Consider the following 54,236-nt stretch of genomic DNA (forward strand, 5'->3'; position numbering starts at 1 on the left):
CACGGTGGTTATTTTCACGGAGAGCGACACACCGCGCCACCCCTCTGACCAGCATCACATGAAATGACGCGCTGCCGATGCGGTATCGAAAGCGGTTCGTTGCCTGTTGATAGGTATAGTCCATCGGGCGCTAGCTGCCAGCTAGCAGCCTGAGTACACGCAGGACACTGGCAAGGCAAAGGAGCCTGAACAGATGACCGCACCGAAGCGCGCCCCGGAATACGGCTCAGGGAATGCCCTGAGCACGCTGGTCCGTAGCCTTCCGATGAGCGACGGCGCTGCCGTCGAGGTGATCGAAGACGCGGCGAGCCTGGCCGGGCGGATGCTCGGATTCGGTGTCCGGATGACGGTGCGCACTGTCCTTCAGATCGGCGCCCACGCCCCCACACTCCCGTACCCGTTTGGGCTCCTCGAAGAGCTCGGCCGGGTCCTGGTACCCCCGCGCGGCACCGTCAAGGCGACCGTCACCCTGCCCAACACCAACGCGCGCCTGATTCGTGCCAAGGGTGTGGGACCGGCGGACGGCACCGGACGCGTCGTGCTGTACCTGCATGGCGGTGCGTTCATCGTTGGCGGCCCAAACACCCATAGCGCCATGGTGTCCACGATCTCCAAGCATGCCGAGGCGCCGTGTCTGGTGGTCGATTACCGCATGCCGCCCAAGGCATCCCTGGATCAGGCCGTCGATGACTGCGTCGATGGGTACCGCTGGCTGCGCGCGCAGGGATATGCGGCGGATCAGATTGTCTTCGCCGGTGATTCGGCCGGGGGGTTCCTCTCCGTGGCGGTGACCGAACGCATTCTGGCCGAGGACGGCGAGGCGCCGGCCGCGCTGGCGCTTATCTCCCCGCTCATCGAGCTGGACCCCGCGCCCAAGGTGGCGCACGAGAACGCCAAAACCGATGTCATGTTGCCGCCCAACTGCTTTAAGGCGCTGCAAAAGATTCTCACCAAGGCCGGAGGCGGTATCCCGCCCAAGGAGATCATCGACAAGGTCGATGGACGGATGCCGCAGACATTGATGCACTGCTCCGGGTCGGAGGTGCTGTTGTACGACGCCCGCCTGCTGGGGCAGCGCCTGGCCGAACAGGGTGTTCCGGTGGAGATCAAGATCTGGCCCGGCCAGATGCATGTTTTCCAGGTGGCGGCCAAGATCGTGCCCGAGGCCAAGGCGTCTTTGGCTCAGATCGGCCAGTACATTCGCGACGCGGTGCCCGAGACTTCCTCGGCCGAGTTCGTCGCACCCGCGGCGGTCTGATCCCGCTCGCCGGGTCCTCTGTGCGCGGACCGGTCGCCGGTCGAATAGCGTTACCGGTATGCGCATCGCCCAGCATGTCTCGGATCTGATCGGCAACACTCCCCTCGTCCGGCTCAACTCGGTGGTGCCCGCGGGGTGCGGGGTAGTGGCCGCCAAGATCGAGTACCTCAATCCCGGGGGCAGCTCCAAGGACCGCATCGCGGTCAAGATGATCGAGGCCGCCGAGGAGGCGGGGCTGCTCAAGGCCGGGGGCACCATCGTCGAGCCCACGTCGGGTAACACCGGGGTTGGGCTCGCGCTGGTCGCTCAGCGCAAGGGCTACCGCTGCGTGTTCGTATGCCCGGACAAGGTCAGCGAAGACAAGCGAAACGTATTGCGGGCCTACGGCGCCGAGGTCGTCGTGTGCCCCACCGCAGTACCGCCGGAGCACCCCGACAGTTACTACAACGTCTCCGACCGACTGGTGCGCGAGATCGAGGGCGCGTGGAAGCCGGACCAGTACTCCAACCCGAACGGCCCGGCCAGCCATTACGAGACCACCGGCCCCGAGATCTGGGCCGACACCGACGGCAAGGTGACGCACTTCGTCGCCGGGGTGGGCACCGGCGGCACGATTACCGGCGCGGGCCGATACCTCAAGGAGGTCTCCGGCGGAACGGTCCAGGTCGTCGGCGCCGATCCGGAAGGTTCCGTCTACTCCGGTGGCACCGGCCGCCCGTATCTCGTTGAGGGTGTGGGTGAGGACTTTTGGCCCACCGCATACGACCCAAGCGTGGTGGATGAGGTCATCGCGGTCTCCGATGCCGATTCGTTCGATATGACGCGCCGCCTGGCCCGCGAGGACGGGCTGCTGGTCGGCGGGTCTTGCGGTATGGCCGTGGTGGCAGCGATTCGGTTGGCGGAGAAGGTGGGTCCCGACGCACTGATCGTGGTGCTGTTGCCCGATGGCGGTCGCGGCTATCTGTCCAAGGTATTCAACGACGCCTGGATGTCGTCCTACGGATTCCTGCGGAGCCCGCTGGACGGCCGTGCCTCCGAGCCCACGGTCGGTGACGTGCTACGCGGAAAATCCGGTGCGCTACCGGATTTGGTGCACACCCACCCGTCGGAGACGGTGCGCGACGCCATCGAGATCCTGCGTGAGTACGGGGTCTCGCAGATGCCGGTGGTGGGTGCCGAACCGCCTGTGATGGCCGGTGAGGTCGCCGGTTCGGTCTCCGAAAGAGAGTTGCTGTCAGCGGTATTCGAGGGCCGGGCCCAGCTGGCCGACGCCGTGTCCCAGCACATGAGCCCGCCGTTGCCGCTGGTTGGCGCCGGTGAACCGCTGAGCACCGCGGGGTCGATGTTGCGCGATACCGACGCGGTGATGGTCATCGACGAGGGTAAGCCCGTCGGCGTCATTACCCGTCATGACCTGCTCGGATTCGTCTCTTCGGGCAGGGGCATCCGGCTCTGAAAATCCCGGCGAAATTGTTGCCGGATGGTTTGGTGGAAGCCAACCTGTGGAAACACTGAAAGCGTAATGTCCTCTGTTGCTCGACGCTGATGCGTGCCATACGAACTGGAGGACAGACCGTGACCGAAGTTCCGCCACCCCCGCCGCAGGATCCGGGTGCCTATCCACCGCCGCCACCCGCGGCCGGTGGGGGAGCGCTGCCGGGCAGCAGTTTCGAAATCTGGATCAAGCGTGTCGGGGCTGTCATCGTGGACGCCATCATCCCCGTCGTCCTGGTCCTCATCGGTGAGTGGATCCTGTTCGGCACCGCCGAACAAACACAGATCTCGACCAGCATGTACGACCAAATGGACGACATGGAGTACGGCAGCGATATGCAGACGTACAGCTTCACCGGTCTGGGTATTGCTGTGTTCGCAATTTTGACGCTCGGGGCCATTGCCTTCGGACTCTGGAACCTGAAGAAGCAGGGCGACACCGGCTCGACGATTGGTAAGAACCTCCTGGGCATCCGGGTGCTCGGTGAGACCACGGGCCAGCCGATCGGATTCGGTATGTCCTTCGTTCGTCAGCTTGCCCACGCTCTGGACAGCGCGATCTGCGGTATTGGCTACCTGCTGCCGCTGTTCACGGCGAAGCGGCAGACGATCGCGGACATGCTAGTGAAGACGGTCGTCGTCCCCAAGTAGAAGTAACCCGTTAGGCGGCGCTGGGCTGTCTCACTCCTACCGGTCCGGTATAGGCTCGGATCCGATGAGTGAGCAGCGTAGCGCCGCCGACGCGTCTCGGTGGCAAGGGTTTTCCACAAGGGCTATACACGGCGGCTTCCATGCCGATCCGCAGACCGGTGCGGTCAACGTGCCGATCTACGCCAGCTCGACCTTCGCCCAGGACGGTGTCGGTCAGCTGCGTGGCGGCTTCGAGTACGCACGCACCGGGAATCCGACCCGTGCGGTCCTCGAATCCTCCCTGGCGGCACTGGAAGACGCCCATTTCGGCAGGGCCTTCTCATCGGGGATGGCGGCCACCGACTGTGTGCTGCGCGCGCTCCTGCGGCCCGGCGATCACCTGATCATCCCGAACGATGCCTACGGCGGCACCTTCCGGCTGATCGACAAGGTGTTCTCGCAGTGGGGAATCAGTCACACCCCGGTGCCGGTGGCCGATGTCGATGCCATTCGTGCGGCGATCACCCCCAATACCAAGCTGATCTGGCTGGAGACGCCCACTAATCCGCTGCTGAGCATCGGCGATATCGCAGCCGTCGCCCAGGTGGCCAATGAACATTCCGTGAAGCTGTTGGTGGACAACACCTTCGCTTCGCCCGCGCTGCAGCAGCCGCTCAATCTTGGCGCCGACATCGCCCTGCACTCCACCACTAAATACATTGGCGGACACTCCGATGTGGTGGGTGGTGCATTGCTCACCGACGACGAGGAGCTGGACACCGCGTTCGCGTTCCTGCAGAACGGGGCGGGCGCCGTGCCGGGCCCATTCGATGCGTATTTGACGTATCGCGGCATCAAGACGCTGGCGTTGCGCATGCAGCGACACAGCGAGAACGCGCAGGCGGTTGCGGAGTTCCTGGCCGGTCATTCCGCGGTCGCGCAGACCATCTACCCGGGACTGGACAGCCATCCCGGACACGCGGTCGCCGCCCAACAGATGAGCGGATTCGGCGGGATGGTCAGTGTGCGGTTGGCCGGGGGACGTCAGGCCGCACTCGACTTGTGCTCGAGAACAGAGCTTTTCATTCTCGCTGAGTCATTGGGCGGCGTGGAGTCGCTGATCGAGCATCCCGGCGCCATGACGCACGCGTCGACAGCCGGGTCGCTGCTGGAGGTTCCCGAAGATTTGGTGCGGCTGTCGGTGGGTATCGAAGAGGTGGGCGACCTGATCGGCGACCTCGAACAAGCCTTGCGATGAGCGCTTGCGGGAAGAGCGTCACACGGCGATGAGCGCTTGCGCGAAGAGCGCAAACCGCCACTAGTTCATCGAGTGCAGGGCCGCCGAGATCACCGCGGCAGTCACCGCGAGATTGACCGCCGGGCCGCGGTTGTCGCGGCTCTGAGCTGCCCACCCGCCATCGGCGATCGTCTGCGACCACCGGGACACCTGTTGCCTGCCAACGGGGTCGAGGCTCAGTATCGCGTCGAATCCGTTGACACCGTGCAGGACCGCGATGATCGCGGCGGTGCTGGGGGTGGGTGCGGCGTAGTGGAACAACACATCGGTGACACCCTGGCGCACCGCGTTCGCGCGGTCGTTGTTGGTTACCGGCCAGTGTTTCTCGGGGAACAGCGCGTTACCGGTGCGGACGGTGTGGATGTCGCCGGTGATCTCCAGGCGGTGCAGCATCTGGGAGTTCACGCCGCGGCCGACCTTGGTGATCGCCTCGGCCGGACTCATCGGCCGTCGACGCAGCCGGTGTGCCGCGCGGTCGAGCACTGGATCGCCGATATCGGGGGCCTGTAGCACGAGTAGATGCCCCGCCTTCGCCGGTTCGCCATGTGTGGCCGGCCGAACGCGTTGTGCCAGCGCGAGATCCAGCACGATAGCGGCGGCGAGCGCATTGGACCGCCTGTTCTTTTCCAGCAGCGGCCGACCGGAGGCATTGTTCAGCAACAGAAGCAGGAGGTCCTCTGCAATCTGTGGCATGAGGGGACAATAGCGGCAGATCTGGTGACATGATGCCTGGCATGGCCATTCAGTCAACGGGACCAACAGGGCTAGTGACCGTCGAGGAGGTCCAGGAGGTGGCCGAGCGCCTCGCTCCTGTGATGCGGCGCACACCGGTGGTGGCCTTTCGTGCACTCAGCGATCGCTGTGGGCACGAGGTGCGGCTCAAGTGTGAAAACTTGCAACGCACAGGCTCGTTCAAGCCACGCGGCGCCTACAACCGGATCAGCCTGTTGCCCGATGACCAGCGGGTGAACGGCGTGGTCGCTGCCAGCGCCGGGAACCACGCCCAGGGCGTGGCCTGGGCCGCGACCACTCTGGGTATTCCGTCGACGGTGTTCATGCCGGTCGGAGCGGCGCTCCCCAAGGTCGTCGCGACCCGCGCCTACGGCGCCACCGTGCACCTGACGGGTACCACCATTGACGAGGCGTTGTTGGCCGCGACGGAGTTCGCGACCAATACCGGCGCGGTGCTGATCCATCCTTTTGATCACCGTGATGTCGTGGCCGGGCAGGCCACCGTCGGGCTGGAGATCCTGGAGCAGCTTCCCGATGTGGGGACCATCGTGGTGCCAGCGGGGGGCGGCGGGCTCGTAGCGGGTATCGCGGCAGTGGTGAAGGCGGCGCGGCCGCAGGTGCGGATCGTGGCGGTGCAGGCCGCGGGTGCGGCCGCGTGGCCGGTGTCGCTGAGAGCCGGGCATCCGGTGGCATTGGAGTCGATGGACACCATGGCCGACGGCATCGCTGTCGGCAAGCCCGGAGCCGTGCCGTTCGAGCATGTCGCCGCACTAGTCGACGAGGTGCTGACGGTCAGCGAGGAAGCACTTTCGCGCGCGCTGCTGTTGTGCCTGGAGCGAGCCAAGCTCGTGGTCGAGCCCGCCGGCGCCGCCGCGGTGGCCGCGCTGCTGACGTTAAGCCCTGAGGAGCTGGGACTCACCGGCCAAGTGTGCGCGGTGCTCTCGGGCGGGAACATCGACCCGCTGCTGCTCACCCACGTCATCACCCATGGCCTGCGGGCCGCGGGACGCTATCTGACGGTGCGTGTCACCATCGCCGATGCGCCGGGCGGGCTCTCGGGTCTGCTGGATGTTTTTCGGACCTCAGGGGCCAGCGTCGTTGACGTCACGCACTGGCGTAACAGTGAGCGTCTGCGTCTGGGCGAGGTGGATGTGCTGGCGACCGTGGAAACCCGGGGGCCAGAACACCGTCAGGCCGTCCTCGACGCAATTGTTGCGGCCGGCCTGACGGTTCAAGAGGAACGGTAGAAATGCGTCGAGCGTGAAGCTGTGGCGGGATTCTGGCCGAATCTTCGCCGCAGCTTCACGCTCGATGTGAAGCGAAACTTACTCGTGGTACGGCTCGGCGCTGACCAGCGTTACCTGCACCTCGTTGCCATTCGGCACGGTGTAGCTGCGGGTTTCGCCGACCTTGGCGTCGATGAGCGCGCCACCGAGAGGTGAGCTGGGCGAATACACCTCGAGCTTGCCCTCCTTGACACCTTCCTGGCGGGTCGCGATCAGGAAGGTCTCGGTGTCGTCCTTGTCGCCGTCGTAGTAGACCTTGACGACCGAACCGGGCAGTGCGACGCCGGACTGCGTCGGCGCCTCACCCACCTTCGCGTTGTTGAGCAGCTCCTGTAGCTGCCGGATGCGCAATTCCTGCTGGCCTTGCTCTTCGCGGGCAGCGTGATAGCCGCCGTTCTCGCGCAGGTCTCCCTCTTCGCGGCGCTCGTTGATCTCGGCGGCGATGATGGGGCGGTTGGCGATCAGTTGGTCGAGTTCCGCCTTGAGCCGATCATGTGACTCCTGGGTCAGCCAGGTCACCTGGGTGTCGGTCATGGTGCAGGTACTCCTTGTCTCAGGCCAGCAACGTCCACTGGCTCTCTTCTATCGGGTGCCGGGTCGGGTGCATTGCTCGGCCATTTGGGGGAGGTTGACTCTCCAAAATGCAGCAATACACGGTCCCAGCAGGGATCCGTGTATCCGACCAGCATACCACTGTCGGTGTGATGTTCAGCCTATTTTTGATCGAGGTTTGCCCGATGTGAACGTTGCCGCCGTGTTGCCGACGATGCCCGAGGATCCGGTGTCGAGCCGCCGCGGAAGAAATCTGGTTCAGGACGCGATCAGATACGCCGGAACCGCCAGACTGCATCCGTATACATCCCCGGCCACCGCGGGCCGCGTCGTCTTCACCAAGGCGGTGACCGGCACGGATCGTTCCGAGGATGGCGGCACCAGCACCTCGCGGCGTCCCGTCTCGCTACCGTCGAAGGACCGGGCCCGCAGGATGCAGACCGCCGCCTTGGACGGGTCTTTGCGTTCCACCGAGGCGGTGACGGAAACCGTCGAGGAGTCCAGGAGTTTGTATGCGGAAAGTTCGCCCTTGACGTCTCCGGGACCCAATCGGCTGTATCCGATCGCGGCGATCGCGACTCCGGCCACCACCACCAACAGGGTTAGCCCGATTGCTATCCAGCGGCCACGGCGGGGCTTGACGGGCTTGGTGCCGTAACGCGCTTGCGGCCTGTCCATGGAACCAACCGTATGACGGCGATACCGGGGATGGAACGATGGGGCGGTGAGTCCTCCATCAGCGAGGGCAAGGCAAGACCAGAAAGAGGCGGGCGCACGGGTGACCGGATGGCGATTGATGGCGGTTCACGCCCATCCCGATGATGAAGCCAGTAAGGGTGCCGCGACCTCGGCGCGTTATGCCGCCGAGGGCGACGACGTCATGGTGGTGACCCTGACGGGCGGTGAGCGGGGCGACATCCTCAACCCGACGATGGATCGTCCCGAGATCGCGGCGAACATTTCGGCGATCCGGCGCGAGGAGATGGCCAAGGCCGCTGCCGAGCTGGGGGTGCAACACCGTTGGCTTGGATACGTGGACTCGGGACTTCCACAGGGAGATCCGCTGCCGCCGCTGCCCGAGGGTTCGTTCGCGCTGGTGCCCATCGAGGAGCCGATCGCCAAGCTGGTTGCGGTGATTCGGGAGTTCCGGCCGCATGTCATGACGACCTACGACGAGAACGGCGGCTATCCGCATCCGGACCACATTCGGTGCCATGAGGTGTCGATGGCGGCGTTCGAGGCCGCGGCGGACCCGGAACAGTTTCCCGAGGCCGGTGAGCCGTGGACGGTCAGCAAGATCTACTACAACCACGGATTCATGCGTGCGCGTATGCAATTGCTCAACGACGCATGCAAGGAGCAGGGGCACAAAGGCCCGTTTGACGAATGGCTTGAGCGCTGGCCCGCCGATGACGACACCTTCGATCGACGGGTGACCACGCGGGTGCCGTGTGCGGACTACTTCGATGCTCGGGACGCCGCGTTGCGTGCGCACGCGTCCCAGATTCCGCCGGACAGCAGCTTTTTCGCGGTGCCGCGGGAATTCGAGCGTCGGCTGTGGCCCACTGAGGATTTCGAGCTGGCCACCTCACGGGTGCCGACCAGTTTTCCAGAGGACGACCTCTTCGCAGGAATCGAGGCCAAATGATATTGCTCGACGCTGTTCTGGTGCTTGCCGACGAGAAGGGGCCGTCCAATGTCGGACCGGATTTCGGTAAGGCCGGCCCCTTTGGTTTGACGGTGGTGGTGCTGCTGATGGTGGGTACCTTCTTCCTGATCCGTTCGATGAACGGACACCTACGCAGGCTGCCGGAGACATTCGATCCCGCGCATCCCGAGGCCGATCAGGCCGTTGACGACGGAACTGTCGGCACCTCCGTCAGCGACGAGGAACCGGAAGCGCCCTCGGACCCCACCGGCCAGCGAGGCGATGACCGTTAACCGGCTCGGCGAGGCAACCAGTCCGTACCTGCGTCAGCACCTGGACAACCCGGTGCACTGGCAACAGTGGACGCCAGAGGCGTTGCAGGAAGCGCGGTCTCGCGATGTGCCCATCCTGCTGTCGATCGGGTATGCGGCCTGCCATTGGTGTCATGTGATGGCGCACGAGTCCTTCGAGGACGACGAGGTGGCCGCCGTCATGAATGCCGGGTTCGTCAATATCAAGGTCGATCGCGAAGAGCGTCCGGACCTGGACGCGGTCTACATGAATGCCACCGTCGCGATGAACGGGCAGGGCGGCTGGCCTATGACGTGCTTCCTGACTCCGGATGGCCGGCCCTTCTACACCGGGACCTACTACCCGAAACAGGGTTTTCTGCAGTTGCTTTCGGCCGTCCGCGAGACCTGGGAACAGCGCCGGGGTGAGGTGGAAGAGGCGGCCTCAAGTATCACTGGGCAGCTCCGCGAGATGTCGGGACGGCTCCCTGCCGGGCCCGGAGTGGACGCCGCGTTGACCGATGCCGCGATCGCCGCGATCCTGCCCGCCGAAGACATGCGCTTTGGGGGATTTGGTGGGGCGCCGAAGTTTCCGCCGTCGGCTCTGCTGGAGGCACTGCTGCGCGGATACGAACGCACCGGCGATGCCGACGTGCTCGGCGCAGTGACCCGGACTACGACGGCGATGGCGCGCGGCGGTATCTACGACCAGCTAGCCGGCGGCTTCGCGCGTTACAGCGTGGACACGGCTTGGGTAGTCCCGCACTTCGAGAAGATGCTCTACGACAATGCGCTGCTGCTGCGTGTCTACGCGCATCTGGCCCGTCGCACTAAAGACGATTTGGCGCGCCGAATTGCCTCCGAGACAGCCGATTTCCTGCTGCAGGAGCTGCGGGTAGGTGACCTGTTCGCGTCCTCGCTGGACGCCGATGCCGACGGTTCGGAGGGCTCCACCTATGTGTGGACGCCAGGGCAGCTCGATGAGGTGCTGGGGCCCCAGGACGGTTCCTGGGCCGCAACACTTTTCGAGGTGACGCGGGCCGGGACGTTCGAACACGGCAGCTCGGTGCTGCAGTTGTTGCGTGATCCGGCGGACGTGGACAGGTGGCGTCACGTACGCGAGGTGCTGCTGGCGGCACGGCGGCATCGGGTGCAGCCCGGCCGTGACGACAAGGCGGTCACCGCCTGGAACGGACTGGCCATCACGGCGCTCGTCGAGGCGTCGATCGCGCTAGATCGGGGCGATCTGCTGGATGCGGCAAGTGCGTGCGCCGCCCAACTGTTGGATCTGCATTTGCGCGACGGGCGGCTGCGGCGGGCCAGTTTGGGCGGTCAGGTATCCGACGGCGACGGCGTGCTGGAGGACTACGGCACGTTCGCCACGGGCCTGCTCTCTCTTCATCAGGTGACCGGGCAGTGGCGGTGGCGGCTGGCCGCGACCGAGCTGTTGGACACCGCTCTCGACCATTTCGTGGATCCGGAGTCGCCCGGCGCGTGGTTCGACGTCGCCGACGATGCCGAGCAGCTGGTGCTTCGTCCCAGCGATCCCCTCGACGGCGCGACACCGTCCGGGGCGTCGTCGGTCACCGAGGCACTGCTCACCGCCGGGTACCTGCTGGAAGACGCCCGATACCGGGGCGCGGCACATGCGTCGCTGTCCGCGGTGTCCATGGCGTTGTCACGTGCACCGCGTTCGACCGGTCATTGGCTGGCAGTGGCCGAGGCTGCAGTCCGCGGCCCCATTCAGGTCGCCGTCGCGTGTGAACCCGAGACCTCGTCGCTGCTGCGGAGGGCGCGGCTGGCGGCCCCGGGCGGGGCGATTGTGGTTGGCGGGGTGAAGGATTCGAGTGAGCTGTTGCGCGACAGAGGTCAGGTGGCGGGCGTCGACGCCGCGTACGTGTGCCGGGGTACCGTCTGCGATCTCCCGGTGACCGGGACCGAACAATTAGACGCCGCGTTGGGTCGGTAGCGTCGCCGGACATGACCGTTACCCGCGAACACGTCCTCGCTGTCGTCCAGAGCTACTGCGACCTGCTCACCTCCGGCACCGCCGCCCAGATCGCCGATCTGTACGCCGATGACGCCACCGTCGAAGATCCGCTGGGTGCCGATGTCCTCAAGGGACGCGAGGCGATCCAGGGCTTCTACGCCACCATCGAGCCGCTGGATCGTCACGGCGAGCTGAAGCTTGTGCGGGCCACCGCTAACGAGGCCGCGTTCAATTTCGAGCTGACCATCAAGCATGAGCATGGCGGCATGATCATCGCCCCCATTGACGTGATGACCTTCGATGACAACGGCAAGATCTCCTCGATGCGGGCCTTCTGGACACAGGACGACATCAAGCAGCTCTGACCCCTTCCGCTCGCCGAGTGTGAGCGCTGGTGCTCACACTCGGCGGAAGAGTGGACTCAGAAGACGGCGAACCAGACGGCGATGTAGTGGCATGTCGCGGCGATGACGGTCGCGGCATGGAAGAACTCGTGGTGACCGAAGTGCAGCGGCCACGGGTTGGGCCACTTCACGGCGTAGAGAATCGCGCCGATGCTGTAGAACGCCCCACCGACGATCAGCAACACCAGCGCGGGCACCCCGGCGCCGTGCAGCAGCGTCGACGAGAAGCCGATCGCCACCCACCCGAGCATCAGGTAGAGCGGCACTCCCACCCAGCGGGGTGCCGTCGGCCAGCACATCTTCAGGATCACCCCGGCGAGCGCGCCGCCCCACACGATGGCCAGCACCAATTTGCCATCCGAGGGTGGCATCGCCAGCATCGCAAACGGTGTGTAACTGCCCGCGATGAACACGAAGATCATCGAGTGATCGAGCCGCTTCATCCACTTGTGAGTGGTCTCGGATTGCCAGTTCACCCGGTGATACGCCGCGCTGACGGCGAAGACGCCGAACACGGTCAGGCTGTAGATCGCGGTGGCCAGACCGGCTTTCGGCGAGCGCACCGACCACGCCACCGACACCAGCACGATGCCCGCGACCACGGCGGTCATGCAGGCATAGAAGTGGATCCAGCCGCGTGCCTTGGGTTTGACGGGGAGCGTCTCGATGCCGCCAACGAGCGCGGCCATGGGTAGGGAACGTTCGGAACCTGGCGCGTCCGGTGCAAGTGGCTCATCGGTCTGCATGCGTCACAGTATCCAATTTCTCGTTGTGAACGTTCTGTGCAGATCCATATCTCTTGGCTCCACCGCGCGTGCGGCTCGCTAGGGTGGAACCGTGGAGATCATCCCGCCGCGCCTAAAGGAACCGCTCTACAAGCTCTACGAGATGCGGCTTCGTCAGGAGCTGGGTAAGGCGGCGATACCGCGGCATATCGCCGTACTGTGCGACGGAAACCGTCGTTGGGCGCGGTCGGCGGGGTACACCGACGTTAGCCACGGATACCGGATGGGTGCCCGCAAGATCGGCGAGATGCTCCGCTGGTGTCAGGACGCGGGTGTCGAGATGGCCACCGTGTACCTGCTCTCGGCCGAGAACCTGACGCGTGATCCCGATCAGCTCGGAGAGCTGCTGGAGATCATCACAGACGTCGTTGAGGAGCTGTGTGCTCCGCAGCAGAACTGGAGCGTGCGCAGCGTCGGCGACCTCGATCTGCTGCCCGACGAGGTGGCCGAGCGTATGCGTCAGGCGGTGAAGTCTGCGCCCTCGGATGCCGGGTTCCATGTGAACGTGGCGGTCGGCTACGGGGGCCGGCAGGAGATCACCGATGCGGTGCGCACGCTGCTCAACAAGGAGCTGGCCAACGGCGCCTCCGCCGAGCAGCTGGTGCAGGCGGTAACGGTTGAGGGCATCTCCGAGAACCTGTACACGTCGGGGCAGCCGGACCCGGATCTGGTCATCCGGACGTCGGGGGAGCAGCGGTTGTCCGGGTTCCTGCTCTGGCAGAGCGCGTATTCGGAAATGTGGTTCACCGACGCCTACTGGCCCGAGTTTCGGCGCGTGGACTTCCTGCGCGCCCTGCGTGATTACGCCGCGCGGAACCGGCGCTTCGGGCAGTAGCTACCGCCTGGCCATCAACTCGTCGATTTCTTGGATAGACCAGGCGGGCCCATCGATATGGTCGCGGTATCCCAGCGGCGTGGGAGCCTGGCGTTTGAACCTGCCGATGAAACCGCCTGCGGCGATGAATATTTGACCGGTGATGCGCGCGGAGAGGTCGCTGGCAAGATACGCATACATCGGCGCCACACATTCCGGCGGAGCAGGGTCAAGCGATGCCTGCAGCGTCATCTCGTCGAGTAGCCCACGTGCGTGCAGATCGTGTAGGTGTGCGACGTACTCCTCGCCCTCGGACAGTCGGGTGCGGGCACCCGGGCAGATCACGTTCGCACGTACACCGCTCTGCTTCAATTCAGCGGCGATCGCCAAGGTGAGTCCGTTGACGGCTGCCTTGCCGGCCGGGTACCCGGTGCCGCCGTAGATGCCCAGGGACGCGGTTGATCCGGTGTTGACGATGGATCCGCGGCCCTGGGCGGCCATGATCGGTGCGGCGACGCGGCAGGTGTGGAACACGGTGCCGAGATGCGCATCGATCAGCCGGTGAAAGTCGTCGGGCGTGATGTTGAGGATCGAGGATCCGGCCGGTTCGGGGATGCCCGCGCAGTTGACGAGCACATCGATCCCGCCGAACTCCTTGTGGCACGTCTCGATCAGTGCGGTGGCCGTCCGGTCGTTGTCGGGCGCACCGACAAATCCGACGGCGGTGCCGCCCGCGGATGTGATGGTGCGGACGGTTTCATCGACAGCCTCCGAGTTCCGGCCATTGATGACGACGTTGGCGCCGAGTGCGCTCAGCAGTTGCGCTGCGGCGCGGCCGATTCCACGGCTACCGCCGACTAGCACACAGTTGGGCATCAGTGCGTGACGGGACAGTAGGCCGTGTCGAACCTCTTGATGCCGTTGATCCAGCCGGAGTGGAATCGTGGCGCGTCCCCGATCCGCGAGATGTCCGGCATCCGGTCGGCGATCTTGTTGAAGATGATCTCCAGCTCGATTTTCGCCAGGTTGGCGCCCAGGCAGTAGTGCGCCCCGGTGCCGCCGAATCCCAAGTGTGGGTTGGGGTCTCGGGTGATGTCGAACGTGTGCGGGTCCTCGAACACCTCCTCATCGAAGTTGGCCGACGGATACAGCATCACCAGCCGCTCACCTGCCTTGATTGGTACACCACCGACCACGGTGTCTTGCAGTGCGGTTCGCTGCTGCGAGATTAGCGGCGAGGTGTACCGGACAATCTCGTCGACGGCGGACGCTGGCCGATCCCGCTTGAACAGCTCCCACTGATCTCGGTGTTCCAAAAACGCCATCATGCCCATGGTGGTTGCGTTGCGGGTGGTTTCGTTGCCTGCTACCGACAGCATGACGACGAAGAAACCGAACTGTTCGGGGGTGAGCTGCTCGCCGTCCACGGTTCCGGCGAGCAGACGAGACACCACATCGTTCCCCGGACAGTCGCGACGCTGCTCGGCGAGTTGGTAGGAGTATCCGAGGATTTGGGCGGCGCCGATGCGCGGGTCGATCTCGACATCCGCCTCGTCGTAACCCGTCATCTGGTTGCTCCACTCGAAGAGCTTGATGCGGTCTTCCTCGGGGACACCGATCAATTCGGCGATGGCCTGCATCGGCAGCTCGCTGGCCACCTCGCGCACGAACTCGCCGTCCCCACCTTCGAGTGCGGCCCGCACGATCCGCTCCGCGCGATCCTCCAGAGTGATGCGCAGTGCCGCGATGGAGCGCGGGGTGAACATGCGAGAGACCAGCCCGCGCAATTGAGTGTGCTCGGGGGCATCCTTATTGATCAGGACCGACAAGGTGGCCTGGAATTCCTCCGGGCTGATGTGATCCTCAAGGCGTGGGATGGCGCCCTTGCTGCCCGACGAGAAGATGTCCGTATGCAGCGAAACCTCGCGCACGTCGCGGTGTTTGGAAATCACCCAGTACCCGTCGTCGGCGAATCCACCCACCGTGCGTGCCTGCGGATTCCACCAGACCGGAGCCTCGCGGCGCAGGGTCGCGAACTCGCGGTGTGGCATCCGATCCCCATAAATGTTGGGATCGGTGAAGTCGAAACCCTCGGGGAGACCCAGTTCTGCAGCGGTTTTCATGGCGGTCACCAGAGGGGTACCGGAGTCTTGCCGAGCGGGTAATAGCCGGGCACCTTCTCACCTGACAGGCCGCGCTGGATACGTTTCTGCATGCCCTCGCTGAGCTTGCCCGCCTTGATGAGATCCAAATACAGCGCCGATACATGGCCGAAGTCGAAGAAGTCGCGTTGCCAATTCCATTGTCCATTACCGGCATAGCGGAACCAGCTGCCGCCGATTCCGTAGATCTCCGACTCTGAACCGTCAGAGTCGGTCGCCACCTGCTTCCAGAATCCGATGACCTCGCCCTGCTTGTCGTCGACGATCACCTTCTGGTACGGGTATGTCCACCCTTCCAGACCTTCCATCTCCTGGCCGAGGGCAATATCCCGGATTTCGTCGATGCCGACGCACATCACATCTTCCTTGGGGCCGATGTTCCAGCCGTAGGTGGCGTCATCGGTATAAAAGCGCGCCAACGGTTTCCAGTCACCCGACTTTTCAGCATCCAGGTTTGCCTGCAGCCAGTCCGCGACGACATCGTCGAGTTCTTGGCGGGGGAATTGCGGCATCGTTGACGCTCCTATTTCTCGGTGATGAACAAAGCTCGTGCGGGACATTCCTCGACGGCGCGCTCGATCTCGTCGCGTGCCTCATCGGGTGGTTCGTTGTTCAGGATTTCGACGGTGCCGCGCTTGGGGACGCGGAAGTAGTCGGGGGCCTCTAGCTCGCACATGGCGTGTCCCTGGCATAGGTCGGTGTCCACGTCGATCCTGAACGACATCAGGCGCTCCGGTGCTGGATGTCGCCGTCCCCGCGGCTCCGGTGTTGGATGTCGCCGACTTCGCGGCTCCGGCGCCGGTAACGCACCTTGGCAGGTTGAGCCAGCTGCACGACCATCTTGGAGTGGTCGTTGTGATACGAGTCTGCGGGCTGTGCCATCTCGAACTCATACTCGCGCAACAGCACCGAGAAGATTGCCTTGATCTGCATGGTGGCGAACGCGGCGCCCACACAGCGATGCCGGCCGGCGCCGAACGGTATCCAGGTCCAGCGGTTGACGATGTCCTCCTGCCGCGGCTTCTCGTAGCGGTCTGGCACGAAGCCGTCCGGGTTAGGGAAGTCCTCGGCGATCCGGTTGGAGACGGCGGGGGAGGCCGCCACCATGTCCCCGTCGTGAATGGGGAACCCGCCCACCTCGAATTCGCCCTTGGCGACCCGCATCAGGATGATCAGGGGCGGGTGCAGCCGCAGCGTCTCCTTGAGCACATTCTCTAGCTTCGGGATCTGGCGTAGCGCATGGAAACTCACTTCGCTGCCGTCTGCGTACAGCTCATTCAGCTCGTCGATAATCTGTGCCTGGATGTCCGGGTGACGCAGCAGTTCGATGAGCACCCAGGAGGCGGTGCCCGAGCTGGTGTGATGCCCGGCGAACATCATCGAGATGAACATGCCGGTGATCTCATCGGCGGTGAAGCGGGGATTGCCGTCCTCGTCGCGGATCATGATCAGCACGTCGAGCATGTCCCGCTGACTCTTATCGGTCGGCGGGTTGGCCATCCTGGTGCTCATGATCTCTTGTACCAGCGCCACCAAGCCTTTTCGCGCCTCATCGCGCAGGCGGAAGCTCTCGATCTCCAGGTACGGGTTGACGTAGCACAGCGGATCCGTGCCCTGCTCGAGCTGGTGGTACAGGTGGGCGAATCTGCCGTCGAGCTCGTCTCGGAATTTCTTGCCGATCAGGCAGGCCGAGGAGGTGTAGATGGTCAGCTCGGCGAAGAAGTCGAGGAGGTCAATTTCCCCGGCTTGCCCCCATTTCGAGATCATCTGGCGGACTTCATTTTCGATGGTGGCCGCGTGCCCCTTCATCTGCTCCCCGCGTAGGGCCGCGTTGTGCAGCATCTCCTTGCGGCGCTCCGGGTCGGCGTCGAATACCACACCCTCGCCGAAGATCGGCGTCATGAACGGGTACGCCTCGGCCTGGTCTAGATCCTCGTCGCTGGAGCGGAAGAAAAACTCGTTGGCCTCGGAGCCGGAGAGGAACACGACCTGTTTGTCGGCGAGCTGGAAGGTGCCGACGTTTCCGCATTCTTCCCGGATGCGCTTCATCAGCGCGATGGGATCGGTGCGGAACTCCTCCAGGTGCCCGTACTGGTCCTCACCGCCGGATACCCGGGGGACGGTGGGAGTGGTCATGACGGCATTCCTTCCTCGCCAAGCTCAAGCTTCTGTTTGTCTGCCGGTGCGTCCGCAAGCGGTGCCTCCGGCTGCACTTCCATCTCCGGTATGTGTGCGCCCCTGGGGGTTTCGGCGACAAAGGCGACCGCGCGGGCAATATCGGAAGGGCGCAGGAAGTAGGAGTGGCGTGCCTGCCCCCACGCTTTCCAGTCTTCGAGCATGGGTCCGACTTGTTCTGCGGAAAGCTGCCAGCCCATCGATGTGAGGGTGGGCCCGGGGTGCACGATCGATGCCCGAACGCCCGTGCCCTCCAACTCCATGCGCATGGTGTTCACCATGGCCAGCAGTGCCGCCTTCGCCGCGCCGTAGGCACCCATGTGTGGGCGCTGGTGCAGCGCCACATCGGATCCGATGAACACCACGTCGCCGCGCCGCCGGGCCACCATGTCGGGCACAATCGCGGTGGCCAGCCGATTGGCGCCCAGTAGATGCACCTGGATCTGCGCGGCGAAGACGTCGGCGCCCATCTCATGCACCCGGCCCGGATTCATGTCACCGGCACCGGACACCAGTAGGTCGATCTCGCCCAAAGCATCGATACTCTGCGCAACAAACGATTTCACGGAGTCCGTATCGGTGACATCGAGTGGGAAGGCGACCGCCTCGCCGCCGTCGGATCGGATCTTCTCGACGAGCTCGGTCAACTTGTCGACGCGGCGCGCGCCGAGGGCTACCGGAAATCCGCGACCGGCGAGGTCGACTGCCGTGGCCGCACCGATGCCCGAGGAGGCGCCAGCGACGATGGCCGGGCGTCGAGAGGGGTGTGGTTCAAAGCGGGGCATCAGGCGTCCTCCCTCAATTGCACGGTGATGGGCAGGTACGCGAATCCGCGGACGTTGCTGGAATGCACTCGTACGGCATTGCTTTCGTCGATTTCGTAGCGCTTGATCCGGCCGAACAACTCGGTCAGGGCGACCTTCGCCTCCATCCGTGCCAGGTGCGCGCCAAGGCAGAAATGCGCGCCGCTGCCGAAACTGACCAGTTTGGAGCCGATCTCGCGTCCGATGCGAAACTCGTCTGCGTCGTCGAACACCCTGTCATCACGGTTGGCGGAGCCGGGGAGTAATAGCAGAATGTCTCCGGCGGAAATCTTGGTGTCGTAGAGCGTCATTTCTTGGGCCACGGTGCGGGCGAGGATCTGGCTGGAGGTGTCGTAGCGCAGCGTCTCCTCCACCCACAGCGGTATGCGGTCGTGGTCGGCATGCACACCCGCCATTTGGTCGGGGTTGCGGTGGCCCCAGAAGACCGCATTGGCCAGCAGCTTGGTTGTCGTCTCGTTTCCGGCGATCACCATCAAGAACAGGAAGGCGAGCACCTCCTCGTCGGTGAGACGGTCACCGTCGATTTCCGCTTGCAGCAGAGCCGCAGTCAGATCATCATTCTTGGACGGCGCACGACGTCTTTCGCGGACCATGTCGATGTAGTAACCCATGAGGTCAAAGGACGCCTGAATGGCCTCGGGTGGGACGTCGGCCAGCCCGTCCTCGCGGTGCATGACGCCGTCGGCCAACTCCCGGATGCGGGTGCGGTCGGCCTCGGGCACACCCATCAGTTCGGAGATGACATCCATGGGGAGCTTGCCGGCGTAGTCGGCAATGAAATCGAAGGATCTATCGGAGGCCTTGGCTAGCGCTCGTTCCAAGTGTGTACGCGCGAGTGCGACGACCCGGCCTTCAAGTTCCCGAATTCTCCTGGGGGTGAACCCCTTTGACACCAGCGTGCGCAGCCGAAGGTGCTCGGGGTCGTCCATGGCCAGGAACGACATGACGAGTTTGGCGTGTGGCCCAAAGGACGCCTTGTCTAACGAGACGCCGTTGGCGTTGGACAGGGACTCGCTGTTCCTGAAGCCCTGCAAGACATCCTGGTGCCGCGACAGCGCCCAGAAGTTTAGGTCGTCGTTGCGGTACAGCGGGGCTTCGTCGCGTAATCGCCGGTAGTACGGATACGGATCCTCATGGAAGGTGTAGTCGTATGGATCGAGAATCAGAGGTGCAGTCGACTGTTCTATTGCCTCTTCGCGCAAGCGGCTCATCGGACGTTCTCTCCCAGTATGAGGTCCACCACGAAGGTGAGCTTGTCCGCGATCTGGTGATATGTGAAGGTGCCACTGCCCGCGTGCATGAGTGCGCCGAAGAACGTCATCTCCAGGGCCGACACCACACGCGGATCGGCATCGGGTCCCATCGCCGAGCGGATCCTGCGGTGGATTTCGAGACCGATCTTGTCGCGCACGGCGCGCACGGCGTCATCGTTGTTACTGAGCAGCGCGGTGGTGCAGCCGGTGGCGATCTCGGGTTCATCGGCCACCACCAGCGCCAGGCTTCGCAGAGTCTGGGTGACCCGTACCGCCTGGCTGTCGTTGACATCGGTGAAGTACGGCGCTTCGTGGATGAGGTCGAGGTAGATCTCGGCCACCAGATGGCTCTTGGAGGAGAAGTAGGTGTATGCGGTGGCGGGGGCGACCTTGGCGCGCGCAGCGACGCCGCGGATCGTCATATCCGCGTAGGTGGTCTCGCCGAGCATGTCACGGCCCGCGGAGACGATCTTGCCGATCGTCTCTTCTTGTCGTCGATTTCTAGGCGTTTCACTTGTGAGCACCGCCACAACTTCACTGGACACATGTCCAGGTTAGCGTGCGAGGCGCTCTCCGGCAACAACGTAGGTGGAAAATGCTGTCCAACACCAATTATTTGGCCTGTAGAGGCCGCAGTCTTGCCATGTCGGGATCTGGCTGGTTATGGTTCAGGGGTATCGAATGGACATGTGTCCAGATTTCAGAAGCGAGGTGAGTGATGGCGCTGCTGGCCGATGGTGAGAGTGAGCTGTTCATCGACGGAAAGCTCGTCCCCGGTGGTGCGGGAAGGTTTCCGACGGTCAATCCGGCTACCGAGGAGGTGCTGGGAACCGCGGCCGACGCGGACGCCGACGACATGGGCCGCGCCATCGAGGCGGCGCGTCGCGCCTTCGACGACACCGACTGGTCTCGGGACGTAGGCCTACGTGTGCACTGTCTCCGTCAGCTCCGGGACGGCATGCGGGCCCACATCGACGAACTGCGCGAACTGACCATTGCCGAGGTGGGCGCACCGCGGATGCTGACCGCCGGTGCCCAGCTCGAGGGGCCGGTGGATGACCTGCAGTTCGCCGCCGACACCGCCGAATCCTTTGACTGGAATGCCGATCTCGGTACCGCTATGCCGATGGGCATCAAAACTCAACGCACCCTCGCGCGTGAGGCCGTGGGTGTGGTCGGTGCGGTGACGCCGTGGAATTTTCCGCATCAAATCAACCTTGCCAAGGTGGGTCCGGCACTGGCCGCAGGTAATACCCTGATACTCAAGCCGGCGCCGGACACCCCCTGGTGTGCGGCGGTGCTTGGTCGAATCATCGCCGAGCACACCGATTTTCCGCCGGGCGTCTTCAACATCATCACCTCCAGCGACCACCGCATCGGTGCGCAGTTGTCGACGGATTCCCGGGTGGACATGGTGTCGTTTACAGGATCGACGGCCACCGGGCGCGCGGTGATGACCGACGCGGCCGCCACCGTCAAAAAGGTGTTCCTGGAACTCGGCGGCAAGTCAGCCTTCATCGTGCTCGACGATGCCAACCTGGGTACTGCGTGCTCGATGGCGGGATTCACCGCCGCGGTGCACGCCGGCCAAGGATGCGCGATCACCACCCGGCTGGTGGTGCCGCGCGCACGGTACGACGAGGCGGTGGCGGCGGCTGCTGCCACCATGGGGTCGCTGAAGCCGGGAGACCCCACCAGTCCGGGAACAATCTGCGGCCCGGTCATCTCGGCACGCCAGCGTGACCGGGTGCAGTCCTATCTGGATCTCGCTGTCGCCGAAGGCGGTTCGTTTGCGTGCGGTGGCGGTCGGCCGGAGGGCAAGGAACGGGGCTTCTTCATCGAGCCCACCGTTGTCGCCGGTCTGACCAATGACGCGCGGGTGGCGCGCGAGGAGATCTTCGGTCCCGTTCTGGTGGTGATCGCGCATGACGGCGACGACGACGCGGTGCGGATCGCCAACGATTCACCGTACGGGTTGTCCGGGACGGTGTTTAGCGGGGACGACGAGCGCGCGGCACGGGCGGCATCCCGTCTCCGGGTCGGGACCGTGAACGTCAACGGTGGTGTCTGGTACTCCGCCGACGCCCCGTTCGGCGGGTACAAGCAATCCGGCATCGGCAGGGAGATGGGTGTCGCCGGGTTCGAGGAATACCTGGAAACCAAAATCATTGCAACGGCTGTGAAGTAGAGGAGATCTGATGGGAGAGTTTGAAGGCAAGGTAGCCATCGTCACCGGTGCCGGACAGGGTATTGGCGAGGCGTACGCGCATGCGCTGGCTCGCGAGGGAGCCGCAGTGGTGGTCGCCGATATCAACGCCGAGGCGGGTGAGGGTGTGGCCAAGCAGATCGTCGCGGACGGCGGAAAGTCGATCTATGTCAACGTGGATGTCTCGGATCCCGATTCGGCCATCGCCATGGCGGACAAGACGGTCGCGGAATTCGGCGGCATCGACTACCTGGTGAACAACGCAGCGATCTATGGCGGCATGAAGCTTGACCTGCTGTTGTCGGTGCCGTGGGATTACTACAAGAAGTTCATGAGCGTGAACCAGGACGGCGCACTGGTATGTACGCGTGCCGTGTACAAGCACATCGCCAAGCGCGGCGGCGGTGCCATCGTCAACCAATCATCCACGGCGGCATGGCTTTATTCCGGATTCTACGGGCTGGCCAAGGTGGGCATCAACGGCCTCACCCAGCAGCTGTCCCGTGAGCTGGGTGGGCAGAAGATCCGCATCAACGCGATCGCGCCCGGGCCCACCGACACCGAGGCCACCCGGAGCACCGTGCCGGAGCAGTTCCGCAGCGAGCTGGTCAAGAACATCCCGTTGAGCCGCATGGGCACCGTTGACGACATGGTGGGCATGTGCCTGTTCCTGCTGTCGGACAAGGCATCGTGGATCACCGGCCAGGTGTTCAACGTCGATGGCGGACAGATCATCCGATCATGACGCAGTCTGTTCTCAAGCTGGGATACGTCGGTTTGGGGAACATGGGTGCGCCCATGGCCCAACGGTTGGTCGACTGGCCGGACGGCGTGACGGTCTTCGACCTGCGGGCCGAGGCAATGGCCCCGCTCGTAGAGGCAGGTGCGCGCGCGGCGGACAGCCTTGCAGATATCGCGGCAGCGGACCTCATTAGTGTGACCGTATTGGATGACGCGCAGGTGAGAGACGTCGTTGCGGCCATTGCGCCGAAGGCCAGGCCCGGCACCATCATCGCGATCCACTCGACCATCAGCGATGCCACGGCCGTAGAACTGGCACAGCATTGGTCGCCGCAGAACATCCACATCATCGACGCCCCGGTGAGCGGTGGTGCGCCGGGTGCACACCGGGGTGAGCTCGCCACCATGGTCGGCGCCGATGACGAGATCTTCGAGCGCGTCAAGGAGCCGTTCTCGAAGTGGGCATCACTGGTGATCCATGCGGGCCGGCCCGGCGCAGGCACCCGGATGAAGCTGGCGCGCAACCTGTTGCACTTCGTGGCCTTTACGGCGGCGGGGGAGGCGCAGCGTCTTGCCGAGAGCTGCGGGTTGGATATCACCGCGCTGGGCAAGGTGGTCCGTCATACCGATGCGATCACCGGTGGGCCGGGCGCCATCATGCTGCGGGACACCACCGACCCGGTGACCTCGGACAGTTTCTGGTTGCCGATCTTCACGCACGTGCGGGGCCTCGGTGAAAAGGATCTCAGCCTGGCACTGGCGCTGGGCGAGGAGAAATCGGTGGAGCTACCGATGGCGGCATTGGCGCGTGAGCGATTGGCGGCCAGCCTCGGTGTGCCACACACGGTTCCACATGAGCAGGGAGCAAGTTGATGGATGATGTGCGGCGTCAGGGCCTCGACAAGATGAAAGAGGTCTACGGCTGGGATATGCCCGATATCCCGGGCGACTACTTCAAGTACACGATCGAGCATCTCTTCGGGACCATCTGGACACGCCCCGAACTGTCGATGCGGGATCGTCGGCTGCTCCTTCTCGGCGCCGTCAGCGCCCTCGGGCTCGACGAGATCCTGGAGATCCAGACGGGCGCGGCACTCAAGAATGGTGAACTGACCGAGGCCGAGCTGCGTGAGGTGGCGATTTTCATCACCCACTATGTCGGGTGGCCGTTGGGGCAGCGGGTCAACAAGCATGTGGAGATGGCTATCGCGAAGCGCTCCAAGGAATCCTCGGGTGAGTAGCCGATTCTCCACGCTGTCTCGGGACCAGTTGGCGGTCCTGGTTCCGGAGCTGCTGTTGATCGGCCAGCTGATCGACCGCTCCGGAATGGCGTACTGCATACAGCATTTCGGTAGGGAGGAGATGCTGCAGGTCGCTATTGAGGAGTGGGCGTCATCGAGCCCGATCTATACCCGGCGCATGCAGCGGGCGCTGCGGTACGAGGGCAACGACGTCATTACCATCTTCAAGGGCATGCAGCTCGACATCGGGGCACCGCCGCAATTCATGGACTTCCGATACACCGTGCATGACAAGTGGCACGGGGAGTTTCACCTCGATCACTGCGGCGCGCTGCTCGACGTGGAGCCGCTTGGTCCCGAGTACGTGACTGGGATGTGCCACGACATCGAGGACCCCACCTTCGACGCGACGGCCTTCGCCACCAACCCGCACGCGCAGGTGCGGCCGATTCACCGGCCACCGCGCACACCCGCGGACAGGCAACCACATTGTGCGTGGACGGTGACCATCGACGAGTCCTACCCCGCAGTGTCCGGGATCCCGGCGCTGGATATCGTCGGCGAATCTATCGCCGCCGGTTGGGTATTGGACGGCATCGACACCGCCGACGAGGGCGCCGCCCACTACTCGGGACCGCTACTGTCCGATCTGGACTTCGGTGCGTTCTCGCATTCGGCCCTGGTGCGGATCGCCGACGAGGTGTGTCTGCAGATGCATCTGCTGTTCCTCGGGTTCTCGATCGCGGTGCGCAAGAGGACTGCCGACGCCGAGTTGGCGCAGTCGGTGTGCACCCAGCAGCTCATCGGGCTCGCGGGTGTCGCGACCGCACGGATCCGTCAGGCATTGAATCTCCCCGATGGCATCGAGGGCGTGCTGCAAGTCCTCCAACTGCATCCGCTGCTGAGCCCGGTCGGCTATGTGAACGCCGAGATTTCCGGCGGTCAACTCCATGTGTGGCGATCACCCGCGCATGAGGATGGAGCGTGGATCTCGCTGTGCGGGCCCGCGGAGACGAGACCGTTGCAGGCCATCGCGACGGCCATCGATCCGCATATTGGCGTGGAGATTTCGGGAGATGCCGATGATTGGGTGGCGTCTTTCGTCGAGCACGAGGGCGTGGACAAACAGCTGCCCGAGGTCATGATCGCCAATGTCAGCGGGGGATCGCGGTTCATCTTTGAGCCACGGAAGTCACTGCCGCTGACGGTGGTGTGATCGGGAACTGTTCAGTCATGGCGAGCGTTGATGAGCAATGCTCGCTGCTTTGGACGAATTCGACCGCCAGCTCACCCACCTGATCGATCTTGGATACCCCGTCACCGACCGCATCTCCGAGCTGCGCCCCCTGGTGGGCGATCTTCCCGCCTCGACCGTCGACTCCGAGGATCACATCCCGTTCATCCTCGTCGCCACCGGGACGAGCTACGAACAGACAGCGCCGCTGATGAACCTGAACGGGCGAGCCGGATTTCATGTCATGGACGCTGGCGATGTCGACGTGTACCGGCCGATCCTCGATGTTCCCGCCGCGGTCTACCTGCTCATCGATATCGACACCGGCAGTGAGTTCTGCAATGTGACACCGGAGGCGGCGCTGGCGGCGATCACCGCGCGTGGACGCACCCCGCTCACTATTGACGAGGGCATCGCACTGGTCACGGCGCGGCCGGATATGTTGCGCAAGAACAGGTGTTTCTCGCTGGCGGCCTCGCGCGGTAAGGGCCAGCGAGTGCCTGCGATCTGGATATCCGATCGGCGCCCGAAACTCGGCTGGTGCTGGGACCGCAATCCGCACACCTGGTTGGGGACTGCCTCATGCGGTGGGCGGGTGGCGCTATAGATCTCTCATGACCACCCCCTGATCCCATTGCCGCCAACTATCTGGAGGCATCTATCTGATGTCAACGCGAACCTGTCACACTATGAGTGATGGTGGCGATGTCGGCACTGGTGTTCGGACTCAGCTGGTGGCTGGGTCTGTATCTGCTGGCCCGCAACCCCCGCAAGCCCGTCCTGGCCCTCGCGGCCATCGGACTGATCGGATTCTCCGTCGTCGTCGCGCTCGACGCCATCCGCGTCACCCCCGGTGCCGACGCCGAACTCCTGGGCCGCATCGAGGTTTTCGCGGCCATCATCCCGAGCGTCGCCTGGTTGATGGTGCTGCTCGAGCTCACCAACACCGGCGATCGGTGGCGTGATCGGGCCGCTATGGCGATCCCCGGCGTCATCCTGGCCGTGGTGCTGCTCGTGGGTGCGTCGTTGGCCGGCACCATCGCCGGTCCGGCTCGGCTCGGCCATTGGATCATGTTCTGCGCCAACGGGACCGCTGCCATCGGCGCCGCGATCCTGTTGTTCCGTCGACGTGCTTCGATCCCCGGTTCTGCGCGGGGCGTGGTCCTGGTCGCCACCATGTTCTTCACCCTGGGTGATGCCCAGCTGATCATCCCGCTCGGCTTCATCCCGAGCTGGCTGGCCTTGGCGTCGACCGGTTTCGACTTGGTACTGCTGGGTCTGGGTGTCGCGCTCTGGGACGCCTTCGACGAAGGGCAGGCGCTGCGCGCCGATATGTTGCGCTCCTTCTGCGCGTCCGTCCTCGTCGGTGCGTTGTTCGGCGCTCAGGCGATGGTCGGCATGGCCGTCGTCGGCCAGTCTGTCGCTCTGGTGGTATTGCTGTTCACCAGTGTGGGACTGGCTATCTGCATTCAGGTGCAATCGGGACCGTTCGCTGACTTCCTTGACCGCCTGGCGTTCTCGCGTTCCCCGCAGCTACGTCAGGAACGCTCCGAGCTGCGCAACACCGAGGCGGCGCTGCCGTTGAAGTCGGCATCGCCCATCGACGGTGTCGATGACGAAACCTTCACCCGACTCACCCGACGCGCGCTCAGCCATTACGGCGACCTCGCCAAGCTCGTCGCCAGCCCGTTGGCCTCGCTACCTGTCATCGGTGGCAGGCTCTCCGAACGGGGTGCCTCCGATCAGCCCGTCGAACGCGCCAACGAACTCAGAGCGGTTCTCGCCGAATCCATCTCACGGCTCAAACCTCGTGATGAAGGCGACTTCGGTATCACCGATCAGTGGCGTTACTACAACGCCCTGTATTTCCCGTACGTCATGGGTGTGCGGGCCTATGCGCAGGGTGCGACGGCTTCAGGTCTGGATCCGGTGTCACGGCAAGCCTGGCAGTGGCTTGTTACCGAGGTTCCGCAACGCTCCCTGCACAATTGGCAGAACGCGGCCGCCAAGCTCATCGCGGCGGATCTGCGCGCCCAGGCCGTATCACCAGGGGCGCGGTAGCCGGCCGCGTTCGCGGCGCCAACCGGCATGGCTGCCCGGATGCCATCGCCACGAGGTCGGAATGAACGGCCATACCGGCGGTACGGCGAGCAACAGCGCGCGGTAAGCCGTCTCGTCAGCCAGGTTCCACCGGATCCCAAAACGCCTGCGCACCTTCGGCGGTAGGCCGCCGTAGATCGTCAGACGTAACGGGGGTGCCAATGCCGCGCGTATTGGCAGCGTCGGCAACGCGAGCTTCGCGGCGGGTTTAAGCAGTGGCGACACCGGCAGATGCGGTGACTTGCTCATGTCGGGGATGACGCGGCCCTCGATGACCTTCATGAGGTAATCGGCGGCCGGGTTCGGAGTCAGTACCTCATCGCAGTACCGATCCCACTCCTGTTGGAACGCGGCGCGATTCGGCGGTAGCGGCTGCTCGCTCATCGCGTATCGCCGGTACCACTCGACGCCCTCTTGGTAGAGCTGCTCACGGTCGGTATCGGACAGCCGATAGCGGGAGTATCGGTCGATGGTCTGTTCGACCATCACCTGGAACGTCGCGTGCGCCCACCAGAACGTGGTGGGGTTCAAGGCGTGGTACCGCACCCCGTCGGGTTGGATTCCCTTGATGTCGCGGTGAAAGTCCCGAACCTTCACGCCGGTGCCGGCCGCCGGTTCGTCGTACACGGTGCCCAGGATCGGGGGCAGAGAACGGAAGACCCGGTCGACGGGATCTTCGAAGAAGTTCGAGTGCTCGATCAGCGCGTAGCCGATGGCGGGGTCCATCGTTTGCAGGAGCCCGGCGGTGCCGCCGGTAAACGCGATCCGCATGTCTCCTGCCCAGCGCCACAGCAGTGAACGAGGGCCGAGTTGGGCACCTGGAGCCGTAGAGATGACATCCGCTGTTGTCATCATTGGATGATGGCACATCCGAGGAGCAATTGGCAGCGGTTGGCACCACTGAATGTCGAGATGGCAGTGCTTCAGGGGCAGTGTCGGTGGTGTCAGCTTCCACACGAGAGGAACACCGATGGCCATCTCATCCGGGCACGCATCCCAGAACGCCTCAGTACTTCGCACCCGATTCGCCCAGCCCGACTCGCTGCTGCGATTCGGAGTTCGGCTCGACGGCGTGGCCACCGGATTGGTTGCCGTCGTGCTGCTCATTGCCGCCAAATGGCTTGTCGAACCGCTCGGCCCGTCGTTGGGATTCCAGGTGGCACACGCCGCCGCCCTCATCGGGTACGGAGTGGTGGCCGTTGCGTTGAGCCGGGCGGATAGCTCGAAGATCGGAACGATCGGCATCGTCTACGTCGCCGGCAACCTGCTCGCCACCGTGTTGTACGTCGTGGCGGGCGTCATGAAATGGGTGCCGCTGACCACCGCCGGGGTGACGCTGTCCATCGGCTTCGGTATTTACACCGCCGTCATGGCGGACATTCAGTTCCTCGGACTTCGGCGACTGCGCTCCGCGTAGCCGCCCACATGCTCACTCGCTGAGAGTGAGCCGGTGCCGGGTCACCCGCGTGGTGGCCCGGCACCTTTCATGTATGGACTTCGACATGGACGTCCGGTAGAGATGAATTGTTCGCTGAACTAATAATCTGCCCGGTCTGTCCCTGAATCCAGGAGTCGCCGATGTTTCGAACCACCGAAGATTCCACAGCGGCGCGCCCGCGGTTCGCAGAGCCCGGCTCCTTGCTCCGGTTCTCTCTCCGGATCGACGCCATTGCGGCGGGACTGGGTGGTATCTCACTACTGATCGAGTCCAAGTGGCTTGTCGAGTTGCTCGGCCCGTCGCTGAGATTCCAGGTGGTTCATGCCATTTTCTGTGTTGGCTATGGGGCTACGGTATTCGCATTTAGCCGAGTGAGCCTGGTCAACCTCCGTGCGGCGGGCCTCATCGTAATCGCCATCAACATCATGGCCACCGTCGGATATGTCCTGGCGGTAGCCATGAGATGGGTACCGCTCACCACGGTCGGCGTCGCGGGTTTCCTTGTCTGCGCGACATATACCGCCGTGATGGCCGGTATCCAACTCCTTGGTCTGCGTCGACTGCGCGGGTGATCCGCAGACAATCGCCGAGTGTGAACGCTGACGCTCACACTCGGCGATTGGTTACACCGGCGTCAGCGGCAACCGCAGCGCGCCGGGCGCAGACTCGGGGACGGTCGGATGATTGGGCTGTACCGGGTAGACGCGCCGGTAGGACGAACCCAACTCCGGCCGCGGGTCGAGTTCACCGTTGTTGGGCCAGAACGCCATTGCGCGCTCGGCCTGCGCGGTGATGGTGAATGACGGATTGACGCCGAGGTTCGCCGAGATCGCCGACCCATCGGTGATGTGCAGCCCCGGATAGCCGTAGATCCGCTGGAACGGATCGATCACGCCCGTCTCCGGCGAGTCGCCGATGGGGCAACCGCCGATGAAGTGAGCCGTCAGCGGAATGTTCACCGAATCCAGGTGCGTGCTGCCGGCGTACCCGTCGACCTTCTCTGCCATCCGGCGCGCGACATCGTGAGCGACCGGAATCCAGTCCGGATTCGGTTCTCCCGAGCCCTGTTTCGCGGTCATCTTCTTCCCGAACATGCCGCGTTTGAGGTAGGTGGTCAGCGAGTTGTCCAGCGACTGCATCACCAACACGATGATCGAGTGCTGCGCCGCCCGGTACGGGAACATGGAGCGGAACACCATGCCGGGTCGCCGGATGTTGAGCAGCCAGGTGCGAGCGAATCGCCACGGGCCGCCGTCGACCATGTTGGTGCCCAGCATGCTCAGGAAGGTCGACCCTTCCCCGTACCGGCACACCTCGACGTGAGTGTTGGGTTCGGGATGGATGGACGACGTGATCGCGACGCCCTGCGAGAAGTCATCGTGGCTGGGGGAGTAGACGATTGGCACCTCCTCGGAGTTGGTGCGGGTCTGCTCGCCCAGTCGTGCCGATAGGTTGGGTAGCGAGCCGGAGTCCTTGAGCTTGTGCAGCAGGCGCTGGGTGCCCAGTGAGGCGGCCGAGAACACGACGTGCCGCGCGGTGAAGTCCCGCTTGTTCTTACGCAGCAGCCGGCCGGTCTGTTTGGTGCTGACGGCATAACCCTCGCGGTCGTTCAGCGGCCGTACATCGAGCACCTGGGTGAGCGGATGTATTTCTGCACCAGCGTGTTCCGCGAGATACAGGTAGTTGGTCTCGGTGGTGTTCTTGGCATTGTGCTTGCAGCCGGTGAAACACGCGGCGCAGCCGATGCAGCCCGCGCGCTCGGGGCCTGCGCCGCCGAAGAACGGGTCCGGCACGGTCTTGCCGGGCTCGTCACCGAAGAAGACGCCCACGTTCGTGGGGTGATAGGTGTCCTCGACGCCCAAGTCCTTGGCCACCGCGAGCAGCACCTCATCGGGCGGGGTGGTGTGGGGAGTCCGGGTCACGCCCAGCATCCGGCTGGCCTGGTTGTAGTAGGGGGCCAGCTCGTCCTTCCAGTCGGTGATATGTGCCCACTGCTTGTCGGTGTAGAACTGCTCGAGCGGCTCATACAGCGTGTTGCCGTAGATCAGGGAGCCGCCGCCGACACCGACCGCGCTCGCGATGAACGTCTTGCCGAGCACCGTCATGCGCTGTGGGCCGAAGCATCCGAGCGCGGGTGCCCACATCGCCTTGCGGACGTGCCAATTGTTCGGGGGGAAGTCCTCGCGTTTCCAGCGTTTTCCCATGTCCAATACGCCGACTCGGTAGCCTTTTTCGGTGAGGCGGAGGGCTGCAACGCTCCCACCGAAGCCGGACCCGATGACGACTACGTCGTAGTCATAGTCCATGCGGCCAACCTACTGGTTGGTTGCCGCCCATGCACCGTAAATCAGGATGCTTGCTCGAGCGCGGCACGCATCTTCTCGTGGATGGCGTTGATGGCCTGCAACGGACGGATCATCACCTTGAATTCGACGATCTTGCCGGCGTCGTCGCAGGTGATGATGTCGACGCCGTTGACGTACTTGCCGTCGATGGTCGACTCGAACTCCAGTGCCGCGGAGTTCCCGTCCAGGATCTCCTTGACGTAGCGGAAGTCCTGATCGGATCCGGCGAGCGTGGCGAACGCGGCCATCAGGTACATCGTGGTGACGGCCTTGCCCCGTTGCGGGGTGAACACGACGGGGGAGTGGAAAACGACATCGTCGTGAAGCAGGCCGTTGAGGGCTTCAGGGTTGGCGCCGGAAATGATGCCGTGCCACGTTTCAACCACGCTGTTGATCATGGAGCGAGCCTAGCGCTCGCCGAGTGTGAGCGTCAGTGCGCGCATTCCGTCGAGTGTGAACACCAGCGCTCACACTCGGCGAAAGGAGGTGGGGGCTTACAGCTTGCGCAGGCGCAGCCGGTTGATCGAGTGGTCGGCATCCTTGCGTAGCACCAGCGTCGCGCGTGGCCGCGTCGGCAGGATGTTCTGCAACAGATTCGGCAGGTTGATGGAATGCCAAATCTCCTGTGCAGCAAGAGTTGCCTGCTTATCGGAAAGCTTGGCGTAGTGGTGGAAGTGTGAGGACGGGTTGGCGAATGACGTCGAGCGCATGGCCAGGAACCTGGAGATGTACCACTGCTCGATGTCCTCGATGCGCGCGTCCACATAAATCGAGAAGTCGAACAGATCCGAGACCATCAGCGTTGGACCGGTCTGTAACACGTTCAGGCCCTCGAGAATGAGGATATCCGGTTGTTGCACAACGTGTTTCTCATCCTTGATGATGTCGTACAGCAGGTGCGAATACACCGGCGCGCAGACTTCGTGTGCTCCCGACTTGACCTCAGTGACGAACCGCAGCAGCCCGCGCCTGTTGTAGCTCTCTGGAAATCCCTTACGGTGCATGATGTTCCGTCGAGACAGTTCCGCATTGGGGTACAGAAAGCCGTCGGTGGTGACCAGATCCACCCGGGGGTGGTGGTCCCAGCGTGACAGCAGTGCCTGCAGCACGCGGGCCGTCGTCGACTTGCCGACCGCGACGCTGCCCGCCACGCCAATGACGAAGGGGACCAGACGGTCCGGGTGCTGGTCCCCGAGGAAGGTCGCGGTGGCCGCGAACAGCCGCTGCCGCGCGGCTACCTGAAGGTGGATCAAACGGGCCAGCGGTAGGTAGACCTCGGCGACCTCGGTCAGATCAATCTGCTCGCCCAGGCCACGCAGGCCGTAGAGCTCTTCCTCGGTGAGGACCAGCGGTGTGGACTTGCGCAGCGCGCGCCACTGTTTCCGGTCGAACTCCACGTAGGGGCTCGGCTCGCTCAGTCGCGGCATGGATGAGCCGCTCGCGCGAAGACCGACAGCATGAAGGCAAGTCTTGCAGGAACTGTCTGTGAACGCGGCACTAGGGTTGTGTGACATGGGCGATAACGGCGAGTCGGAAAACAGTCTCGTCACCGAATACCTGCTGCTTGGGCTGCGCTTTGACCGTATCGAGAGCGGGTATGTCGATGCGTTCACCGGTGACCCGGAACTGCGGCGGCGGGTGGAGAACGAGCCCACGCCCGATCCTGCCGAGCTTGCGCGTCGGGCGGTGGCGTTGCGCGGCGAGCTGGCCTCCAGCGACCTGGGCGAGGTGCGTAAGGCCTTTGTCGACACCCACCTGAAGGCGCTGGCCTGTGCCGGGCGCAAGTTCGCCGGTGAGGACATCGGGTTTGTCGATGAGGTGCATGACTACTTCGACGTGCGCATCGCCAAGGGTGATGAGGAGCGCTACCAGGAGGCCCATCGAGCTCTTGATTCTGTTCTGCCCAAGGGCGGTTCGCTGCTAGAGCGCAAAACTGCCTACGACCGTCTCCAGGAGATCGACCCGAACCGGCTGCAGGAATGTGTGCACGCGTTCTCCAGCGCGCTGCGCGACCGGGTGCGTGCAGACTTTCCGCTGCCAGAGGTCGAGACGGTGACCTACGAGGTCGTCAGTGACAAGCCGTGGTCGGGATTCAACTACTACGAGGGCAACTACCGCTCGACGGTCGCCGTCAATTCCGACCTCAAGCAGTACCTGACCAACATTCCCGCACTGATCGCTCATGAGTCCTACCCGGGGCACCACACCGAGCACTGCCGCAAGGAAGCCGGCCTGGTGCACCTGGGTGACCAGCAGGAACAGACCATATTCCTGGTCAACACGCCGCAGTGCCTGATGGCCGAGGGGCTTGCCGATCTCGCGCTGTATGCCGCCGTCGGTGACGAGTGGGGCCGGTGGGCCCAGGAGATCTACGCCGATCTGGGGCTGCGCTTCGATGGCGACCAGGCCCAAACCATCGGGCGGGCCCGCGCCGGGCTGATCAACGTCAGACAGGACGCTGCGCTCATGCTGCATGACGAGCACCGTGACGTCGAGGACGTCATCGCCTTCCTCAAACGCTGGCTGCTGGTCTCCGATGAGCGCGCCCGGCACATGCTCAAGTTCCTGTCTTCGCCACTGTGGCGGGCGTACATTTCCACCTACGTCGAGGGCTACCAACTTTTGCGGGGGTGGCTGGATCGACGTCCCCCCGAGCAGTCGCTGACGACCCGCTTCGGACGGCTGCTGGACGAGCCACTGGTGGCGTCCACACTGGATTGATTCCCCGGTCGCAAGCTCCTGCCCGCCGCCACATAGGGCACGACTAGGCTGATGCCCATGACGACTTCAGCTTCCAGCGATATCGCGCAGGGCGCGCAGTACGCCGAGACCGCCAGCGCCGCCTACCGGTCGGCCCTTGAGGTCATCGAGACCATCGAGCCGCGGATCGCCGATGCGACTCGCAAAGAGCTTGCCGACCAACGCGATTCGCTCAAGCTGATCGCCAGCGAAAACTATGCCTCGCCGGCCGTGCTGCTCACCATGGGGACCTGGCTCTCCGACAAGTACGCCGAGGGCACCATCGGCCACCGCTTCTATGCGGGCTGCCAGAACATCGACACCGTCGAGGCATTGGCCACCGAGCACGCCCGCGAGCTGTTCGGCGCGCCGTACGCCTACGCCCAGCCGCATTCGGGTATCGACGCCAATCTTGTTGCCTACTGGGCGATCCTGGCCACGCGCGTCGAGGCGCCGGCACTGGCCGAGAAGGGTGTACGCAACGTCAACGACCTGTCCGAGACCGATTGGGAGGAGCTGCGCCACCAGTACGGCAACCAGCGGCTCATGGGTATGTCGCTGGACGCCGGCGGTCACCTCACCCACGGATTCCGTCCCAACATCTCGGGCAAGATGTTCCACCAGCGCAGCTACGGCACCGACCCGCAGACCGGCCTGCTGGACTACGACGCGCTCGCCGCGGCGGCCCGCGAGTTCAAGCCGTTGGTGTTGGTGGGGGGCTACTCCGCCTACCCCCGGCGGGTGAACTTCGCCAAGCTGCGCGAGATCGCCGACGAGGTGGGCGCCACCTTGTTCGTCGACATGGCGCACTTCGCCGGCCTGGTCGCCGGAAAGGTGTTCACCGGCGACGAGAACCCCGTGCCGTACGCGCACATCACCACAACCACCACCCACAAGTCGCTGCGTGGCCCGCGCGGCGGATTGGTGCTGGCCACCGCCGAGTACTCCGACGCCGTCGACAAGGGCTGCCCGATGGTGCTCGGCGGACCGCTCTCGCACGTGATGGCCGCGAAGGCCGTCGCCCTCGCCGAGGCGCGCCTGCCCTCATTTCAGGTGTATGCGCAGCGCGTCGCCGACAACGCCAAGTCACTCGCCGAGGGCTTCCTCAAGCGCGGGGCAACGTTGGTCACCGGTGGCACCGACAACCACTTGGTGCTGCTCGACGTGCAGTCGTTCGGTCTCACCGGGCGGCAGGCCGAGTCGGCACTGCTGGACGCCGGCGTCGTCACCAACCGAAACTCCATCCCGTCGGACCCCAACGGCGCCTGGTACACCAGCGGCATCCGGTTCGGCACCCCGGCACTCACCAGCCGCGGGTTCGATGGCGACGAGTTCGACAAGGTGGCCGAGCTCGTCGTCGACGTGTTGACCAACACCGAGGCCGATGGCACCTCGAAGGCCAAATACAGGCTTGCCGGCGGGGTGGCCGACCGCGTGAAGGCCGCTTCGGCCGAGCTGCTGGCTGCGAACCCGCTGTACCCGGGCCTCACTCTCTAGGGGATTTTGTCTCCACGAGCGGGTGCTTGGTCCTAAGATTTCAGACCCTAACTTAGGGCTAAGCGCCAGCTCAGGGGGCCTCGCGTGGCGATTTCACATTTCGCATCTGGGCGAGTTACTGTTACCGCATGGCACAGAAACCTGTACCCAATGCGTTGACTCTTGAGCTGGCCGACGTGGTCGCCGAGAACATCGACCGGCATCGCGATTCCGCGGAGCTGTGGTTCGCCCATGAGCACGTGCCGTACGACGAGGGTGAGAACTTCGCGTTCCTGGGTGGACGCGACTGGGAGCCGTCCGACACCAAGCTGCCCAAGGCCGTCGTCGACGCGATCCAGATCCTGCTGATCACCAAGGACAATCTGGCCGGATACCACCGCGAGATGGTCGAACATTTCTCCCTGGAGGTCATCTCGTGGGCCGATTTCATCGGGCGCTGGACCGCCGAGGAGAACCTGCACGCCATCGCGCTGCGCGAGTACCTGGTGGTCACCCGTAACGGCGACCCCAACGCCGATGAGGACGCGCGCCTGGCCCACGTCATGAAGGGCTACCGCGCCGACTCGTACAGCCAGATCGAGACGCTGGTGTTCAACGCCTTCTTCGAGCAGATGCACGCGGTGTACGTCCAGAATCTGGGCGCTCTGACCGACGATGCCGTCCTCAAGGGCCTGCTCGCCAATATCGAGAAGGACGAGCGCCGGCACGAGCAGATGTACAGCAACATCGTGCTTGAGTGCCTGCGGTTGCACCCCGAGGACACCATCGCCGCCATCAAGGCCCGCTCGGCCGAGCTGCAGGTGATCGGCGCCGATATTGACGGCTACGAGGACAAGGTTGCGTCCGTCGCCGAGGCCGGAATCATCGACGAGGGCACCGTGCAGGACGTCGTGCGCGAACTCACCGACAAGTGGGGCGTCACCGAAAGGCTCTGATAGCAGGGCTGCATACTGTGATCTATGGGGATCACGGCAAAGGACGTTCGCGACGTCGCATTCAGTAGGCCACCGTTTGGCAAGCGTGGGTACAACGAAGCGCAGGTGGACGCTCTCCTTGATCAACTGGAAACCGAGCTGATCGCCCGTGAGAGCGGGAGCGGTGCCGGTGTGTCCGGGGCATTTGTTCGTGAGACGCGGTTCGGTACACCGCCCATCGGAAAGCGCGGATACAACGAGGACGAGGTCGACCGGTTCCTCGACCAAGCTGCCACCGAGCTCGACAACCTGCCCCCGACTGCGGTCCCCGTCGATGCGCCGGCCGCGCGTTCGACCGCCGAGACCGTCCTTTTCGCGTCCCCCGCCACTCTGCAGCGGGTTGTCGACATGATCACGGCGGAATCCGACCTGCTGGCTCAGTGGCCTGCCGCCGCGGAAGCGCGGACAAAGCCGCCGTCATTGACCATTTACACAGTGAGCTGACAGGCCGGTCCCACGCCCGTAACCGGCGTTAACCCGGTGTTAGTCAACACGCTTGGTTTCATGCGCGGCATCCGTGTGTGGGTGCGAGTAGCGTCAAAATCGATGGCTAGCGACATGCTTTGCTATCCGGGAGGTACTGATCGTGGCGAAAGCGACAGGACCGGCCCCGGTCCTGATGTGGACGGTCTCATGACGGTCCACACACGGTACCGACCGCGTCCACGACAGATCGCGTGTGGTGCCGCACGGATGTCAGGAGCGCTCGGTGACTGCTTCAAAGAACCCTGGGACAATCCGTACCTATGTGCTCGACACCTCGGTGTTGTTGGCTGACCCTTGGGCCACAAACCGATTCGCCGAACATGAGGTAGTGATCCCGCTGGTGGTGATCAGCGAGCTGGAAGGCAAGCGTCATCATCACGAGCTGGGTTGGTTCGCCCGCAGTGCGTTGCGGATGCTCGACGATCTGCGGCTGGAGTATGGTCGCCTCGATCTGTCTATTCCTGTTGGGACGCAAGGTGGTTCGCTGCATGTCGAGCTGAATCACACCGATCCCGCCGTGCTTCCCGTGGGTTTCCGCACCGACTCCAACGATTCGCGGATCCTGGCGTGCGCGCTTAACCTCGCTGCCGAGGGCAAGCTAGTTACGTTGGTGAGCAAGGATATTCCGCTGCGCGTGAAGGCCGGCGCGGTGGGCTTGGCGGCCGACGAATACCGGGCTCAGGACGTGGTGAACTCTGGCTGGACCGGCATGGCGGAGCTGGACACCGCTCCCGACGTCATCGACTCGCTCTTCGAGGCGGGTGAAGTGGATCTAGAATCTGCCCGAGACCTCCCATGCCACACCGGAATTCGCCTTCTCGGCGGCACGTCCAGTGCGCTCGGGCGGGTCAACGCGGAGAAGCGGGTGCAGCTGGTACGTGGCGACCGTGAGGTCTTCGGACTGCGTGGCCGATCCGCGGAACAGCGTGTCGCACTGGACATCTTGCTCGACGAGTCGGTCGGCATCGTCTCTCTCGGAGGTAAGGCGGGTACCGGTAAGTCGGCGCTGGCCCTGTGCGCCGGACTCGAAGCGGTGCTCGAGCGACGCAGCCACCGCAAGGTGGTGGTGTTCCGTCCGCTGTACGCCGTCGGCGGTCAGGAACTGGGCTACCTGCCGGGCAGCGAAAGCGAGAAGATGGGCCCGTGGGCGCAGGCCGTCTTCGACACTCTCGAAGGTCTGGCCTCACCGGCGGTCGTGGAAGAGGTACTAGCGCGCGGCATGCTCGAAGTGCTTCCGCTCACGCACATCCGCGGCCGGTCGCTGCACGACTCCTTCGTGATTGTCGACGAGGCGCAGTCCCTGGAGCGCAATGTGTTGCTGACGGTGCTGTCCCGGTTGGGCAGCGGATCGCGGGTGGTGCTCACTCACGATGTCGCGCAGCGTGACAACTTGCGTGTCGGCCGTCACGACGGCGTCGCCGCGGTGATCGAGAAGCTCAAGGGTCATCCGTTGTTTGCGCACGTCACGCTGGTGCGCAGTGAGCGTTCGGCCATTGCGGCACTAGTCACCGAGATGCTGGAGGAGTTTGGGCCCGGGCTCTCTGCGTAGTGCCGACATAATCGGCTACTACGCTGCTAGGTGTGCTAACCAAGCGTGATGCCTTTCGTTGGACGATGGTCGCGGTCGCCGTGGGAAGTCTGATCGCGGTCGCGATCGTCGTCACCGACAAGCAGCGCGCCCTCGACGGGCCGGTGGATTGCGAACGCGAGAAGTGCGTCGCGCTGACGTTCGACGACGGGCCGAGCCCGTTCACCGACCGGCTGCTGAACGTACTGCGGGCAAATGGGGCGCACTCGACCTTTTTTGAGATCGGCAATAAGGTCGCGCGCGATCCCGCGGGCGCCAAGCGCGTGGTGGATGCCGGTATGGAATTGGGCAGTCATACCTGGGAGCACCCCAATATGACGACGGTTCCGCCGGAGGCCATCGCGGGCCAGTTGAGCAAGGCCAGCGACGCCATCGAAGCGGCCACGGGTCAGCGCCCCAAGCTGTTTCGCACAGCCGGAGGCCTCGTCAATGATCAGGTACTGGCCGAAGCCAAGAAACAGGGTTTGGCCGATATCAATTGGGACGTCATCCCGTTCGATTGGGCCAACGACTCGAACACCGATGCCAGCCGGGCGATCCTGATGTCCCAGATCAAGCCCGGATCGGTGGTGCTATTCCACGACACCTACTCCAGCACAGTCGATCTGGTCGAACAGTTCCTGCCTGTGCTCAAGGCCAATGGGTATCACGCCGTGACCGTGACGCACCTACTCGGCCCGCGTGAACCCGGCAGCAGCTACGGCAGCCGGGACAACGGACCGCCGGTGAATCTCTTGAAAGATGTTCCGGCGTCGGATATCCCGCCGCTGCCCGACACCCCGTCGCCCCTGCCGGCGACGAACATCCCGATTACCGATCTGCCGAATCAGGGAGCGGGCGGGCCGGCTGTCGGCCAGTAACCCACAGGGCAAGCAGTAGAGCTGCCTAATAGGCCAACGGCTTCCAACCAGCCGATCGCCATTTCGCGCGCCCAATCCGGGCTACAGGCTGAAGAACGAGCCGGGAGCGACGATCGGCCACGCCCCCGTCACCGCCTGATGCGCACCGGCGATGACGAGGACGGTTCGGACGAACAAGGTCAGTCTTTCACCTTCGCCATGGCGAGCACATCGAGGCGCTTGTCGAGTTCCTCGATGCTCAGCTTGTCGCCGATCAGGCCGCGGTCGATCACGGTCTGCCGAATGGTCTTGCGTCCCTTGAGTGCTTCCTTGGCGACGGCTGCCGCCTCCTCGTAGCCGATGGCCGAGTTCAGTGGGGTCACGATCGACGGGGAGGACTCAGCGAGCGTACGCAGGTGATCCTCGTTGGCGATCAGACCGTCGACGCACTTGTCGACGAACAGCCGAGACACGTTGGCCAGCAGCGTGAACGACTCCAGCAGGTTGCGGGCCATCACCGGGATGTACACGTTGAGCTCGAAGGCGCCGGATAGGCCACCCACGGTGATTGCGGCGTCATTGCCGATGACCTGCGCGGCGACCTGCGTAACCGCCTCGGGCAGCACCGGGTTGACCTTGCCGGGCATGATCGAGCTGCCGGGCTGCAGATCGGGAAGCTGGATCTCGCCCAGGCCGGTGAGCGGGCCCGAGCCCATCCAGCGGATGTCGTTGGCAATCTTGGTCAGTGACGCAGCGATGGTCTTCAGCGCGCCAGAAGCCTCGACCAGCCCGTCGCGGGCGGCCTGCGCCTCGAACGAGTCGGCGGCCGTCCGCAGCTCCGAGATGCCCGTCGACTGTTTCAGTACCTCAACAACTTTGGCGCCGAAACCGTCGGGAGCGTTCAGGCCGGTGCCCACGGCGGTGCCGCCGATGGGCAGCTCGCCCAGACGGGGCAGCGTCGCCTTCACCCGCTCTACGCCGGCCTCGATCTGACGGGCATAACCGCCGAACTCCTGGCCGAGGGTCACCGGCACCGCATCCATGAGGTGTGTGCGGCCCGATTTCACGACCGTCTTCCAGGTTTTGGCCTTGGTCGCCAGCGCCTGCTGCAGGTACTCCAGCGCCGGAACCAGGTCGCGCACAGCGGCTTCCGTCGCGGCCAGGTGAGTGGCCGTGGGGAAGGTGTCGTTGGAGGACTGCGACATGTTCACGTCGTCGTTTGGATGAACTGCGGTACCGCGCAATGCGGCGATCGAAGCGATCACCTCGTTGGCGTTCATGTTGGAGCTGGTGCCCGAGCCGGTCTGGAACACGTCGATGGGGAACTGTTCGTCGTGCTTACCGTCGGCAATCTCTTGCGCCGCAGCGATGATGGCGTCGGCCTTGGCCGGGTCCAGCAGGCCGAGGTCCTTGTTCACCTGCGCGCAGGCGCCCTTGAGCAGGCCGAGCGCGCGGATCTGGGTGCGCTCCAGGCCGCGTCCGGAGATCGGGAAGTTCTCGACAGCGCGCTGAGTCTGCGCGCGCCACAGTGCTTCCACGGGCACCCGCACCTCGCCCATGGTGTCGTGCTCGATGCGGTACTGCTGCTCAGACATGAGTTCCTTCTCGTCGTTGAGTTGTCAGGGGAGGGGGTGCGTGGCGTCGTCGTCGCCGGTGAAGTCGACCGCGGAATACTCGCGGAGCTTGGTGAGGCGGTGGTAGGCCTCGACCATCCGGACGGTGCCGGACTTGGAGCGCATCACGATCGACTGCGTCGTGCAGCCGCCGCCGAAGTACCGGACGCCCTGCAGCAGGTCGCCGTCGGTGACGCCGGTCGCGCAGAAGAAGACGTTCTCGCCGGACACCAGATCCTCGGTGGTGAGGATCTGATCCAGGTCATAGCCGGCGTCGATGGCCTTCTGGCGTTCCTCGTCATCGCGCGGGGCCAGCTTGCCGTGGATCGCGCCACCCATGCAGCGCATGGCTGCCGCGGCGATGATGCCCTCGGGGGTCCCGCCGATCCCGATCAGCATGTCGGTGCCGGAATTGGGGCGGGCCGTCGAGATCGCACCCGCGACGTCGCCGTCGGAAATGAGGCTGATGCGGGCGCCGGTGTCGCGGACGTTCTGGATCAGCTCGCCGTGCCGCGGACGGTCCAGGATGCAGACGGTGATGTCGGAGACCGAACAGTTGCGCACCTTGGCGACGCGCCTGATGTTCTCCGAGACGGGGGCGGTGATGTCGATGACATCGGCGGCGTCGGGGCCGACGGCGATCTTCTCCATGTAGAAGACGGCCGACGGGTCGAACATGGTGCCGCGTTCGGATACCGCGAGCACCGAGATGGCGTTGGGCATGCCCTTGCTCATCAGGGTGGTGCCGTCCACCGGATCGACCGCGAAATCGCAGTCCGGACCGTCGCCGTTACCGACTTCCTCGCCGTTGTAGAGCATCGGGGCGTTGTCCTTCTCGCCCTCACCGATGACCACCACACCACGCATGGAAACGGAGTTGACCAGCTCGCGCATCGCGTCGACGGCGGCACCGTCGCCCTTCTCCTTCTCTCCGCGGCCGACCCACCGGCCCGCGGCCATGGCACCCGCCTCGGTCACCCTGACCAGCTCTAATGCCAGGTTTCGGTCCGGGGCTTCTCTGCGCGACGGGCTCATGAGTTGTGATTCTTTCATGAGGGCCTGCGAGTATGGGAGGCATGGCAGATGCATCCCCGCCGGAGCGCCCCGAGGACCCGATCGCGGTCCCGGCGCCCAGGCCGGCCAAGCCGCGTCTGTTCCAGGACGGCCGCGACATGTTCTGGTCGATGGCTCCGCTGGTTGTCGCGTGCATCGTGTTGGCCGGAGTGCTGGGGATGTGCTCCTTCGCCCCGAATGGGCCGACACTCGGTAAGCCACCTACCTACGACGCGCACGCTGCGTTGCAGGCCGATGCTCGGCAGTTCCCCTTCCCGGTTCGTGAGCCGTCGCTGCCTGCGGGGTGGCAGGCCAACTCGGGTGGACGCGGCAGCATCGAGGCGGCGCCACTGTCGAAGGTGGGCTACTTGAGCCCGTCGGGCGCGTACCTGGCGGTGACACAAACGAGCGCTCCGGAGGAGAAACTCGTTGCCAAGCTGGACAATTCGGTGGTTCCCTCCGGCCCTCAGGATGTCGACGGGGTGATCTGGGTGAAGTACGAGGGCGGCGAGGGTGCCGAGCCGGTCTGGGTTACGCGGTTGGCAACGCCCGCGCCGGGCACCACCGTCGCGATTTCCGGGGCGGGTCGTCCGGAAGAATTCCAAACACTCGCGCGCGCACTCCACACCGCTAAACCCCTCCCGCGCTAGCTTTTCGCCACCTGTCCCGCCGAGAAGGCATTGGCGTACAGATTTGACCCGATTTCTGTACATGGATGCCTTCTCGTCGCCGTGTCGGAGGTAGATGTCAGGGTCTGTATATGGGGGATCCATTTATCGGGACGGAAGCTCTTGAGTCGGGACTCGTAACCAGACGCTCGCTGCAACGGAACTTCGCTCGTCTATACCCGAACGTCTATCTGTCCACAGGTTCCACGCTGACTGCAGCCGATCGCGCAATCGCGGCCTGGCTATGGTCTGGACGTCAGACCGTTGTGTCTGGTCGCTCTGCCGCTGCCCTGCTCGGATCCAAGTGGGTGGACGCCGATGCTTCCGCCGAACTGGCTCTCACTCGTAAACATGCTCCCAAGTTGATCACTGTCCATCAGGACAAACTTTCCGCGGATGAGATTGTCAGGCTTGGCGAGCAGTCAGTGACAACTCCGGCCCGCACCGCCTTCGACATCGGCAGGAGGATGGCATTCAGTCCGGCGTTGGTACACCTCGATGCTCTCTTGCGCGCAACGCAATTCGATGTGGAGGAGGTGACATCACTGATCGATCGGCACGTGGGTGTACGCGGATTAGTTCAGTTGCGTCGGCTGCTCGGGCTGGTTGACGGCGGAGCGGAATCTCCGCAGGAGACGCGCACGAGGTTACTCATAGTGCGGTCAGGTATGCCGAAGCCGACAACACAGATCCGGGTAACGGACGAGTCGGGCTGGGTCATCGCACGTATCGATCTTGGCTGGGAGGAATGGAAGGTCGGCGTTGAGTTCGACGGTGCGCAGCATTGGACCGATCCAGCTCAGCGAAGCAGGGACATTGATCGCACAGCCGAACTCGACGATCTCGGGTGGCGCTTGGTGCGGGTGAACTCCGAGATGCTGCGGCATCGGGAGGGGACCGTGATTACGCGAGTTGGTCAGGCGTTGCGCGCCGCCGGCTGGCGTGGGTTGACCCTGGATCAGATGACGCTTCACAACGTCTTGCGATCGAGGTTGTCAGCCTGACTGCCCACGGTGAGAAGGCAATCACGTACGAGAATCGGGTCCAATCTGTACGCCAATGCCTTCTCGGCGCTAGGAGTCGAGGGCGTCTTCGATGCGCTTGCGGGCCCCCGCCAGGTGCTCCTCGCACCGCTTGGCCAGCGCCTCGCCGCGCTCCCAGAGCGCCAGCGAGGTATCCAGATCCAGGCCGCCCTGTTCGAGCTGTTGCACGACGTCGATCAGCTCGGCGCGCGCCTCCTCGTAGCCAAGTTCGGCGGGGTTGGTCATGACGTCTCTCCTGTAACGGTCGCGGTCACGGCACCATCGGAAACCCGTACGCGTAGCGATGCCCCGGCCGGCGCATCGGCCACCGTTCGCAGCACCTCCACCGTGCCATCGTCGCGCACGCGCTGCACCACCGAGTATCCGCGAGCCAGGGTGGCGGCCGGACCCAGTGTGGCCAATTGGGCCGCCAGATGCCCAACCCGTTGTGATTCGGATTCCACCAGCCGACGCATGTCCCGGCGTAATGCCGTTCGCGCGACGGAGATTTCGTCCTGACGTGTTGTCAGCATCCGGAGCGGATCGGCCAGCACCGGGCGGCTGCGTACTTGGTCGAGCCCCCGCTGCTCGCGCTGCACCCAGTTGCGCAACGCCTGCGCCGATCTGCGTCGCAGGTCCAGTATCAGCGCCTGCTCGGCCGCCGCATCGGGCACCAGTTTCTTGGCGGCATCGGTGGGTGTCGCCGCGCGCAGATCGGCAACCAGATCGGACAACGGGTTATCGGGCTCATGCCCGATGGCACTCACCACTGGGGTGCGGCAAGCTGAAATCACGCGGCACAGCGTTTCATCGGAGAACGGCAGTAGGTCCTCCACACTGCCGCCGCCGCGCGCCAGCACGATCACGTCCACCGACGGGTCGGCATCCAAAGCCTTTAGGGCGGAGACGATCTCGGCCACCGCATGCGGACCCTGCACCGGCGTGTTGCGCACTTCGAATTGCACTGCGGGCCAACGTGCCGAAGCTACGGAGAGGACGTCGTGCTCGGCGGCGCTCGCCCGTCCGGTGATCAGCCCGATCCGGGTCGGCAGAAAAGGAACCGGGCGCTTGAGTCGTGGGTCGAACAAGCCCTCGGCATCGAGCAGCTGACGCAGCCGTGCGATGCGCGCCAACAGCTCGCCGATGCCGACCGCACGAATTTCGCTGAGCCGCAATGAGAACGATCCGCGCACCGTGTAGAAGGTCGGCTTACCGCAGACCACCACCTGAGTGCCTTCGGTCAGTTTCACCGGGGCATTGCGCACCATGTCGGGCGGACACGTCACCGTCAGCGACATGTCGGCGGCCGGGTCGCGCAGCACCATGAACACGGTCTTGCTGCCGGGCCTGACGTCGATCTGGGTCAGCTGACCTTCCACCCACACCTGGCCCAGACGGTCAATCCACTTAGCCACCCGGGTAGCGACAGCCCTAACCGGCCAAGGGTTTTCGGGGCTTGTACCCGGATCAGCCACGGGCAGCGGCGCGGGTGATCCTGTTCGCGAGCAACGTTTGATACGGGGCCCGCGACTTGTGGGCATCTTCGTAGGCAAGCAATGTCTCCAGCTCGCCGATGGACAGCGACTGCAGCCGCGCGCGCAGCTGGGCCAGTGTCAGGTCGTGGTACCCGAGCTCGACGATCACATCGGGGGCGTTCGGATCCTCGGCCTCAACAGCCGCCGGCGCCTTTTTGGCGGCAGCCTTTTTCGCCGGTGCCTTACGTGGTGCGGCCTTCTTCGCAACCGGCTCGGGCTCCTCGGCCGCGGACGGCGCCTCAGCCGCGGAGGGCGCCGACGGCTCGGACGAGTACAGCGCGAACCTTCCCTGCGTCATCCGCTCTGCCGCGTCCTCGTAGACAGCGGTGGCCTGCGTCTCATCGAGCTCGCCGACGAAGGAGACATCGAGCTCGTCGTCATCCTCGTCGAAGGTCGCCCACTCCGGCTGCTCGTCGGTGGGCGGGAAGATGTTCTCCCAGGTCTCGTCGCCCTTGATGGCCAGCTCGGTGACAGTCTGCTGGAACCGCATGAAGTTCTGTACGGCCTGGCTGGCCGCCGTCATGGGGTAGGTCAGCACCGTCTGCGGCAGCTTGCGGGTCTCTTCGAGAACGGTCGCGGCAACACCGAGAACTAGCCGGACGCCAAACGGAGGACGAATCATAGGTTCAAGCTTGCCTTACATCGGTCGTGCAGCGAAAGGCTGGGCCGTAAGCTGGTGACTATGGCAGCAGTCGATATGGGCACTCCGGGGATGGTGAGCACCGTCGTCGGCCCCTCGACCAGCAAGCGTGTGCTGCTGGCCGAGCCGCGCGGCTACTGCGCGGGCGTCGACCGTGCCGTGGAGACCGTCGAGCGGGCGCTGGAGAAGCACGGTGCCCCCGTCTACGTGCGTCACGAGATCGTGCACAACCGCTATGTGGTGGACACACTGGCCAAGGCGGGGGCAATCTTCGTCGAGGAGACCGATGAGGTCCCCGAAGGGGCGATCGTCGTGTTCTCCGCCCACGGTGTGGCTCCGACCGTGCATGTGGACGCCGCGGCGCGCAACCTGAAGACCATTGACGCCACCTGCCCGCTGGTCACCAAGGTGCACCAGGAGGCCAAGCGCTTCGCCCGCGACGACTACGACATTCTGCTCATCGGTCACGAGGGCCATGAGGAGGTTGTCGGCACCGCTGGTGAGGCCCCGGACCACGTGCAGCTGGTCGACGGTCCCGGCTCGGTGGACAACGTCACCGTGCGTGACGAGAACAAGGTCATCTGGCTGTCCCAGACAACGCTGAGCGTCGACGAGACCATGGAGACGGTGCAGCGGCTGCGGGAGCGTTTCCCGACGCTGCAGGACCCGCCGAGCGACGATATCTGCTACGCCACCCAGAACCGTCAGGTCGCGGTCAAGGCGATGGCTCCCGAGTGCGAGCTCGTGATTGTCGTCGGGTCGCGTAACTCGTCGAACTCGGTGCGTCTGGTGGAAGTGGCGCTGGGCGCGGGTTCCGACGCCTCGTACCTGGTGGACTACGCCGAAGATATCGACCCGGCCTGGCTCCAGGACGTGACGACGGTTGGCGTCACCTCGGGCGCTTCCGTACCGGAAGTGCTGGTGCGCGGCGTGTTGGAACGGCTCGCCGAGCACGGATATGGCGATGTACAGCCTGTCACCACGGCCAACGAGACATTGGTGTTCTCCCTGCCGCGCGAGCTGCGGGCATCACGGCGCTAGTTAGCGGTCGTAATCCCGCGAGTCGTCGCGACGCCGACGGACCGGCGGCTCGGCTGATCTAGATGGACGACCAGCCCTAGGGTCCTCCGACCTGGCCGGTCTTCCTGCACGCGGGTCATCCAACCTCGACGGTCTTCCCGCCCTCGGGTCTTCCGACCTGGGGGGTCTTCCTGCACGCGGGTCATCCAGCCTCGATGGTCTTCCCGCAAGCGGGTCATCCCCGCGATACCGCACCTGGGATATCGGGTGACGGGTCTGCGGCTCACGAGGCTCCCGAGTCTCCCGGTAGCGGGGCCGCTCCTCGTACTCGTCGTATTCGTCGCGGACCCGACGTGCGGGACGACGTTCGGTCCGCATCGGGCGCTCGTCTTCCCACGGGGTGCCGACCGCCGACCGCCGCGATATGGGTTCGGAATCGGGGGCCGGACGACGACGCGATCCGGTTTCGTGCCGCCCGTGCCGTGTCCGTGTGGTGGCCTCTTCGGCGCCTACCCGGCGCGACATGGTGGACTTGGCTTCGGCGTCGACCAGAGCTTGTACCCGGGTCCGCGTGGACGTCCTCGGCTTGGCGGCCTTCTGCTTGGCGGGGGCGGGCTTGGCTGTCTTTTCCCCGACGGGCTTGCTGGTAAAGATTCCCCAGTACCAGCGCACCACCCCGACGATAAGCACGCCCAGGGCGGTACTGATCATCAGCGGGAATCGTTCGATCAGCGGATATCCAATGGTGATTGCCGTGGACTTTCCACCGGACAGTGGTGCCTTCGCCATGATCATGTACGCCGCCGGAATGCTGCCGAACAAGATGAGCGGCGGTTGCACGACGGCCGTGAAAATCGACGCGTAGCGCACCGCGAGCACCGCGACGACGCATCCTGCCGCGTAACAGCCCGCGAACGCGCCGGTCAGCTTCTCGCCATTGGTCATCGCGTCAAGCGCGAATCCCAGCAGGGTGCCGCCGACGGCGATCAGGATGGCACCCCACCACGGCACACCCGGAATATCGGGGTGCGCCGACCGGTGATCGGCCTCCACCGATGAGCGGGCGCGTTGACCTGTCACATGTTGAAAGGTACCGGTGTCGGGCCGGATGTTCGGTAACGGTGCCCGTCAGCGGTCGTGTGTCAGCAGCATCTCGCCGACGGATTTGCGTCGGCCTCGGCGTACCGCGAGCGCCAGAATTCGCCCTCGGTGGGCACCGGACGGTCGGGGTGTCGGCGCCGCAGATGCTCGACGTACCGCTGGTAGTCGTGATCGCCCATCAGGGAGGTGAACCACCACACCAGGCCCCTGATCACCTTCATGTCGGGGTCCCCGCGAGTTCACGTGCTGCCCACTGTTTTTCGACGTCTTTCTCCACATCGGTGGGTAGGAAGCCGCTGGGCGCGAAGAGTGTGGAGGGCACGGCGGGATCTTCCATGACAGGCAGACCGCCAGCCCGGACTGCCCGCAGGCATGTCCAGACTCCCGCCGCAACGACCACCAACACCAACGAGGCGAAGAAAGCTGAGAGCGTCCCCTGCACAAACGTGTTCCGAATCACGGCGTCGATAGCCTCGGGCGTCTTGGCGGTTTTGAAGCTGGTCATGCCGGCGTCGCGGGCCGCGGCGTACAGCTGATGCTGCGTCCAGTACCCCACGGCCGGATCGGCGGAGAAGATCTTCTGCCAGGAGGCAGCCATGGTGACGGTCAGGTCCCAGGCCAGCGGGATCCCCGGGATCCACGCCCACTTGTACAGACCTTGCTTGACGACGATCGTCAGCACCACCGTCAGCGCGATCGCGGCCAGCAGCTGGTTGGCGATGCCGAAGAGCGGGAACAAGGTGTTGATACCGCCGAGGGGGTCGGTGACCCCCATCAGCAGGATCGATCCCCAGCCGCCGACGACGATCGCCGAGCAGATCCACGCTCCGGGGCGCCAGGAGGCGTCCTTGAAGCGGCGCAACGGCCCGCCCAGGTTCCCCAGGGAGTCCGACAGCATGAAGCGCGCGACGCGGGTGCCGGCGTCGATGGTGGTGAGGATGAACAACGCCTCGAACATGATCGCGAAGTGGTACCAGAATGCTTTGAAGCCGCTGCCGCCGAAGACGTCGGCCATGACGTGGCTGATCCCGATGGCCAGGGTGGGTGCGCCGCCGGTGCGGGAGACAATCGAGGTCTCGCCGATGTCGCGCGCGGTCTGGGTCAGCTGCTCACCGGTGATTTTCGGCCCGCTCAGCGGCAAGCTGTTGACGTAGGCGGCTGCGGTTTCGGCGGTCCCGCCGGTCGCCGCGGTGGGGGCGTTGATCGCGAAGTACAAGTGCTGGTTGAGGATCGCCGCGGTGACCAACGCCATGACCGCCACGAACGACTCGGTCAGCATGCCGCCGTAGCCGATGAATCGGGCCTGGCTTTCCTTCTCCAGCAGCTTGGGGGTGGTGCCGGAGGCGATGAGCGAGTGAAATCCCGAGAGCGCTCCGCAGGCGATGGTGATGAATAGGAACGGGAACAGCGATCCGGCGAAGGCCGGTCCGGAGCTGTTGAAGGCGAACTCGCTCACTGCGGGCAGCTGTGCCACTGGCCGGGCGATCAGGATGCCGACGGCGAGCATGGCGATGGTTCCGACCTTCATGAAGGTGGACAGGTAGTCGCGGGGCGCGAGTAGCAGCCACACCGGGAGCACCGACGCGGCGAAGCCGTAGAACATCATCAGCCACGCGATGGTGGTTTTGTCGAGGCTGAACAGCGTTTCGCCCCAGCCTGATTCGGCAACCCAGCGGCCGGAGATGATCGCGGTGAGCAGCAGCGCCACGCCGATGACGGTGACTTCGCTGACCTTCCCCGGTCGCAGGTAGCGCAGGTACACGCCCATGAACAGCGCGATGGGAATGGTCATCGCGATGGAAAACACGCCCCACGGGCTTTCGCCGAGGGCATTGACGACGACGAGGCCCAGTACCGCGATAAGGATGACCATGATGACGAAGATCGCGACCATGGCGGCCACCCCGCCGACGGTGCCCATTTCGTCGCGCGCCATCTGGCCGAGACTGCGACCGCCGCGCCGCGTCGAAATCACCAACACCAGGTAGTCCTGGACGGCCCCGGCGAGAACGACGCCGACGACAATCCAGATGATTCCGGGCAGGTACCCCATCTGGGCGGCCAGCACCGGGCCGACCAGGGGACCGGCGCCGGCGATGGCGGCGAAGTGATGGCCAAAAAGGACCCTGCGGTCGGTGGGGACGAAGTCTTTACCGTTGTCGAGAGCTTCGGCGGGGGTGGCGTGGTCGTCGCGTGGTCTGACTAGCTTGCGTTCAATCAGCCTGGCGTAGAACCGGTATGCGATGACGTAGGTGCAGATTGCGGCGACGACGAACCAAACCGCGTTGACATGCTCCCCGCGCAGCAGCGCGATCATCGTCCAGGCGAAGGCGCCCAGCAGTGCGACCAATCCCAGTACCACCCGAGTGGTGGGCGAGGGGGCACGATTGTCGATGATGCCGATGGGCGGCAGGGTGGGGTCGGTTCGCAGCAGCTCGACGCCGGGCGGGGGAGTCACATCCTGGGGCTCTACGGCGGTGGTGGCCATGCCGGTTACCTTAGGTCGCCCGCTCGTGCTGGGCCGGTACATCTACTCACTGTTCAAGTTCAGGGAAAGATCGGGGCGTTCCCTGATGCCCCTCGTGGTCCCCGCTCGTAGCGTTGATACATGACCAAAACGGCGTGGTTTGCAACGGCTTTGGACGCCATGATGGTGGTTCTTCCAGTTGCGGCGGTGGCGCTGGCGGCCGTTGCACATGCGGGCCCGCAGGGTTCCGGCGATGCCGAGACAGTGATCAGTTCCCTTGAGGCGCAGGGAAATTACGTCATCGTCAACCGTTCGGGCGATAAGCCACTGGATAAATGCGCGGTAACCCGGGTGCGGCAGGGGCCCACGATAATCCGGTACGAGCGGCCCGTCGGAGCCGATTCCAACTCGGCCCCGGCGAGCGTCCTGGACCACGGCACCTACTACGTGGACCTGAAATGTTGAGTCGCCCAGCCCGGAAAAGATCAGGGACTTCCCCGATGGGCCAGGGTGTTTCGGCGACCTAAGGTGATGTCATGACTACTGCACTGCGACGGCCCCGCGCTGGGGCGATGATCGGCGGGGTGTGCGCGGGAATCGCGCGGCGCTTCGGATGGGACGTCACGATCGTCAGGGTGCTCACGGTCGCATCGATCCTGCTTCCCGGGCCGCAGGTGCTTGCCTACCTGGTGTTATGGGTGTTCATTCCGCGAGAACGATAAATACGTCCGCTCGCCGGAAGTTAATTTTTCGTAACCAACGGGTGTATGAGGGTCGGCAACCAGGCTAACCGTGGGTTAGTGTGCGGTCATGCGACGGTACGACTACCCCCTACGGGTTATCGCGCTGGGCCTTATCGCCGGTGTGCTGTGCTTCGTGGTGGTGAACCCGGGAAGTGTTGTGGGCCATCCCGCGTCGATGGCGTCGGTGCATGCCCTCGACCAGGAGGAAGCGAGCGCCGCACCGGCGGACGCACCACAGGTTGACGCCTTCGCGCAGGTCGTGCAGATCGCCAAGATGTGTCGGGGGATCCTCGTCGGGGCAATGCTGCTGGTGTCGGGGTTCGTGCTGCGTTATGTACTGCTCACCGCGACGCGGGGATCGTCTGTGCTGCAACGAATTGTCGGCAACGGGGGTCGTGTGGTGTTGCTCAAGGGCTGTGTGAATAGGTGCTGACAGGGCCGGTGTGATCCGTCCCTATCAGTCATGCCGCGGGTAACGCGGTTTCATCCAGGAGCATCCATGAACGTTCGTTACGCAGGTTTGGCACTCATAGTCGCGGGCGCGCTGCTCGCGGCACCGCCGGCGCACGCCGCTCCCGATGGAGACAGCGCCGCCGATGTGATCGCCGACCTGGAGTCGCGCGGCAACATCGTGATCGTCAACCGCGTGGGCAACGGAGCCATGGCTGATTGCAAGTCGACCGCTGTACGGCAGGGGCGGTTCCTCGCGCCGGGTGCGTCGATCAATGTGCCGGGTGGAAGCTGGGGCGGTTCGATGCTGGTGAACAGCAGGGTGGTGTACGTCGACATCACCTGCTGAGCACGTCGAGCAGCACGATCGCGTGATTGTGTTGCGGGTCTTTGGCGGCATAGAGCAGCGTGACGGTGCCATGTTCGCGCTCGAGTTCATGCACAGCGTCCACGGCAGGGTTGCTGGCCAGCTCGGCGCGGTACTCCTCGGCGTAGACGGCCCAATCCTCGGGCGGGGCGTGGTGCCAGCGGACGCGCAGGTCGGGGCTTGGTGCGACGTCCTTGAACCAGAGATCGACCTGTGCGGCGGCCTTGCTGACACCGCGCGGCCAGAGGCGATCGACGAGGACGCGGTATCCGTCCGAGGGGTCGGGGGACTCGTAGATCCGCTTGGTGCGATAGGTCACCAGAGCATTGTCCGTAGACTTTCCTTCCCGTGAGCCTGAACTTGGGAATCGTTGGTCTGCCGAACGTCGGGAAGTCGACGCTGTTTAATGCGCTGACCCGCAATAACGTGCTAGCGGCCAACTACCCGTTTGCGACCATCGAACCGAACGAGGGCGTGGTGCCGCTGCCGGACCCGCGCCTGGACAAGCTGGCCGAGGTGTTCGGTTCGGCACGGACGCTGCCGGCGACCGTGACGTTCGTCGACATCGCCGGGATCGTCAAGGGCGCCTCCGAAGGCGCGGGGCTCGGGAACAAGTTCCTGGCCAACATCCGCGAATGCGATGCCATCTGCCAGGTGGTGCGGGTGTTCGCCGATGACGACGTTGTTCACGTCGACGGCCGGGTCGATCCGGCGGCCGATATCGAGGTGATCGAGACCGAGCTCATTCTCGCCGACATGCAGACGCTGGAGAAGGCGGTGCCGCGGCTGGAGAAGGAAGCCAAGACCAAGAAGGAGCGTCAGCCCCTCGCCGATGCCGCCAAGGCCGCCCAAGAGGTGCTTGACGCGGGCAACACCTTGTTCTCGACGGGGCAGGACTGGTCGGCGGTGCGCGAGCTGAACCTGATGACCACCAAGCCTTTCCTGTATGTGTTCAACGCCGACGAGGCAGTGCTGGGGGATGAGGCGCGAGTGGCGCAGCTGCGTGAGCTGGTGGCGCCGGCCGATGCGGTGTTCCTGGACGCGAAGATCGAGTCGGAGCTGCAGGAGCTGGACGAGGAGTCCGCAGCCGAGCTGTTGGAATCGATCGGGCAGACCGAGCGAGGCCTGGATGCGTTGGCGCATGCGGGTTTCCATACGTTGAAGCTGCAGACATACCTGACGGCCGGGCCAAAAGAGGCGCGGGCGTGGACGATTCATCAGGGCGATACCGCGCCGAAGGCGGCCGGCGTCATCCACACTGATTTCGAGAAGGGCTTCATCAAGGCCGAGGTGGTGTCCTACGCCGACCTCGTCGAGGCGGGTTCGATGGCCGCCGCCAAGTCGGCGGGCAAGGTGCGGATGGAAGGCAAGGAATACGTCATGGTCGACGGGGACGTGGTCGAGTTCCGCTTCAACGTGTAGTGGCAACCTGCAACGGCTCACATCAATCGGTCAAAGTATCTGTCGGTCTTAGCATTCCGTAGAAATCGTTCATACACCCCTGCTATCTCAGTCGGCGTGGATGAGATGTAGTCATGCCATACGTCCCATCGGTTGTGCGGGTAGCTGAGCAAGTTGTTGAGAGCGTTGTTGACGGCGATCCTCTGGGCACGATCGTCCTCCGCGGTGGGCCAGGACTCTGCGATGCGGCGGATCTCGTCCCGGCCAAACCCCATGAGCGTCTCGAACTCCCAGTCCTCGAAAAACGGTCCGCTGACAGTCGCCCATAGACACTCGAGGATGACGCCGGCGTCTCGCGCGTTCTCGACCATGAGGCGCACCCTAGCCTTAGGTAAGCAGGCTTGCGTTTGGTCTGGGGTAACGACCTAGGTTGTGGATGTTGATCGGCTGCGCAATCTGGTGGAGTTCCGTTTCAATGCCTGACCTGGGTGTTAATCTGAGTCACGTGGCGACGGTGTCTGCCACGTTCTGCGCTTCCAGGTGAACGATCACCTGAATCATTGCGGAGAGGCCTGAACTGATCAGGACATGTCCGAATGGGGTGCTGCGCCTTCTGGCGCGCCAATTCCATTGCGCCGGTACACCGATACCGGCGGACGAAAGGACATGACAGTGGCTACGAAGGACGACAAGAACCTGCGGCAGGTCCTCGACAAGATCGCGGGGATGGATGAGCCTGCGCGGGGTGTCATGCGGCGCATGCACGATGTGATCGTCGCTGCTGCACCCGATCTCAAGCCGCGTATTTGGTACGGGATGCCGGGCTATGCCAAGTCCGCGAGCAGTCCCGTCCTCGTTTTCTTCCGGAACGACGACCTGATGAGCCTTGGCGTGAGCGAAAAGGCGGCGCTCAAGCCGGCCGGAGGCCAAGACGGGCTGTTGATTCCTGCGGCCTGGTACTTCGATGGGCTCGACGATGTCACCGAGCAGCGTGTTGCCGAGATCGTCCGCGGCGCGATTGAGTGACGGGGCGAGATTCGGTCGGCCATCTTCGGGTCGGTTCAGAGGTTGCTCTGTGCCGGAATGCGGTCGAATTCCGTTTCAACGTGTAGGCGTTGAGGCTCCCACCTATGG

At 64.3% G+C, this 54,236-nt stretch carries 60 protein-coding genes and 2 pseudogenes (1 of these 62 cut by a window edge); 34 read left to right on the forward strand and 28 right to left on the reverse strand.

The features are described from left to right. Nucleotides 1-3, reverse strand: partial view of an SGNH/GDSL hydrolase family protein gene (locus FZI91_RS09490; protein ID WP_162525465.1) — the beginning only. It extends 1,005 nt beyond the left edge of the window; 3 of the gene's 1,008 nt are visible here — the first part of the coding sequence; it begins with the start codon at nucleotides 1-3; its stop codon lies off the left edge, out of view. Between the two features lie 190 nt (nucleotides 4-193). On the opposite strand from FZI91_RS09490, the gene FZI91_RS09495 reads away from it, so the two are divergent. The 4 genes from FZI91_RS09495 (at nucleotide 194) to FZI91_RS09510 (ending at nucleotide 4,640) form a co-directional block, all read left to right on the forward strand. Then, nucleotides 194-1,258: an alpha/beta hydrolase gene (locus FZI91_RS09495; protein ID WP_155938775.1), complete on the forward strand. Its 1,065-nt coding sequence runs from the start codon at nucleotides 194-196 to the stop codon at nucleotides 1,256-1,258. A gap of 58 nt (nucleotides 1,259-1,316) precedes the next feature. Beyond that, nucleotides 1,317-2,714 (forward strand): cystathionine beta-synthase, encoded by a 1,398-nt coding sequence (locus FZI91_RS09500; RefSeq protein ID WP_155938776.1) that lies wholly within the window; start codon nucleotides 1,317-1,319, stop codon nucleotides 2,712-2,714. Between the two features lie 119 nt (nucleotides 2,715-2,833). Then, nucleotides 2,834-3,403, forward strand: coding sequence for an RDD family protein (locus tag FZI91_RS09505; RefSeq protein WP_162525466.1), 570 nt, complete (start codon nucleotides 2,834-2,836; stop codon nucleotides 3,401-3,403). Nucleotides 3,404-3,467: 64 nt separating this feature from the next. Continuing rightward, nucleotides 3,468-4,640: a cystathionine gamma-synthase gene (locus tag FZI91_RS09510; protein ID WP_155938778.1), complete on the forward strand. Its 1,173-nt coding sequence runs from the start codon at nucleotides 3,468-3,470 to the stop codon at nucleotides 4,638-4,640. A 60-nt stretch (nucleotides 4,641-4,700) separates the two neighbouring features. Here FZI91_RS09510 and FZI91_RS09515 read toward each other — a convergent pair whose 3' ends face one another. Beyond that, nucleotides 4,701-5,372 carry a GPP34 family phosphoprotein gene (locus FZI91_RS09515; protein ID WP_155938779.1) on the reverse strand — a complete coding sequence of 224 codons (672 nt, stop codon included), beginning with the start codon at nucleotides 5,370-5,372 and terminating at the stop codon, nucleotides 4,701-4,703. Beyond that, a pseudogene (locus FZI91_RS24310) lies at nucleotides 5,333-5,548 on the reverse strand (hypothetical protein). The gene FZI91_RS09515 and the pseudogene FZI91_RS24310 overlap by 40 nt, the downstream one beginning before the upstream one ends. On the opposite strand from FZI91_RS24310, the gene ilvA reads away from it, so the two are divergent. After that, the gene (ilvA, locus tag FZI91_RS09520; RefSeq protein ID WP_375234329.1) at nucleotides 5,510-6,658 is read left to right on the forward strand and encodes a threonine ammonia-lyase; all 1,149 of its coding nucleotides are present in this window, start codon (nucleotides 5,510-5,512) and stop codon (nucleotides 6,656-6,658) included. The pseudogene FZI91_RS24310 and the gene ilvA sit on opposite strands and share 39 nt — an antisense overlap. A 78-nt stretch (nucleotides 6,659-6,736) precedes the next feature. On the opposite strand, the gene greA is transcribed toward ilvA, so the two are convergent. Further along, nucleotides 6,737-7,231 carry a transcription elongation factor GreA gene (gene greA, locus FZI91_RS09525; protein WP_155938781.1) on the reverse strand — a complete coding sequence of 165 codons (495 nt, stop codon included), beginning with the start codon at nucleotides 7,229-7,231 and terminating at the stop codon, nucleotides 6,737-6,739. Between the two features lie 276 nt (nucleotides 7,232-7,507). Then, nucleotides 7,508-7,927 carry a DUF4307 domain-containing protein gene (locus FZI91_RS09530; protein WP_155938782.1) on the reverse strand — a complete coding sequence of 140 codons (420 nt, stop codon included), beginning with the start codon at nucleotides 7,925-7,927 and terminating at the stop codon, nucleotides 7,508-7,510. A gap of 100 nt (nucleotides 7,928-8,027) precedes the next feature. Here FZI91_RS09530 and mca point away from each other — a divergent pair, with 100 nt between their 5' ends. From mca to FZI91_RS09550, 4 genes are read left to right on the forward strand one after another with little or no spacing between them, the layout of a single operon-like run. Next, on the forward strand, nucleotides 8,028-8,897 hold the full coding sequence (gene mca, locus FZI91_RS09535; protein ID WP_162525493.1) for a mycothiol conjugate amidase Mca: 870 nt from the start codon (nucleotides 8,028-8,030) through the stop codon (nucleotides 8,895-8,897). Next, complete coding sequence (locus tag FZI91_RS09540) at nucleotides 8,894-9,190, forward strand: hypothetical protein (protein ID WP_155938783.1); 297 nt, start codon at nucleotides 8,894-8,896, stop codon at nucleotides 9,188-9,190. The genes mca and FZI91_RS09540 overlap by 4 nt, the downstream gene beginning before the upstream one ends. Then, entirely contained in the window at nucleotides 9,180-11,156 is a 1,977-nt protein-coding gene (locus tag FZI91_RS09545; protein WP_155938784.1) for a thioredoxin domain-containing protein, read from the forward strand. Before FZI91_RS09540 ends, FZI91_RS09545 begins: the two co-directional genes overlap by 11 nt. Before the next feature lie 11 nt (nucleotides 11,157-11,167). Beyond that, a complete protein-coding gene (locus FZI91_RS09550; protein ID WP_155938785.1) occupies nucleotides 11,168-11,542 on the forward strand; it encodes a nuclear transport factor 2 family protein in 375 nt (124 codons plus the stop codon). Nucleotides 11,543-11,598: 56 nt separating this feature from the next. Here FZI91_RS09550 and FZI91_RS09555 read toward each other — a convergent pair whose 3' ends face one another. After that, nucleotides 11,599-12,327: a hemolysin III family protein gene (locus tag FZI91_RS09555; RefSeq protein WP_155938786.1), complete on the reverse strand. Its 729-nt coding sequence runs from the start codon at nucleotides 12,325-12,327 to the stop codon at nucleotides 11,599-11,601. Between the two features lie 91 nt (nucleotides 12,328-12,418). Here FZI91_RS09555 and FZI91_RS09560 point away from each other — a divergent pair, with 91 nt between their 5' ends. Then, on the forward strand, nucleotides 12,419-13,201 hold the full coding sequence (locus tag FZI91_RS09560) for a (2Z,6E)-farnesyl diphosphate synthase (RefSeq protein ID WP_162525467.1): 783 nt from the start codon (nucleotides 12,419-12,421) through the stop codon (nucleotides 13,199-13,201). On the opposite strand, the gene FZI91_RS09565 is transcribed toward FZI91_RS09560, so the two are convergent. From FZI91_RS09565 to FZI91_RS09600, 8 genes are read right to left on the reverse strand one after another with little or no spacing between them, the layout of a single operon-like run. Further along, on the reverse strand, nucleotides 13,202-14,056 hold the full coding sequence (locus tag FZI91_RS09565; protein WP_155938787.1) for an SDR family NAD(P)-dependent oxidoreductase: 855 nt from the start codon (nucleotides 14,054-14,056) through the stop codon (nucleotides 13,202-13,204). It abuts the gene before it with no gap. Then, complete coding sequence (locus FZI91_RS09570) at nucleotides 14,056-15,303, reverse strand: cytochrome P450 (RefSeq protein ID WP_155938788.1); 1,248 nt, start codon at nucleotides 15,301-15,303, stop codon at nucleotides 14,056-14,058. The genes FZI91_RS09565 and FZI91_RS09570 overlap by 1 nt, the downstream gene beginning before the upstream one ends. A gap of 5 nt (nucleotides 15,304-15,308) precedes the next feature. After that, complete coding sequence (locus tag FZI91_RS09575; RefSeq protein ID WP_155938789.1) at nucleotides 15,309-15,854, reverse strand: nuclear transport factor 2 family protein; 546 nt, start codon at nucleotides 15,852-15,854, stop codon at nucleotides 15,309-15,311. Between the two features lie 11 nt (nucleotides 15,855-15,865). Next, on the reverse strand, nucleotides 15,866-16,066 hold the full coding sequence (locus tag FZI91_RS09580; protein ID WP_155938790.1) for a ferredoxin: 201 nt from the start codon (nucleotides 16,064-16,066) through the stop codon (nucleotides 15,866-15,868). Next, on the reverse strand, nucleotides 16,066-17,478 hold the full coding sequence (locus tag FZI91_RS09585) for a cytochrome P450 (RefSeq protein ID WP_155938791.1): 1,413 nt from the start codon (nucleotides 17,476-17,478) through the stop codon (nucleotides 16,066-16,068). Before FZI91_RS09585 ends, FZI91_RS09580 begins: the two co-directional genes overlap by 1 nt. Next, entirely contained in the window at nucleotides 17,475-18,302 is an 828-nt protein-coding gene (locus tag FZI91_RS09590; protein WP_155938792.1) for an SDR family oxidoreductase, read from the reverse strand. The genes FZI91_RS09585 and FZI91_RS09590 overlap by 4 nt, the downstream gene beginning before the upstream one ends. Continuing rightward, nucleotides 18,302-19,552, reverse strand: a complete 1,251-nt coding sequence (locus tag FZI91_RS09595; RefSeq protein ID WP_155938793.1) for a cytochrome P450 — start codon at nucleotides 19,550-19,552, stop codon at nucleotides 18,302-18,304. The genes FZI91_RS09590 and FZI91_RS09595 overlap by 1 nt, the downstream gene beginning before the upstream one ends. After that, complete coding sequence (locus FZI91_RS09600; protein ID WP_162525469.1) at nucleotides 19,549-20,139, reverse strand: TetR/AcrR family transcriptional regulator; 591 nt, start codon at nucleotides 20,137-20,139, stop codon at nucleotides 19,549-19,551. The genes FZI91_RS09595 and FZI91_RS09600 overlap by 4 nt, the downstream gene beginning before the upstream one ends. A 173-nt stretch (nucleotides 20,140-20,312) precedes the next feature. On the opposite strand from FZI91_RS09600, the gene FZI91_RS09605 reads away from it, so the two are divergent. From FZI91_RS09605 to FZI91_RS09635, 7 genes are all read left to right on the forward strand, one after another. Beyond that, complete coding sequence (locus FZI91_RS09605) at nucleotides 20,313-21,782, forward strand: aldehyde dehydrogenase (protein ID WP_155938794.1); 1,470 nt, start codon at nucleotides 20,313-20,315, stop codon at nucleotides 21,780-21,782. Between the two features lie 10 nt (nucleotides 21,783-21,792). Then, complete coding sequence (locus FZI91_RS09610; protein WP_155938795.1) at nucleotides 21,793-22,545, forward strand: SDR family oxidoreductase; 753 nt, start codon at nucleotides 21,793-21,795, stop codon at nucleotides 22,543-22,545. Then, the gene (locus FZI91_RS09615) at nucleotides 22,542-23,414 is read left to right on the forward strand and encodes an NAD(P)-dependent oxidoreductase (RefSeq protein WP_155938796.1); all 873 of its coding nucleotides are present in this window, start codon (nucleotides 22,542-22,544) and stop codon (nucleotides 23,412-23,414) included. Before FZI91_RS09610 ends, FZI91_RS09615 begins: the two co-directional genes overlap by 4 nt. Continuing rightward, the gene (locus FZI91_RS09620; RefSeq protein WP_155938797.1) at nucleotides 23,414-23,782 is read left to right on the forward strand and encodes a carboxymuconolactone decarboxylase family protein; all 369 of its coding nucleotides are present in this window, start codon (nucleotides 23,414-23,416) and stop codon (nucleotides 23,780-23,782) included. Before FZI91_RS09615 ends, FZI91_RS09620 begins: the two co-directional genes overlap by 1 nt. Beyond that, the gene (locus tag FZI91_RS09625; RefSeq protein WP_162525470.1) at nucleotides 23,775-24,998 is read left to right on the forward strand and encodes a hypothetical protein; all 1,224 of its coding nucleotides are present in this window, start codon (nucleotides 23,775-23,777) and stop codon (nucleotides 24,996-24,998) included. The genes FZI91_RS09620 and FZI91_RS09625 overlap by 8 nt, the downstream gene beginning before the upstream one ends. A gap of 37 nt (nucleotides 24,999-25,035) precedes the next feature. Further along, nucleotides 25,036-25,623: a DUF5701 family protein gene (locus FZI91_RS09630; RefSeq protein WP_155938799.1), complete on the forward strand. Its 588-nt coding sequence runs from the start codon at nucleotides 25,036-25,038 to the stop codon at nucleotides 25,621-25,623. A gap of 89 nt (nucleotides 25,624-25,712) precedes the next feature. Then, nucleotides 25,713-27,077, forward strand: a complete 1,365-nt coding sequence (locus FZI91_RS09635) for a hypothetical protein (RefSeq protein WP_155938800.1) — start codon at nucleotides 25,713-25,715, stop codon at nucleotides 27,075-27,077. Here the strand turns inward: FZI91_RS09635 and FZI91_RS09640 are convergent. After that, nucleotides 27,060-27,971 (reverse strand): oxygenase MpaB family protein, encoded by a 912-nt coding sequence (locus tag FZI91_RS09640; protein WP_162525471.1) that lies wholly within the window; start codon nucleotides 27,969-27,971, stop codon nucleotides 27,060-27,062. The two genes, FZI91_RS09635 and FZI91_RS09640, sit on opposite strands and share 18 nt — an antisense overlap. A gap of 115 nt (nucleotides 27,972-28,086) precedes the next feature. Here FZI91_RS09640 and FZI91_RS09645 point away from each other — a divergent pair, with 115 nt between their 5' ends. Then, nucleotides 28,087-28,533, forward strand: a complete 447-nt coding sequence (locus FZI91_RS09645; RefSeq protein WP_155938801.1) for a hypothetical protein — start codon at nucleotides 28,087-28,089, stop codon at nucleotides 28,531-28,533. 161 nt (nucleotides 28,534-28,694) lie between these two features. Beyond that, complete coding sequence (locus tag FZI91_RS09650; protein ID WP_155938802.1) at nucleotides 28,695-29,126, forward strand: hypothetical protein; 432 nt, start codon at nucleotides 28,695-28,697, stop codon at nucleotides 29,124-29,126. Nucleotides 29,127-29,177: 51 nt separating this feature from the next. Here FZI91_RS09650 and FZI91_RS09655 read toward each other — a convergent pair whose 3' ends face one another. The 3 genes from FZI91_RS09655 to coaA form a co-directional block, all read right to left on the reverse strand. Then, nucleotides 29,178-30,860 (reverse strand): GMC oxidoreductase, encoded by a 1,683-nt coding sequence (locus tag FZI91_RS09655; protein WP_155938803.1) that lies wholly within the window; start codon nucleotides 30,858-30,860, stop codon nucleotides 29,178-29,180. Nucleotides 30,861-30,901: 41 nt separating this feature from the next. Beyond that, nucleotides 30,902-31,297, reverse strand: a complete 396-nt coding sequence (locus FZI91_RS09660; protein WP_155938804.1) for a nuclear transport factor 2 family protein — start codon at nucleotides 31,295-31,297, stop codon at nucleotides 30,902-30,904. Nucleotides 31,298-31,393: 96 nt separating this feature from the next. After that, nucleotides 31,394-32,326, reverse strand: a complete 933-nt coding sequence (coaA, locus tag FZI91_RS09665; RefSeq protein ID WP_155938805.1) for a type I pantothenate kinase — start codon at nucleotides 32,324-32,326, stop codon at nucleotides 31,394-31,396. 85 nt (nucleotides 32,327-32,411) lie between these two features. On the opposite strand from coaA, the gene FZI91_RS09670 reads away from it, so the two are divergent. The 6 genes from FZI91_RS09670 (at nucleotide 32,412) to FZI91_RS09700 (ending at nucleotide 39,043) form a co-directional block, all read left to right on the forward strand. Beyond that, nucleotides 32,412-33,620, forward strand: a complete 1,209-nt coding sequence (locus FZI91_RS09670) for a DUF885 domain-containing protein (protein ID WP_155938806.1) — start codon at nucleotides 32,412-32,414, stop codon at nucleotides 33,618-33,620. Nucleotides 33,621-33,677: 57 nt separating this feature from the next. Then, nucleotides 33,678-35,135 (forward strand): glycine hydroxymethyltransferase, encoded by a 1,458-nt coding sequence (locus FZI91_RS09675; RefSeq protein ID WP_155938807.1) that lies wholly within the window; start codon nucleotides 33,678-33,680, stop codon nucleotides 35,133-35,135. 128 nt (nucleotides 35,136-35,263) lie between these two features. Beyond that, nucleotides 35,264-36,070 (forward strand): acyl-ACP desaturase, encoded by an 807-nt coding sequence (locus tag FZI91_RS09680; RefSeq protein WP_155938808.1) that lies wholly within the window; start codon nucleotides 35,264-35,266, stop codon nucleotides 36,068-36,070. Between the two features lie 24 nt (nucleotides 36,071-36,094). Beyond that, the gene (locus FZI91_RS09685; RefSeq protein WP_155938809.1) at nucleotides 36,095-36,553 is read left to right on the forward strand and encodes a DivIVA domain-containing protein; all 459 of its coding nucleotides are present in this window, start codon (nucleotides 36,095-36,097) and stop codon (nucleotides 36,551-36,553) included. A 292-nt stretch (nucleotides 36,554-36,845) separates the two neighbouring features. Beyond that, the gene (locus FZI91_RS09695) at nucleotides 36,846-38,144 is read left to right on the forward strand and encodes a PhoH family protein (RefSeq protein WP_309224044.1); all 1,299 of its coding nucleotides are present in this window, start codon (nucleotides 36,846-36,848) and stop codon (nucleotides 38,142-38,144) included. A 32-nt stretch (nucleotides 38,145-38,176) separates the two neighbouring features. Continuing rightward, on the forward strand, nucleotides 38,177-39,043 hold the full coding sequence (locus FZI91_RS09700; RefSeq protein ID WP_309224042.1) for a polysaccharide deacetylase family protein: 867 nt from the start codon (nucleotides 38,177-38,179) through the stop codon (nucleotides 39,041-39,043). Between the two features lie 179 nt (nucleotides 39,044-39,222). Here FZI91_RS09700 and FZI91_RS09705 read toward each other — a convergent pair whose 3' ends face one another. Together FZI91_RS09705 and glpX are read right to left on the reverse strand one after the other, a co-directional pair. Then, nucleotides 39,223-40,617: a class II fumarate hydratase gene (locus FZI91_RS09705; protein ID WP_155938810.1), complete on the reverse strand. Its 1,395-nt coding sequence runs from the start codon at nucleotides 40,615-40,617 to the stop codon at nucleotides 39,223-39,225. A gap of 24 nt (nucleotides 40,618-40,641) precedes the next feature. Next, nucleotides 40,642-41,724, reverse strand: a complete 1,083-nt coding sequence (gene glpX / locus FZI91_RS09710) for a class II fructose-bisphosphatase (RefSeq protein ID WP_239001596.1) — start codon at nucleotides 41,722-41,724, stop codon at nucleotides 40,642-40,644. Between glpX and FZI91_RS09715 the strand changes: the two genes are divergently transcribed. Beyond that, nucleotides 41,703-42,338: a DUF4245 domain-containing protein gene (locus FZI91_RS09715; RefSeq protein WP_155938812.1), complete on the forward strand. Its 636-nt coding sequence runs from the start codon at nucleotides 41,703-41,705 to the stop codon at nucleotides 42,336-42,338. The genes glpX and FZI91_RS09715 overlap by 22 nt on opposite strands. Before the next feature lie 110 nt (nucleotides 42,339-42,448). Next, nucleotides 42,449-43,360: an endonuclease domain-containing protein gene (locus FZI91_RS09720; protein ID WP_155938813.1), complete on the forward strand. Its 912-nt coding sequence runs from the start codon at nucleotides 42,449-42,451 to the stop codon at nucleotides 43,358-43,360. 69 nt (nucleotides 43,361-43,429) lie between these two features. Here FZI91_RS09720 and FZI91_RS09725 read toward each other — a convergent pair whose 3' ends face one another. From FZI91_RS09725 to FZI91_RS09735, 3 genes are read right to left on the reverse strand one after another with little or no spacing between them, the layout of a single operon-like run. Then, nucleotides 43,430-43,624, reverse strand: coding sequence for an exodeoxyribonuclease VII small subunit (locus tag FZI91_RS09725; protein WP_155938814.1), 195 nt, complete (start codon nucleotides 43,622-43,624; stop codon nucleotides 43,430-43,432). Beyond that, nucleotides 43,621-44,853, reverse strand: a complete 1,233-nt coding sequence (gene xseA / locus FZI91_RS09730) for an exodeoxyribonuclease VII large subunit (protein ID WP_162525473.1) — start codon at nucleotides 44,851-44,853, stop codon at nucleotides 43,621-43,623. The genes FZI91_RS09725 and xseA overlap by 4 nt, the downstream gene beginning before the upstream one ends. Then, nucleotides 44,846-45,535, reverse strand: a complete 690-nt coding sequence (locus FZI91_RS09735; protein WP_155938815.1) for a lipid droplet-associated protein — start codon at nucleotides 45,533-45,535, stop codon at nucleotides 44,846-44,848. Before FZI91_RS09735 ends, xseA begins: the two co-directional genes overlap by 8 nt. 60 nt (nucleotides 45,536-45,595) lie before the next feature. Between FZI91_RS09735 and FZI91_RS09740 the strand changes: the two genes are divergently transcribed. Next, entirely contained in the window at nucleotides 45,596-46,594 is a 999-nt protein-coding gene (locus FZI91_RS09740; RefSeq protein ID WP_155938816.1) for a 4-hydroxy-3-methylbut-2-enyl diphosphate reductase, read from the forward strand. Nucleotides 46,595-46,804: 210 nt separating this feature from the next. On the opposite strand, the pseudogene FZI91_RS09745 reads toward FZI91_RS09740, so the two are convergent. From FZI91_RS09745 to FZI91_RS09755, 3 genes and pseudogenes are all read right to left on the reverse strand, one after another. Then, nucleotides 46,805-47,653, reverse strand: a pseudogene (locus FZI91_RS09745) (DUF6542 domain-containing protein); the annotation flags it as partial. A 62-nt stretch (nucleotides 47,654-47,715) separates the two neighbouring features. Continuing rightward, nucleotides 47,716-47,895, reverse strand: coding sequence for a YbdD/YjiX family protein (locus FZI91_RS09750; protein WP_155938817.1), 180 nt, complete (start codon nucleotides 47,893-47,895; stop codon nucleotides 47,716-47,718). Further along, a complete protein-coding gene (locus tag FZI91_RS09755; RefSeq protein WP_155938818.1) occupies nucleotides 47,892-50,162 on the reverse strand; it encodes a carbon starvation CstA family protein in 2,271 nt (756 codons plus the stop codon). The genes FZI91_RS09750 and FZI91_RS09755 overlap by 4 nt, the downstream gene beginning before the upstream one ends. A 120-nt stretch (nucleotides 50,163-50,282) precedes the next feature. Between FZI91_RS09755 and FZI91_RS09760 the strand changes: the two genes are divergently transcribed. The 4 genes from FZI91_RS09760 to FZI91_RS09775 all read left to right on the forward strand — a co-directional run bounded on the left by FZI91_RS09760 (nucleotide 50,283) and on the right by FZI91_RS09775 (nucleotide 51,683). Continuing rightward, complete coding sequence (locus FZI91_RS09760) at nucleotides 50,283-50,606, forward strand: hypothetical protein (protein ID WP_155938819.1); 324 nt, start codon at nucleotides 50,283-50,285, stop codon at nucleotides 50,604-50,606. A 71-nt stretch (nucleotides 50,607-50,677) separates the two neighbouring features. Continuing rightward, nucleotides 50,678-50,863 (forward strand): PspC domain-containing protein, encoded by a 186-nt coding sequence (locus FZI91_RS09765; RefSeq protein ID WP_155938820.1) that lies wholly within the window; start codon nucleotides 50,678-50,680, stop codon nucleotides 50,861-50,863. An 88-nt stretch (nucleotides 50,864-50,951) separates the two neighbouring features. Then, nucleotides 50,952-51,317: a hypothetical protein gene (locus tag FZI91_RS09770; RefSeq protein WP_155938821.1), complete on the forward strand. Its 366-nt coding sequence runs from the start codon at nucleotides 50,952-50,954 to the stop codon at nucleotides 51,315-51,317. A gap of 66 nt (nucleotides 51,318-51,383) precedes the next feature. Next, entirely contained in the window at nucleotides 51,384-51,683 is a 300-nt protein-coding gene (locus FZI91_RS09775) for a hypothetical protein (protein ID WP_162525474.1), read from the forward strand. Here FZI91_RS09775 and FZI91_RS09780 read toward each other — a convergent pair. Continuing rightward, nucleotides 51,673-52,020 carry a DUF488 domain-containing protein gene (locus tag FZI91_RS09780; RefSeq protein ID WP_162525475.1) on the reverse strand — a complete coding sequence of 116 codons (348 nt, stop codon included), beginning with the start codon at nucleotides 52,018-52,020 and terminating at the stop codon, nucleotides 51,673-51,675. The genes FZI91_RS09775 and FZI91_RS09780 overlap by 11 nt on opposite strands. Before the next feature lie 29 nt (nucleotides 52,021-52,049). On the opposite strand from FZI91_RS09780, the gene ychF reads away from it, so the two are divergent. Beyond that, complete coding sequence (gene ychF, locus FZI91_RS09785; protein WP_162525476.1) at nucleotides 52,050-53,123, forward strand: redox-regulated ATPase YchF; 1,074 nt, start codon at nucleotides 52,050-52,052, stop codon at nucleotides 53,121-53,123. A gap of 17 nt (nucleotides 53,124-53,140) precedes the next feature. Here the strand turns inward: ychF and FZI91_RS09790 are convergent, their stop codons facing one another. Continuing rightward, nucleotides 53,141-53,473 (reverse strand): hypothetical protein, encoded by a 333-nt coding sequence (locus tag FZI91_RS09790; RefSeq protein ID WP_155938824.1) that lies wholly within the window; start codon nucleotides 53,471-53,473, stop codon nucleotides 53,141-53,143. Nucleotides 53,474-53,768: 295 nt separating this feature from the next. On the opposite strand from FZI91_RS09790, the gene FZI91_RS09795 reads away from it, so the two are divergent. Continuing rightward, on the forward strand, nucleotides 53,769-54,128 hold the full coding sequence (locus FZI91_RS09795) for a DUF1801 domain-containing protein (RefSeq protein WP_155938825.1): 360 nt from the start codon (nucleotides 53,769-53,771) through the stop codon (nucleotides 54,126-54,128). Nucleotides 54,129-54,236: the final 108 nt, after the last annotated feature.

Source organism: Mycobacteroides sp. CBMA 271 (assembly GCF_009729205.1).
Classification (GTDB): domain Bacteria; phylum Actinomycetota; class Actinomycetes; order Mycobacteriales; family Mycobacteriaceae; genus Mycobacterium.

Coding starts and splice junctions, on each gene's coding strand:
- FZI91_RS09495 (WP_155938775.1), top strand. CDS start 194: ATGACCGCACCGAAGCGCGCCCCGGAATACGGCTCAGGGAATGCCCTG.
- FZI91_RS09500 (WP_155938776.1), top strand. CDS start 1,317: ATGCGCATCGCCCAGCATGTCTCGGATCTGATCGGCAACACTCCCCTC.
- FZI91_RS09510 (WP_155938778.1), top strand. CDS start 3,468: ATGAGTGAGCAGCGTAGCGCCGCCGACGCGTCTCGGTGGCAAGGGTTT.
- FZI91_RS09515 (WP_155938779.1), bottom strand. CDS start 5,372: ATGCCACAGATTGCAGAGGACCTCCTGCTTCTGTTGCTGAACAATGCC.
- greA (WP_155938781.1), bottom strand. CDS start 7,231: ATGACCGACACCCAGGTGACCTGGCTGACCCAGGAGTCACATGATCGG.
- FZI91_RS09530 (WP_155938782.1), bottom strand. CDS start 7,927: ATGGACAGGCCGCAAGCGCGTTACGGCACCAAGCCCGTCAAGCCCCGC.
- FZI91_RS09540 (WP_155938783.1), top strand. CDS start 8,894: ATGATATTGCTCGACGCTGTTCTGGTGCTTGCCGACGAGAAGGGGCCG.
- FZI91_RS09545 (WP_155938784.1), top strand. CDS start 9,180: ATGACCGTTAACCGGCTCGGCGAGGCAACCAGTCCGTACCTGCGTCAG.
- FZI91_RS09550 (WP_155938785.1), top strand. CDS start 11,168: ATGACCGTTACCCGCGAACACGTCCTCGCTGTCGTCCAGAGCTACTGC.
- FZI91_RS09555 (WP_155938786.1), bottom strand. CDS start 12,327: ATGCAGACCGATGAGCCACTTGCACCGGACGCGCCAGGTTCCGAACGT.
- FZI91_RS09565 (WP_155938787.1), bottom strand. CDS start 14,056: ATGCCCAACTGTGTGCTAGTCGGCGGTAGCCGTGGAATCGGCCGCGCC.
- FZI91_RS09570 (WP_155938788.1), bottom strand. CDS start 15,303: ATGAAAACCGCTGCAGAACTGGGTCTCCCCGAGGGTTTCGACTTCACC.
- FZI91_RS09575 (WP_155938789.1), bottom strand. CDS start 15,854: ATGCCGCAATTCCCCCGCCAAGAACTCGACGATGTCGTCGCGGACTGG.
- FZI91_RS09580 (WP_155938790.1), bottom strand. CDS start 16,066: ATGTCGTTCAGGATCGACGTGGACACCGACCTATGCCAGGGACACGCC.
- FZI91_RS09585 (WP_155938791.1), bottom strand. CDS start 17,478: ATGACCACTCCCACCGTCCCCCGGGTATCCGGCGGTGAGGACCAGTAC.
- FZI91_RS09590 (WP_155938792.1), bottom strand. CDS start 18,302: ATGCCCCGCTTTGAACCACACCCCTCTCGACGCCCGGCCATCGTCGCT.
- FZI91_RS09595 (WP_155938793.1), bottom strand. CDS start 19,552: ATGAGCCGCTTGCGCGAAGAGGCAATAGAACAGTCGACTGCACCTCTG.
- FZI91_RS09605 (WP_155938794.1), top strand. CDS start 20,313: ATGGCGCTGCTGGCCGATGGTGAGAGTGAGCTGTTCATCGACGGAAAG.
- FZI91_RS09610 (WP_155938795.1), top strand. CDS start 21,793: ATGGGAGAGTTTGAAGGCAAGGTAGCCATCGTCACCGGTGCCGGACAG.
- FZI91_RS09615 (WP_155938796.1), top strand. CDS start 22,542: ATGACGCAGTCTGTTCTCAAGCTGGGATACGTCGGTTTGGGGAACATG.
- FZI91_RS09620 (WP_155938797.1), top strand. CDS start 23,414: ATGGATGATGTGCGGCGTCAGGGCCTCGACAAGATGAAAGAGGTCTAC.
- FZI91_RS09630 (WP_155938799.1), top strand. CDS start 25,036: ATGCTCGCTGCTTTGGACGAATTCGACCGCCAGCTCACCCACCTGATC.
- FZI91_RS09635 (WP_155938800.1), top strand. CDS start 25,713: ATGGTGGCGATGTCGGCACTGGTGTTCGGACTCAGCTGGTGGCTGGGT.
- FZI91_RS09640 (WP_162525471.1), bottom strand. CDS start 27,971: ATGATGACAACAGCGGATGTCATCTCTACGGCTCCAGGTGCCCAACTC.
- FZI91_RS09645 (WP_155938801.1), top strand. CDS start 28,087: ATGGCCATCTCATCCGGGCACGCATCCCAGAACGCCTCAGTACTTCGC.
- FZI91_RS09650 (WP_155938802.1), top strand. CDS start 28,695: ATGTTTCGAACCACCGAAGATTCCACAGCGGCGCGCCCGCGGTTCGCA.
- FZI91_RS09655 (WP_155938803.1), bottom strand. CDS start 30,860: ATGGACTATGACTACGACGTAGTCGTCATCGGGTCCGGCTTCGGTGGG.
- FZI91_RS09660 (WP_155938804.1), bottom strand. CDS start 31,297: ATGATCAACAGCGTGGTTGAAACGTGGCACGGCATCATTTCCGGCGCC.
- coaA (WP_155938805.1), bottom strand. CDS start 32,326: ATGCCGCGACTGAGCGAGCCGAGCCCCTACGTGGAGTTCGACCGGAAA.
- FZI91_RS09670 (WP_155938806.1), top strand. CDS start 32,412: ATGGGCGATAACGGCGAGTCGGAAAACAGTCTCGTCACCGAATACCTG.
- FZI91_RS09675 (WP_155938807.1), top strand. CDS start 33,678: ATGACGACTTCAGCTTCCAGCGATATCGCGCAGGGCGCGCAGTACGCC.
- FZI91_RS09680 (WP_155938808.1), top strand. CDS start 35,264: ATGGCACAGAAACCTGTACCCAATGCGTTGACTCTTGAGCTGGCCGAC.
- FZI91_RS09685 (WP_155938809.1), top strand. CDS start 36,095: ATGGGGATCACGGCAAAGGACGTTCGCGACGTCGCATTCAGTAGGCCA.
- FZI91_RS09705 (WP_155938810.1), bottom strand. CDS start 40,617: ATGTCTGAGCAGCAGTACCGCATCGAGCACGACACCATGGGCGAGGTG.
- FZI91_RS09715 (WP_155938812.1), top strand. CDS start 41,703: ATGGGAGGCATGGCAGATGCATCCCCGCCGGAGCGCCCCGAGGACCCG.
- glpX (WP_239001596.1), bottom strand. CDS start 41,724: ATGCATCTGCCATGCCTCCCATACTCGCAGGCCCTCATGAAAGAATCA.
- FZI91_RS09720 (WP_155938813.1), top strand. CDS start 42,449: ATGGGGGATCCATTTATCGGGACGGAAGCTCTTGAGTCGGGACTCGTA.
- FZI91_RS09725 (WP_155938814.1), bottom strand. CDS start 43,624: ATGACCAACCCCGCCGAACTTGGCTACGAGGAGGCGCGCGCCGAGCTG.
- FZI91_RS09735 (WP_155938815.1), bottom strand. CDS start 45,535: ATGATTCGTCCTCCGTTTGGCGTCCGGCTAGTTCTCGGTGTTGCCGCG.
- FZI91_RS09740 (WP_155938816.1), top strand. CDS start 45,596: ATGGCAGCAGTCGATATGGGCACTCCGGGGATGGTGAGCACCGTCGTC.
- FZI91_RS09750 (WP_155938817.1), bottom strand. CDS start 47,895: ATGAAGGTGATCAGGGGCCTGGTGTGGTGGTTCACCTCCCTGATGGGC.
- FZI91_RS09755 (WP_155938818.1), bottom strand. CDS start 50,162: ATGGCCACCACCGCCGTAGAGCCCCAGGATGTGACTCCCCCGCCCGGC.
- FZI91_RS09760 (WP_155938819.1), top strand. CDS start 50,283: ATGACCAAAACGGCGTGGTTTGCAACGGCTTTGGACGCCATGATGGTG.
- FZI91_RS09765 (WP_155938820.1), top strand. CDS start 50,678: ATGACTACTGCACTGCGACGGCCCCGCGCTGGGGCGATGATCGGCGGG.
- FZI91_RS09770 (WP_155938821.1), top strand. CDS start 50,952: ATGCGACGGTACGACTACCCCCTACGGGTTATCGCGCTGGGCCTTATC.
- FZI91_RS09775 (WP_162525474.1), top strand. CDS start 51,384: ATGAACGTTCGTTACGCAGGTTTGGCACTCATAGTCGCGGGCGCGCTG.
- FZI91_RS09790 (WP_155938824.1), bottom strand. CDS start 53,473: ATGGTCGAGAACGCGCGAGACGCCGGCGTCATCCTCGAGTGTCTATGG.
- FZI91_RS09795 (WP_155938825.1), top strand. CDS start 53,769: ATGACAGTGGCTACGAAGGACGACAAGAACCTGCGGCAGGTCCTCGAC.